At 41.5% G+C, this 57,671-nt stretch carries 48 protein-coding genes (2 of these 48 cut by a window edge); 31 read left to right on the plus strand and 17 right to left on the minus strand.

Features of this window, described 5'->3' with window-relative positions; all coding sequences use genetic code 11:
• A protein-coding gene (locus tag GM182_RS00515; protein ID WP_449186648.1) for a hypothetical protein crosses the window boundary here: on the plus strand, window positions 1–189 show its 3' portion. The gene continues 288 nt to the left of window position 1, outside the view; 189 of the gene's 477 nt are visible here — the last part of the coding sequence; its start codon lies beyond the left edge, outside the window; its stop codon occupies window positions 187–189.
• On the opposite strand, the gene GM182_RS00520 is transcribed toward GM182_RS00515, so the two are convergent.
• From GM182_RS00520 to GM182_RS00530, 3 genes are read right to left on the minus strand one after another with little or no spacing between them, the layout of a single operon-like run.
• Entirely contained in the window at window positions 139–684 is a 546-nt protein-coding gene (locus GM182_RS00520) for a chromate transporter (RefSeq protein WP_449186649.1), read from the minus strand. The two genes, GM182_RS00515 and GM182_RS00520, sit on opposite strands and share 51 nt — an antisense overlap.
• The gene (locus GM182_RS00525; RefSeq protein ID WP_449186650.1) at window positions 681–1,229 is read right to left on the minus strand and encodes a chromate transporter; all 549 of its coding nucleotides are present in this window, start codon (window positions 1,227–1,229) and stop codon (window positions 681–683) included. The genes GM182_RS00520 and GM182_RS00525 overlap by 4 nt, the downstream gene beginning before the upstream one ends.
• An 18-nt stretch (window positions 1,230–1,247) precedes the next feature.
• On the minus strand, window positions 1,248–1,709 hold the full coding sequence (locus GM182_RS00530; RefSeq protein ID WP_449186651.1) for a hypothetical protein: 462 nt from the start codon (window positions 1,707–1,709) through the stop codon (window positions 1,248–1,250).
• A gap of 126 nt (window positions 1,710–1,835) precedes the next feature.
• Between GM182_RS00530 and GM182_RS00535 the strand changes: the two genes are divergently transcribed.
• The 13 genes from GM182_RS00535 (at window position 1,836) to GM182_RS00595 (ending at window position 19,567) form a co-directional block, all read left to right on the plus strand.
• Window positions 1,836–4,127: a methyl-accepting chemotaxis protein gene (locus GM182_RS00535; RefSeq protein WP_449186652.1), complete on the plus strand. Its 2,292-nt coding sequence runs from the start codon at window positions 1,836–1,838 to the stop codon at window positions 4,125–4,127.
• Between the two features lie 65 nt (window positions 4,128–4,192).
• The gene (locus tag GM182_RS00540) at window positions 4,193–4,801 is read left to right on the plus strand and encodes a hypothetical protein (protein WP_449186653.1); all 609 of its coding nucleotides are present in this window, start codon (window positions 4,193–4,195) and stop codon (window positions 4,799–4,801) included.
• A complete protein-coding gene (locus tag GM182_RS00545) occupies window positions 4,798–5,280 on the plus strand; it encodes a bacteriohemerythrin (protein ID WP_449186654.1) in 483 nt (160 codons plus the stop codon). Before GM182_RS00540 ends, GM182_RS00545 begins: the two co-directional genes overlap by 4 nt.
• Before the next feature lie 92 nt (window positions 5,281–5,372).
• Window positions 5,373–6,008 carry an FKBP-type peptidyl-prolyl cis-trans isomerase gene (locus tag GM182_RS00550; protein ID WP_449186655.1) on the plus strand — a complete coding sequence of 212 codons (636 nt, stop codon included), beginning with the start codon at window positions 5,373–5,375 and terminating at the stop codon, window positions 6,006–6,008.
• 193 nt (window positions 6,009–6,201) lie between these two features.
• Complete coding sequence (locus GM182_RS00555; protein ID WP_449186656.1) at window positions 6,202–7,131, plus strand: hypothetical protein; 930 nt, start codon at window positions 6,202–6,204, stop codon at window positions 7,129–7,131.
• A complete protein-coding gene (locus GM182_RS00560; protein ID WP_449186657.1) occupies window positions 7,128–8,855 on the plus strand; it encodes an ABC transporter ATP-binding protein in 1,728 nt (575 codons plus the stop codon). Before GM182_RS00555 ends, GM182_RS00560 begins: the two co-directional genes overlap by 4 nt.
• On the plus strand, window positions 8,852–10,570 hold the full coding sequence (locus GM182_RS00565) for an ABC transporter ATP-binding protein (protein WP_449186658.1): 1,719 nt from the start codon (window positions 8,852–8,854) through the stop codon (window positions 10,568–10,570). The genes GM182_RS00560 and GM182_RS00565 overlap by 4 nt, the downstream gene beginning before the upstream one ends.
• A gap of 51 nt (window positions 10,571–10,621) precedes the next feature.
• Window positions 10,622–11,623: a tetratricopeptide repeat protein gene (locus GM182_RS00570; protein WP_449186659.1), complete on the plus strand. Its 1,002-nt coding sequence runs from the start codon at window positions 10,622–10,624 to the stop codon at window positions 11,621–11,623.
• Between the two features lie 2 nt (window positions 11,624–11,625).
• Entirely contained in the window at window positions 11,626–15,117 is a 3,492-nt protein-coding gene (locus GM182_RS00575; RefSeq protein WP_449186660.1) for a GGDEF domain-containing protein, read from the plus strand.
• On the plus strand, window positions 15,114–16,202 hold the full coding sequence (locus GM182_RS00580; RefSeq protein WP_449186661.1) for a hypothetical protein: 1,089 nt from the start codon (window positions 15,114–15,116) through the stop codon (window positions 16,200–16,202). The genes GM182_RS00575 and GM182_RS00580 overlap by 4 nt, the downstream gene beginning before the upstream one ends.
• Window positions 16,199–17,263 carry a glucose-1-phosphate thymidylyltransferase gene (locus GM182_RS00585; protein WP_449186662.1) on the plus strand — a complete coding sequence of 355 codons (1,065 nt, stop codon included), beginning with the start codon at window positions 16,199–16,201 and terminating at the stop codon, window positions 17,261–17,263. Before GM182_RS00580 ends, GM182_RS00585 begins: the two co-directional genes overlap by 4 nt.
• Before the next feature lie 55 nt (window positions 17,264–17,318).
• A complete protein-coding gene (locus GM182_RS00590) occupies window positions 17,319–17,489 on the plus strand; it encodes a hypothetical protein (RefSeq protein WP_449186663.1) in 171 nt (56 codons plus the stop codon).
• 2 nt (window positions 17,490–17,491) lie between these two features.
• Window positions 17,492–19,567, plus strand: coding sequence for a hypothetical protein (locus tag GM182_RS00595; protein ID WP_449186664.1), 2,076 nt, complete (start codon window positions 17,492–17,494; stop codon window positions 19,565–19,567).
• Between the two features lie 306 nt (window positions 19,568–19,873).
• Here the strand turns inward: GM182_RS00595 and GM182_RS00600 are convergent, their stop codons facing one another.
• The 4 genes from GM182_RS00600 to GM182_RS00615 all read right to left on the minus strand — a co-directional run bounded on the left by GM182_RS00600 (window position 19,874) and on the right by GM182_RS00615 (window position 23,932).
• A complete protein-coding gene (locus tag GM182_RS00600) occupies window positions 19,874–21,022 on the minus strand; it encodes an iron-containing alcohol dehydrogenase (protein ID WP_449186665.1) in 1,149 nt (382 codons plus the stop codon).
• An 11-nt stretch (window positions 21,023–21,033) separates the two neighbouring features.
• Complete coding sequence (locus GM182_RS00605) at window positions 21,034–22,179, minus strand: iron-containing alcohol dehydrogenase (protein WP_449186666.1); 1,146 nt, start codon at window positions 22,177–22,179, stop codon at window positions 21,034–21,036.
• 101 nt (window positions 22,180–22,280) lie between these two features.
• Complete coding sequence (locus GM182_RS00610; RefSeq protein WP_449186667.1) at window positions 22,281–22,952, minus strand: TIGR00266 family protein; 672 nt, start codon at window positions 22,950–22,952, stop codon at window positions 22,281–22,283.
• A gap of 23 nt (window positions 22,953–22,975) precedes the next feature.
• Window positions 22,976–23,932 (minus strand): cation diffusion facilitator family transporter, encoded by a 957-nt coding sequence (locus GM182_RS00615; protein WP_449186668.1) that lies wholly within the window; start codon window positions 23,930–23,932, stop codon window positions 22,976–22,978.
• A gap of 146 nt (window positions 23,933–24,078) precedes the next feature.
• On the opposite strand from GM182_RS00615, the gene GM182_RS00620 reads away from it, so the two are divergent.
• Window positions 24,079–24,924: a diacylglycerol/lipid kinase family protein gene (locus tag GM182_RS00620; protein ID WP_449186669.1), complete on the plus strand. Its 846-nt coding sequence runs from the start codon at window positions 24,079–24,081 to the stop codon at window positions 24,922–24,924.
• On the opposite strand, the gene GM182_RS00625 is transcribed toward GM182_RS00620, so the two are convergent.
• Together GM182_RS00625 and GM182_RS00630 are read right to left on the minus strand one after the other, a co-directional pair.
• Window positions 24,925–25,245, minus strand: coding sequence for a hypothetical protein (locus GM182_RS00625; RefSeq protein ID WP_449186670.1), 321 nt, complete (start codon window positions 25,243–25,245; stop codon window positions 24,925–24,927).
• Between the two features lie 60 nt (window positions 25,246–25,305).
• Entirely contained in the window at window positions 25,306–26,058 is a 753-nt protein-coding gene (locus GM182_RS00630) for a hypothetical protein (protein ID WP_449186671.1), read from the minus strand.
• Window positions 26,059–26,110: 52 nt separating this feature from the next.
• Between GM182_RS00630 and GM182_RS00635 the strand changes: the two genes are divergently transcribed.
• Window positions 26,111–26,665, plus strand: a complete 555-nt coding sequence (locus GM182_RS00635) for a LemA family protein (RefSeq protein WP_449186672.1) — start codon at window positions 26,111–26,113, stop codon at window positions 26,663–26,665.
• A gap of 89 nt (window positions 26,666–26,754) precedes the next feature.
• Here GM182_RS00635 and GM182_RS00640 read toward each other — a convergent pair whose 3' ends face one another.
• On the minus strand, window positions 26,755–28,527 hold the full coding sequence (locus tag GM182_RS00640) for a Na+/H+ antiporter NhaC family protein (RefSeq protein WP_449186673.1): 1,773 nt from the start codon (window positions 28,525–28,527) through the stop codon (window positions 26,755–26,757).
• Window positions 28,528–28,771: 244 nt separating this feature from the next.
• Here GM182_RS00640 and GM182_RS00645 point away from each other — a divergent pair, with 244 nt between their 5' ends.
• The gene (locus tag GM182_RS00645) at window positions 28,772–30,271 is read left to right on the plus strand and encodes a hypothetical protein (protein ID WP_449186674.1); all 1,500 of its coding nucleotides are present in this window, start codon (window positions 28,772–28,774) and stop codon (window positions 30,269–30,271) included.
• Between the two features lie 75 nt (window positions 30,272–30,346).
• On the opposite strand, the gene GM182_RS00650 is transcribed toward GM182_RS00645, so the two are convergent.
• On the minus strand, window positions 30,347–31,117 hold the full coding sequence (locus tag GM182_RS00650) for a 3D domain-containing protein (RefSeq protein ID WP_449186675.1): 771 nt from the start codon (window positions 31,115–31,117) through the stop codon (window positions 30,347–30,349).
• 108 nt (window positions 31,118–31,225) lie between these two features.
• On the opposite strand from GM182_RS00650, the gene GM182_RS00655 reads away from it, so the two are divergent.
• The 6 genes from GM182_RS00655 to truD all read left to right on the plus strand — a co-directional run bounded on the left by GM182_RS00655 (window position 31,226) and on the right by truD (window position 41,192).
• Window positions 31,226–32,317, plus strand: a complete 1,092-nt coding sequence (locus GM182_RS00655) for a hypothetical protein (RefSeq protein WP_449186676.1) — start codon at window positions 31,226–31,228, stop codon at window positions 32,315–32,317.
• Between the two features lie 84 nt (window positions 32,318–32,401).
• Complete coding sequence (locus tag GM182_RS00660) at window positions 32,402–33,514, plus strand: hypothetical protein (protein ID WP_449186677.1); 1,113 nt, start codon at window positions 32,402–32,404, stop codon at window positions 33,512–33,514.
• Between the two features lie 5 nt (window positions 33,515–33,519).
• The gene (locus GM182_RS00665; RefSeq protein ID WP_449186678.1) at window positions 33,520–34,722 is read left to right on the plus strand and encodes a metallophosphoesterase; all 1,203 of its coding nucleotides are present in this window, start codon (window positions 33,520–33,522) and stop codon (window positions 34,720–34,722) included.
• Window positions 34,715–38,095 (plus strand): AAA family ATPase, encoded by a 3,381-nt coding sequence (locus tag GM182_RS00670; RefSeq protein WP_449186679.1) that lies wholly within the window; start codon window positions 34,715–34,717, stop codon window positions 38,093–38,095. The genes GM182_RS00665 and GM182_RS00670 overlap by 8 nt, the downstream gene beginning before the upstream one ends.
• Window positions 38,096–38,107: 12 nt before the next feature.
• Window positions 38,108–39,970, plus strand: coding sequence for an ATP-binding protein (locus GM182_RS00675; RefSeq protein ID WP_449186680.1), 1,863 nt, complete (start codon window positions 38,108–38,110; stop codon window positions 39,968–39,970).
• Between the two features lie 94 nt (window positions 39,971–40,064).
• Window positions 40,065–41,192, plus strand: coding sequence for a tRNA pseudouridine(13) synthase TruD (gene truD / locus GM182_RS00680; protein WP_449186681.1), 1,128 nt, complete (start codon window positions 40,065–40,067; stop codon window positions 41,190–41,192).
• Here the strand turns inward: truD and GM182_RS00685 are convergent.
• Complete coding sequence (locus GM182_RS00685) at window positions 41,189–42,334, minus strand: hypothetical protein (RefSeq protein ID WP_449186682.1); 1,146 nt, start codon at window positions 42,332–42,334, stop codon at window positions 41,189–41,191. The genes truD and GM182_RS00685 overlap by 4 nt on opposite strands.
• Window positions 42,335–42,443: 109 nt before the next feature.
• Here GM182_RS00685 and GM182_RS00690 point away from each other — a divergent pair, with 109 nt between their 5' ends.
• The 5 genes from GM182_RS00690 (at window position 42,444) to GM182_RS00710 (ending at window position 45,730) form a co-directional block, all read left to right on the plus strand.
• Window positions 42,444–43,046 carry an IMPACT family protein gene (locus GM182_RS00690; RefSeq protein WP_449186683.1) on the plus strand — a complete coding sequence of 201 codons (603 nt, stop codon included), beginning with the start codon at window positions 42,444–42,446 and terminating at the stop codon, window positions 43,044–43,046.
• Window positions 43,046–43,642 (plus strand): MBL fold metallo-hydrolase, encoded by a 597-nt coding sequence (locus tag GM182_RS00695; RefSeq protein ID WP_449186684.1) that lies wholly within the window; start codon window positions 43,046–43,048, stop codon window positions 43,640–43,642. The genes GM182_RS00690 and GM182_RS00695 overlap by 1 nt, the downstream gene beginning before the upstream one ends.
• 1 nt (window position 43,643) lies before the next feature.
• Window positions 43,644–44,171, plus strand: coding sequence for a TetR/AcrR family transcriptional regulator (locus GM182_RS00700; protein WP_449186685.1), 528 nt, complete (start codon window positions 43,644–43,646; stop codon window positions 44,169–44,171).
• A gap of 160 nt (window positions 44,172–44,331) precedes the next feature.
• Window positions 44,332–45,198: a DNA recombination protein RmuC gene (rmuC, locus tag GM182_RS00705; RefSeq protein ID WP_449186686.1), complete on the plus strand. Its 867-nt coding sequence runs from the start codon at window positions 44,332–44,334 to the stop codon at window positions 45,196–45,198.
• A 4-nt stretch (window positions 45,199–45,202) separates the two neighbouring features.
• Window positions 45,203–45,730 carry a hypothetical protein gene (locus GM182_RS00710; RefSeq protein WP_449186687.1) on the plus strand — a complete coding sequence of 176 codons (528 nt, stop codon included), beginning with the start codon at window positions 45,203–45,205 and terminating at the stop codon, window positions 45,728–45,730.
• Here GM182_RS00710 and GM182_RS00715 read toward each other — a convergent pair.
• Genes GM182_RS00715 through GM182_RS00725 form a run of 3 tightly spaced genes read right to left on the minus strand, consistent with a single transcriptional unit; the run spans window position 45,727 to window position 49,559 of the window.
• Window positions 45,727–46,650, minus strand: coding sequence for a hypothetical protein (locus GM182_RS00715; protein WP_449186688.1), 924 nt, complete (start codon window positions 46,648–46,650; stop codon window positions 45,727–45,729). The genes GM182_RS00710 and GM182_RS00715 overlap by 4 nt on opposite strands.
• 27 nt (window positions 46,651–46,677) lie before the next feature.
• Window positions 46,678–47,754: a GGDEF domain-containing protein gene (locus GM182_RS00720; RefSeq protein ID WP_449186689.1), complete on the minus strand. Its 1,077-nt coding sequence runs from the start codon at window positions 47,752–47,754 to the stop codon at window positions 46,678–46,680.
• Entirely contained in the window at window positions 47,736–49,559 is a 1,824-nt protein-coding gene (locus GM182_RS00725; RefSeq protein ID WP_449186690.1) for a sensor domain-containing diguanylate cyclase, read from the minus strand. The genes GM182_RS00720 and GM182_RS00725 overlap by 19 nt, the downstream gene beginning before the upstream one ends.
• 167 nt (window positions 49,560–49,726) lie before the next feature.
• Between GM182_RS00725 and GM182_RS00730 the strand changes: the two genes are divergently transcribed.
• Window positions 49,727–51,811, plus strand: a complete 2,085-nt coding sequence (locus tag GM182_RS00730) for a methyl-accepting chemotaxis protein (RefSeq protein WP_449186691.1) — start codon at window positions 49,727–49,729, stop codon at window positions 51,809–51,811.
• A gap of 20 nt (window positions 51,812–51,831) precedes the next feature.
• Here GM182_RS00730 and GM182_RS00735 read toward each other — a convergent pair whose 3' ends face one another.
• Complete coding sequence (locus GM182_RS00735; protein WP_449186692.1) at window positions 51,832–53,109, minus strand: TldD/PmbA family protein; 1,278 nt, start codon at window positions 53,107–53,109, stop codon at window positions 51,832–51,834.
• Window positions 53,106–54,494, minus strand: coding sequence for a TldD/PmbA family protein (locus GM182_RS00740; RefSeq protein WP_449186693.1), 1,389 nt, complete (start codon window positions 54,492–54,494; stop codon window positions 53,106–53,108). Before GM182_RS00740 ends, GM182_RS00735 begins: the two co-directional genes overlap by 4 nt.
• 89 nt (window positions 54,495–54,583) lie before the next feature.
• Here GM182_RS00740 and GM182_RS00745 point away from each other — a divergent pair, with 89 nt between their 5' ends.
• Complete coding sequence (locus GM182_RS00745) at window positions 54,584–56,668, plus strand: methyl-accepting chemotaxis protein (protein WP_449186694.1); 2,085 nt, start codon at window positions 54,584–54,586, stop codon at window positions 56,666–56,668.
• A 128-nt stretch (window positions 56,669–56,796) separates the two neighbouring features.
• Window positions 56,797–57,671, plus strand: partial view of an ABC transporter substrate-binding protein gene (locus tag GM182_RS00750; protein WP_449186695.1) — the 5' end (the start) only. Its footprint extends 1,600 nt past the window's final position; the window shows 875 of its 2,475 coding nt (coding positions 1–875); it begins with the start codon at window positions 56,797–56,799; the stop codon falls past the right edge of the window.

The following is a 57,671-nucleotide window of genomic DNA, read 5'->3' on the forward strand; positions in this document are numbered from 1 at the left end:
CCTTATAGGGTGGATAAAGGGATTCTTTCTAAGATTTTCTGGAAAACAAAGATTACCTATATGTACTATAGGCCTGATAAAGAGGCGTTTGATTATCTGCCTATAGAAAGGGCAAGACAGCTTACAGAAGTTTTATACTCATGTATCAACAAATATACCCATAAGGGGAGCCAAGATAATACTAAGTAGTACAACCAAGATGAGGTTGACCCCCAGAGCAAGAAGTGTAATGATTCCTATTCCGTATATGAGGGATGCTATCTTAACCTTTGTCTTTTCTGCCAGTATTCGTTCCAATATAACGAGTGCTGCATAGAGTGCCATTGTGCCACCAACAACCTTGAGGGCTAACTTCAGCCCCGACAGTGCAGGTATTTCAGATGTCTTTTTGAGAAACAGCCATAGCGGTATAACAATAAGCAGCGGAGGGAGCATGACACCGAGCATGGATACAATGGCACCGGCTATACCATGCACCTCAAGTCCCGTAGCATAGGCGATATTAAGTCCAGACGGACCGGGTACAAAGATAGATGGACCTATCATGTGAGAAAAAGTTTCATCGTCTATGAGCTTTCTCTTCTCTACATATTCTCTGTGAAATAAAACAATTGTTGTGTTGCCTCCACCGTACGACAAAAAGCCTATTTTTACCGATGTAATGAATATATCCCATAGTGTCATATGATGCCCACCATCCCCAATACCACACCTAAAACCATGGTAAAGCCAATAAACCAGCCTGGGTGTAGTTTATATTTATACATAATCCCTATCCAGAGTAGGGAATATACACTTATACCTATGGCAAGCGTGTGTCCTGTATGAACGATAAGCCCCTTTAGTATTAGAATGGCTGCGAAGAAACTAAGAGCCCACCCTATAACCTTTGTTGATTTTTTAAACCCTATAGTCCAGCGGTTGTCGGGCATATGTCCCATAAGTTTCCACATGAGGGGCATGAGTGTAAATGATGGGGCAATAATACCGAGAACCATGATGATAACGCCGAGAAAACCGGCTACCTCAAGTCCTGCCAGTGCACCAATATTGATGCCAAATGGACCGGGCACGAGAAAGGTTGTGCCTACCATACGGGAAAATAGGTCTTCTGACAGATATCCCGGCTGTACAAATAGACGGTGTACAAGCACGATCATTGTGCCTCCACCGCCATATGCGAGGTAGCCTACTTTGAGTGCGTTAATTATCAGCGTATATAGATCCATAGGGCGTATTATATCACCTTATTTCTTTTTCGGTATTCTGAACCCTACCCTGTGGGATATACCGTCAATAAATGAGTGAAAGACGATAGCTCCTTGAACGACAGAGATCAGACCGGTAAGGAGCTCTTCAACGCTAATGTCTACAGTTGGCATCTCTATAGTGACGCCTATAATGCCCGTTTCTTCCTTTAAGAGCGCTATCTTGGCAAAATTGATATCTCTGTTTAAGGCAAGGATGCCCAGTAGATCTTCTTTTCCGAGGTCTTCTATATTGACTTCCACACTATGGTAGATAAGCAGCATAACAGGAGAACCTTCTTCGTTTCTGACAAGTCTTACTGTGATGGGTAGTTTGCCTTCCCATGCATCTGTTGTAAAGTAGAGGGTCCATTTATCACCTTCTTCTTTTTCTATATCGAACTTCATGTCTTCGCGAATAGTTTCCAAAAAAGCTTCTATAATTTTGTCGGAGATAATCATATGCACCCCTCCTTTTTATCTTCTTCCATAAGTTTAGCACCTTGCACTATGTCGTTGTAAAATAAATACTAGACACCCTTCAAAACCACGGGGGTATATGAATTTTTGAGAGGAGGGAGCCATGCTATGAAGAATACATACTCCAAGAGAGCGAGTTTAAAGATGCAAATGTTGATCTTTGGACTCGTTCTTGTGATTGTTCTGCCGGGTATTATTGGTTGGATTGTTCTCGGTGGTTTTAAGAGCTTTGCTATGGATTCTATGGACCATCAGGTGTACTCTTTGGAGAGAACATTAGGTGGAGATATGACAAACTGGTTTAAGTCGTCAGGAGAGGGACCTCTTAACAATGCAGCTGAGCGGATGTCTGCTTTGGGACTAACCAACCCAATGGAGGCTAAAAAGCTCATTATGAAGGCTGCCGAAAATTACGGTGTGGAGGATCTAACAAAGTGGCAGAACGTTATTGCATCTGAGGAGTATCTCAATAAAGCTCGTACGCTTGCCGACAAGGCATGCGATGACGGATTTTTTACCAAAGATGAATGTTCTATTGTGAAAAAATATATCAGGGGATATTCCTCTATGAATATTGCATGGTCTACGGTGAAGGGAGATGTTTTATGGCTCTATGCCGGTTTCCAAGATGGATATATGCTTGATGGTTCTTTTTGGGTTCCCGATAAATCTCCTGAAGAGGGTGGATATGATCCCCGTTTGAGACCATGGTATAAACTTGCTATGGATCACCCCGGAAAAATTGTTTATACGGCTCCTTATATTGATGCCAATACAGGCGACATTATTGTGACATTGGCTAAAACCTTCGATGTCAATGGCCAGATTGCCGGTGTAGTGGGTATTGACTTTAGACTGTCTACCTTGGTTAAGATGGTTCAGAATGCCGTTATTAAGCATGGTGATACTCCTATTGCCCTCCCTGTTGTGTTTGCCCCCAACTCTATTATTGTCGCCCATCCCGATCCAGATATGACAGGTGTAGCCCTTGACCCAGAAAAATATAAACTTCTTGAAGATGAAGGTTATAAGAAAATCTATGAAGATAAGATAAAGAAAACAGGCTTAACTCAAGAGCAGATAGAGAACCTCAAGGGACTGTGGGAGAAGATTTCATCTGCTAAGGATGGAGATTGGATAGAGGGTCAGGACAGGATAGGTCATTTCCGTATGAGAATAGAGCATCTCGGTAATGGTTGGATTTTGGGCTATAAGGTATATGATGAGTACTATGCGGCATATACCGCTGCGAAGAATAAGAGTATCATTGCCATTGTTGTTTTAGCTGTATTGGCGGGTATTGTCATTTACTACTTCATCAATAGAATTCTCGGTAAGCTTGATGCCATTGCCATTGCCGCTATGAAGGTATCTGAGGGTGATCTCACTATCGAGATACCAGAATATCCATACAAGACAGAGATAGGATTTCTTGTCGAGGCCCTTCGAAACCTTGCCCATACACTAAAGGATTTTGTTATCAGGGTTCTCAAAGCTACAGGTTCTTTGAGAGAATCGGCAAGTGAGCTGTCTAAATCTGCAGAGTATATGAACGATAGCATAGCGCAACTGACCGATGCTGTAGCTCAGCTTGCAGAGGCTGCAACCCAGCAAGCCAATGAGGCAACCAATGCAGCGGAAAGTGCTTCTCAGATTATGGAAAGTGTAGAGCAAATGGCAGAGAATGCCCGTACATCCCAGACAGTTGTTGAAAACACTATCAATGCCCTTGCCAATAATGCAGAGAATGTTGTGCAGATAGCCACAGAGTTAAGAGGTCAGGTTGATAGTCTTGGTGAGCTGGTGGCATCTGTTGAAGAGCTTAACAATATGGCAGAGAATATATCCTCCATCGTAGATACCGTTACAGAGATAGCTGAACAGACTAACCTACTTGCTCTTAATGCGGCCATAGAGGCAGCAAGAGCCGGTGAGGCAGGAAGAGGGTTTGCCGTTGTTGCCGATGAGATTAGAAAACTGGCAGAGAGATCTGAGGAGAGTGCTTCCGATATTAGAAATATTCTTAGAGGTCTGCTTAACAAGATAGAGGATGTTGTGAAGAGCATTGAAGAGAAGTTCAAGATGCTTGAGGAAGAGGGCCAGAGGCTGATGCAGGTTGCCGATGAGACGGCTAAACTTGGTGAGGACACACAGGAAATCGTCGTGCGCATCAACGATATCATACAGGGTGTTGAGGGTATTAGAAATCAGGTGAGCGTTATATCCAGTGCTATAGAGCAAATTGCCGCAGTAGCCGAAGAGAATAGTGCTACAGCAGAAGAAATATCTGCCTCTACCCAGAGCATGGAAGAGGTTACCAGACAGCTACAGCAGGCAGTTGAGAAGATTGAAAATGAAGCACGTACCTTCTCTGATATAGTTAGCAAGTTTAAAGTATAAATGGTATAGTCATCTGGTAGTATAGAGGGGGAGGGTAACCTCCCCCTTTTTCAGAGGTGATAGATATGATAACGCAGAAAACACGACTTATTGGGGGACTTGCGACGACATACTTTTCGGCACGCGGTTTTGATGTCCATGTGGATGTTAATGTGTTCTTTGACTATGTCAAAAGTCTTATAAAGAAGACCTCCCTTATAGATAATATGTTTAAGGGAATTGTTCAAGATAGACTTTACATCTTGTCGGATTTTCTTGTCTCATGTGCTGATTTTCCCGATGTGGGGAGATGTGAAAGACGGCGAGATAGACTGTATGAAAAGGTTTGGATGGAGATAGATTTCTATCTTAGACCATATCTTAAAAAGGAGTTTGGAGTTATTCCAGAGGTTGTTATAGATAAGCTATCCGATCTTGACAATATATTAGAAACTGCTATCAGCATGTACCTTGCTAGAGGTAAAGATAGTCCTACAGATGCTTTATTTGATGCTTTGAAAAAACTCGGGTATCGGGTATCTGATTCTGACAATGTACTTGATGCATTGTATAGCATTGTATATGACTGGTTTGGTAGAAAAGAACAGTACATGAGAGCATTTGTGTATTTACTCTTGGTGGTAAACTATGCTATGGCATTTGTACTTGTGTATCTGGAGGAGAACAAGTCATGAGTGAAGAAAAAAAAGAGGAAAAACAATGTGCTAAGTGGGAACCATATATGGAAATGGGGCATCCTGAGATAGATGCACAGCACAAAACCCTGATTAATGAGATCAATAAATTATGTAAAGAGCTTGGAAATAAGGAACCTGATGCTGAAAAGATAAAGGCCCATATCAAATTTTTATTGGGATACGCAGCAAAGCATTTTGCCACTGAGGAAAAAGTTATGCAAGAAATTGGGTATCCTGGATATCTTAACCACTATAATATGCATCGATGGTTTGAAAAACAGGTGAGAAACCTTGTCAATGACTATGTAAAGTTTGGGCCTACTCACACCATGGTTGTTAGAATTCATCATCTGCTTGTTGATTGGCTTGTGAGTCATATATGCGGTACAGATGGCGACCTTCGTACTTACTATAAGGCCTATATGAAAAGCACAATGGACTCGATGGCAGGAGAGGATACCTCTTCTGAAGTTTGAATTCTAACAAATATTTCATCTCTGTGTTTATATTTGCTTATATCTTCCCAAGGTGATACAATACCCCTATATGTTTGTTGGAGGTGTATAGTGTGAAAAAGTTTTTTGTTATGCTGCTTGCTGTAGCAGTGCTTTTTTCTTTTGCCGCATGTGGCGAAAGTGCTTCTACAGGCTCGCAGACAGGAACAGCCACTCAGACCAGTAGTCAGTCTATGACGGCTACATCGAGCAATGAGGTGGCTCAGAACGAAACGGCTACAGGTAGCCAGACAGGAAAGGAGAACGGTAAAGTGGTAGAAAAAGGTGATACGGTTAGCGTATTTTACACGGGTAAATTTGAGAATGGAGAGGTATTTGATTCTAATGTAGGAAAAGAGCCCTTTACATTTACAGTAGGGGCTGGACAGGTTATTCCAGGCTTTGATAAAGCAGTTCTCGGTATGAAATTGGGAGAAGAGAAAACTGTTACCATTACCCCTGAAGAGGGATATGGAGAGAGAGACGAAAGATATGTTTTCCAGTATCCTCTAGATAAGTTTCCTGAGGATATTAAGAAAAACCTTAAGGTTGGAGAGACACTCTACATGAATACCGAGCAGGGTCCCATTCCTGTAAAGGTTATTGCTATTGAAGGTGCTACTGTTACCATAGATGCTAACCATCCGCTGGCCGGTAAGACATTGGTGTTTGACATTAAGGTTGTAGACATCAAAAAGCCCGGTAACTAATCTTATCGTTGGTATTCTGTGTGTAAAGGAGGGGGAAGCCCCTCCTTTTTCATTTTTGTTATTTTGATAGATAAATAACCTGACCATCGGTCATGATACTTTATTAACTTATTATGTAGTAATATATAGCCTAAACTCCCATCGTGCTGTTAAAATGATTAGTGTACATTGATATGGGTGGGAGGGGTGATTTATGAAGAAGATTTTTATTGCAATGGTGTTGATCCTGTTTGCCGTAATTCTTATGGTAGCTATATATATGCCGCAGAGTGGAAAGGTTCTTCCATATACCTATGTGGAATTTGGTAAAGATCTTGTCATGCATGACCTATCCACGGGAATGACGGCATCTATTACTCCTCCCGGATATCTCATGGGTATAGCTCCCCATGCACTGGTATTTGCCAAGCCTATAAATGGTGAAAAGCAAATGCAGCTGATATACCTATATGGTGCCACGGCATCAAGGACGATAGGCACATATGACATGCCAACACTGGTCGGTGTGCAGGGAGATAATTTTTCTGTAGTGATATATGGAAAAACTGTTTCCGATATGAAGGTATGTGCCATTGGTATAGATGGTCAGAAAAAGTGTGTACCAATGCCCGCTGATGCCGCCTCTGATTTGCAAACATTGGGACCTGCAAACATAAAAGTTTGGTATGATGGCACATATTTTTACTATCTTGGTAGATTGGTCTTAAGGTTCGGTAGTGGACAGCCCAAGCAGATAGAGGAGAATGCCGACCTCATGTATGCGTATGTTTTGCCTCTGAACGGGCATAGGTTTATTCTTGGTGGAAAGACTGTGTCTCTATATGACAAAGATGGCTTTGTAAAGTCTGCTACGGTGAAGCTATCACCGAGATGGATATCACCGCGTATGGTGTTATGTAAAGATGCTTTTGCTGTTCCAGCTGGAAGCAAGGGGTATAAAATAGCGATCCCAAGTATGGAAGTACTGAAAAGTCTCAGTGGAATACCGGTGGGTTGTATAGGTGATAAGGTGATTCTATTTAAAGGAACGTATCCTATAAAAGGGGAAATAGTTTCTGAAGATGGACATGTGTATCTAAAGGATGTGTCGTTTGGAGCCCTTATAGGAGGGATTAGACCTTGAAGAGACTGTTTGATTACCTGAAATCTCAGTGGAAGAAAATTCTCATAGCCTTTATAGCGCTCATACTGGTTGATATTATGCAGATTTTGTATCCTCAGTATGTGAGAAAGGCTATTAACCTTATAAAGTCTCTCAGTACAGATACAGATAAGTCTTATTGGATAAGCGTTTTATGGCATTATGCATTTATCATGATAGCCCTTTATTTGGCTGTTGCCATATTTAGGCTCGTGTATCGTTGGTTTCTTAGAACAGTGGCAGTGAGTTACGATCATCAGCTCCGTATGGCTATTATGGATAAGTATCTTTCTTTTAGTGAAAGAGACCTTCAAAAGTTTGATATTGGTGACCTCATGTCCCGTCTTATTAGGGACACACGAAGTGTCAGAAGATTTATCATGATGGGAACCATTATCCTTGTTGACCTTGTTGTTTTGGGAGGAATGACGATTGTTACGATGGTATCTATGAGTCCGTATCTGACACTTGTCAGTGTGCCCCCGATGATTATTCTTACCCTATTTGTTCTCTGGGCTGGCTCTTATATGCAGAAGAAGTTTAAGGTTATGCTGGAACTCTTTGGTGAGATGACAGAGAGGGTCAGAGAGACGGCTGTGGGTATCAAGGTTATCAAGACCTTTGTTAGAGAAGATTTCTTTATGAAACTCTTTGAGCAGATTAACGATAGATATATAGGTACTGGTGTCAAGTTGTTTACACTCCAGTCCTCATTTTGGCCCCTTTCCAGTGTTGTTGTGGGTCTGTCCCTTGTTATCGTACTGTGGGTTGGTGGGGATATGGTTATGAGTGGCAAGATGGATATTGGTACGCTGGTGTCATTTATGATGTATATCAATATGATTGCTTGGCCTATGCTTAGTGTGGGTATGTTTATTACCGTTTACAGCATGTCAAAGTCTGCCATTCAACGTATAGACGAAGTGCTGACATATGAGCCTGAAGTAAAAGATACAGGAACTCGGGAGATTGAAGGGGTTTCTAATATAACAGTTAAGGATATCAAAGACGATATTGTATTAAAGGGCGTGTCTTTTAGTGTGTCCAAAGGGCAAGTACTTGGTATTACAGGTCCTCCTGGCAGTGGTAAAACGGTGCTTATGAAGTATTTGCCAAGACTGTGGCAACCGGGTGATGATATGGTATTTGTCAATGATATAGATGTCAACGATATCAGGCTGGCGTCTCTGAGAAGACACTTTTCTTATGTGCCTCAAGACCCCATACTCTTTGCCGGTACTGTAAGAGATAATATTGCCTTTGCAAAACCTGATGCAACAGAAGAAGAGATTATATGGGCAGCAAAGATGGCATGTGTCTGGGACGATATACAGGCACTTCCTAAAGGACTGGATACCGTTGTTGGTGAAAGGGGGATAACCCTTTCTGGAGGTCAAAGGCAGAGGGTATCTATTGCCCGTGCTTTTCTGGCTGGTAAAGATATTCTCATACTGGACGATCCCCTCTCTGCAGTAGATACCCATACAGAGAGATGTATTATCAAGAATCTCAAAGAGTATGTTGCACAGCACAGTCCTCTTACCATTATCGTTTCCCATCGTATACCTGCTATACACTGGGCAGATTATGTGCTTGTGCTTGAGGGTGGAAAGGTTCTTGAAGAGGGAACTCCTGAAGAGCTTGCAGAGAGAGATGGTCTGTATAGCCGACTGTATCGCTATCAGATGGGTGGTGATGTAGAGTGAAACTGCTCTGGAAATATGTAAAGCGATATTGGATATGGGCCGTACTCGGTGTTATAGGTATGTTTCTTCAGATATTCTTTAAGCTTATTAATCCTTACCTTATACGTATTCTTATAGACCAGTATATTTTAAAAAACGACTTTGTTGGCGCCACCCGCATGATGTATCTCATTTTAGGATTTACATTGGGTGTTGGTATACCTTTGATTTTCTCTTCGTGGGCTATTAATGTGCTGACATTTAAGGTGATGAAGGATATTCGTATGGATATGTTCAGACATATGATGCGGCAGGGGCTTTACTTCTTCTCTAAGACACCGACAGGTGTTATTGTTACCCGTATTACCAATGATGTGGCCTCTGTGGGTGATGTGCTTGCGGGTAGTATTCCCGCTATCGTGTCAGATGTTTTTATCATTACAGGTGTTTGGGTGTTTCTGTTTCTTGTCAATACAAAATTGGCACTTATTGAGCTTGTGTTTGCCCCCATTATTGCCATTCTTGCCATAGGATTTGGTCGATGGCTCAGGGATTTATACTCTCATATTAGAGATGTCAGGGCAACCCTGAATATTAAATCTCAGGAGATACTGTCTGCTATTCCTATTATTCAGGTGTTTGTGCAGGTGCCACGTATAAAAAAAGATTATGAGAAGACATCACTTGAGTATAGAAATAGCCTATTTAAGGCATTCTTTATAACGGATATCTTCAATGCCCTTTCGGGGCCTGTTCTTAAGACATCGATGCAGGCAACAGCTATTGTTGCCGGTGGCTATCTGATACTACGGGGTTCCTCTACCATTGGTGATGTTGTGGCATTTCTTACATACATCAACTATCTCATAGAACCTATTAGAGATATAGCAGATAAGTACACAATGATACAAGATGCCACATCGGCAATCATGAAGATACAGCGCTTTATGAATGAAAATTGGTATATACCCGATGCCGAAAATCCACATACTGGTAGGCCAGAGGGCTATATTAGATACGATAATGTTCATTTTGCATATCCCGGCACCAAGAAAGAGGTTATCAGAGGGGTGTCATTTGAAGCTCTTAAAGGTAAAAAGATTGCTCTTGTTGGTTTTACGGGTTCTGGTAAGTCTACCCTTTTGAATTTAGCCTTGAGGTTTTACGATGTGAATAAGGGTGCCATATATGTTGATGACATAGATATCAGGCAGTGGAAAAAAGATGACCTCAGAAGTGGTGCCGCTGTGGTGTTGCAAGAGCCTTTCCTGTTTAAGGGAACTATTAGGGACAATATTACTCTGGGTAGAGATATCCCCCTTGAGAGGGTTATAGATGCTGCCAAGAGAGTTCATGCCCACGATTTTATCAAAGATCTACCCAATGGATATGATACGATGGTTCTCTCCGGTGGTGCAAACCTCTCTGTAGGGCAAAGACAGCTGATATCTCTTGCCCGTGCTTTGGTGCATCATCCGTCTATTCTTATTCTTGATGAGGCAACGGCATCCATTGATAGTGAAACAGAGAGACTTATACAGGAAGGCCTTGAAGAGGTTATGAAAGGACGTACAACACTTATGGTTGCCCATAGGCTTTCTACTATTCGTGAGGCTGACAAGATATTGGTGCTTGACAGTGGAAGGGTGGTAGAAGAGGGTACCCATGAGGAACTTCTGAAAAAAAGAGGACTATATTATGAACTGTATATGCTTCAGTGGGCTTCTGGTCAGTAGTTTTTGGTAGAATAAAGTATAAATAAATGTCTTAATAGGTGGTGATGTGCCTTGAATAAGTGGGTGTATGTTGGGTTATCCTCTATTCTTTCATTTTTTGCCGGTATCGGAATTGTGTTTTTACTTGCCATGGGAAGGGCTGCTGCTAAGGCACCTGCTGTAAGGGCACTGTACAATAACGGCTTTATACTGGGAGTATTGCTTTTTCTTATCATGTTTGCTTTAGGTTTTCTCTTGAAAGAGGGTGAAAGTAAATCCGACTCTGAAGAGGAGATTTCCTTCAAAGATCTTGTAATGGAGTTGAGGGAGACCATTCGCAAGGCTTCTCATAGCCACGATGTTAGACATACTTTTACCGACTATCTTAAGAGTATGTGGGTAGATGAGTCTAGTAAGCTCATGGTTGAAAGGGCCCTAAAAGAAGTTCTTGATGAGTTTCATGATGAGGCGTGGTTATTTGCACTATATGCAGAGTTACTGATGAGTGATGGTAGATGGGCCGATGCCGAGGTGATGATAAAGAGGGCATGGGCTGCCGCTCCAACTGATGAATATGTGAGGCAGGTTGTCAGAGAGTGGATAGATGCCCGTAGTGAAAAAGATCCCTTTAGGGTATCCGAGATGGTGAGGAAACTTAGAGAAGTATACCCTGAGGGGTGGCTCTATCTTCTTGAGGCAGAACATATGATGCGAATAGGTCGCACAGGTAATATTGAAGAAGTTCTTGTAGAGGCATATAAGCTTAGCGATGATGATATGGCACTATTGGAAATTATATCCGCCTATCTGGGCTATCTTGCCTCTGAGGGAAGGGAACCACAGATGTTTGCATTCTTTGAAAAACTGAGAAATGCTGCAGATAAACCTCTCATATATGCTATAGAAGCTAAATTATCGGTGCTTGCCCGCGATTATGAGCGTGCTGTAGATGCTGTAAGGAAACTTAAAGAGAGTGGAGTATCTCCCGAGATAGTTGATGCTGTCATTGCAGATATTATGAATGGTGCGCGCAGTGATGGAAGGGAGGATATCTTAGAAAAGTTATTTGAGTAGTTATGGATGTAAATATATGGTCTATAGAAGGAGCCAAGTGGCATATACACGGAAAAGATAAATACCTTGTCTTGGAGAACTATCCTCTTCATAGAGGGGTGAAACATCTACCAGACCCATTCCTTCCTGTTGTTGATGTGTATGGTAAGGAGGTATTAATAGATTTTTTTGCCGGACATCTGCTTCCCTTTCATTATCTCAGAGTTTGGGGGGAAAGGGCTAGAGAGTCATTTATCAGTAGACTAAGTCAAGCTCTGGAGTATGATATAGCACGTGTAGAAGGTTATACCTTAAAAAATATTGTGTTTTCTGAAGGCAAGGTATATATTTTACCTCCTCAGCAGAAAGGATATACCCTTGAGAAGGTTATAAATGACCTTCGGCATTATCTTAATACATATGGTGTTAACGCTCCTGGGGGTGCTATAGATATTCAACCGATTGACCCGGGTATTATCATACGCAGGGGAATATACCATCTCGAGAAACCTTTCTCTATGAACCATATTGTGGGACTTATGCGAAGACTTGTGATATGGGGTTATTATCCTATTTTGTCTATATCCCCTTCGGAGTTTATGGAAGGGTCACGTTTTATGCGGAGCTTGGCCTTTTATATGCCTTGGGCCGGAAAAACGAGTATCTATGATATGGTTCCTGCCATATCCCTTGTTATGGGGGAAGGGGTACGTATTAATATTGGTATGAGTGGTATTGTCGAGAGGGTGCTTAATGCTACTCATGCGGAAAAGGTGGCATTTATAACTATTGGCATGCCTAAGGTTAAGGAGTTGTATAGTCTTGTAGAGAAAAGGGATATTATTATCTATACCGATGAGGATGCCGATGTGTCTATATCTCTTTCTGATAGCTGGCAGGAAGCATCTTCTTTAGATCGCATACTTGCATGTCAGCTCTATGCTGTCAGATCTCATGATGATAACCAAGTTGTATGGGAAGACTCCAGACTTCTTGCCGATATTCCCTGTGTGAAATCGACAGTATCAGAGGATGTGTATGAAGATCTTGATGCAGATGCACTCTTTACATTGTGGCAACAAACTCGGGATAGAAAAGCCCTTGTTAAAGCTATATGGAAAGATAGACATGAATATAAGCTTGTTTCCCATCAGATGTACGATGCCCTTGCGAGTAGTGGGCTTATTAACAGAAAGGGATTTTATTCTTACCTTGTGCATGGAACCTTGAAGAAGGGTATAGCTGATATGTTTGCCTTTATCCCACGAATAGAAAATGAAGATGGATTAGGTTATATTTATTCTCTTATAGGTCAGCTTTATCTGGGTGATATACCGGAAAAGGAAGAAGTTTTAAGGCTTTTAAGGCGTTTGAAAGAGTTTCCTCCCGGTCGTCTTTTGTGGTTTATATTCTTTCTGGCAAACTATATATCCCGAACAGGGTGGGAAGAAAATTACGAAGAAATCCACCATCCTCTTATGGATTTTATGTATATGGATCCCTATGAAGGAATGGATAAATGGCTCTTTCTTACTGCTAAGAATGCCTTTGCGATCACATATATGCATAGTGGTAATCTTAATGAAGCCTATAGTATTATCAGCTCTATAGTACCGCAAGCTCGTAAATATAGATACTTTGATCTTTTATTTAAGGTATACAACAATCTTGCTATTCTGTCTAGTGAAGTGTCTCCAAGACTGGCATCTAAATATCTCTTGTTTTCCACTATGTACGCCTTGGTATCAGGTGGAACATCGCTTGGGGGTGTTTTTTCTTCTCTCCTGACAGAGGAAGTTCAAAGAGCCCCTCTCAGTGTGCTGAGACGTATATATGAAGTTGGTTGGTCTATTCCCCTTGATGATATGCAAGAGTTTGTTCTTCTTGCCACTTGGATATGGGTGCTTGTCAGTAGGGGGCATATTAAAGAGGCTGAAAAATATATGAGGGTACTTGAACGTAAGTATCAGTTCCCTACTGGTGATATTGTTAGGGATGTTGAATACTACTATTTAAAATTGTCGTATTTCTTGCTGAGGGGCAATGTGGGAAAGGCCAAAGATATGGCAGAGAATCTTCTGAGATTATTGGAAAGCATGCCTATAACCTATTATAGGCCTGATATATACAAGAGGCTGGCTGTCTTTTTCTTTATAGATAGTGATTATAGAAATCTTGATAAGGTCGTGAATTCTGTCAAAGACAGGTATGGTGAAGAGTCGCTTTCGTATATGATGGCATATGCCCTGAAGATAGCATTAGCAGGCAACGTATATGGTGCTATCGATATATTAAAAGATGTGTACCGTAAAAATCTTCATGTGTGGAAGCTCCTTGATGCAGCAGAGGCCTCTTTTCTCATCGGAGATTTATACTGCCGACTGGATAAAGGCAAGATAGCATCGGTATATTACCGGAAGGCAGAGGTGCTTCTAACAAGACTTGGGGCTTTGAGGTTACTACGTTTTATGCTATCCCGTCATGATGTGTGCGTTAATATTGATACAACTTCAGATTTTCATAGGCGCATGGTTATGTTTTCAGGCGATGCCCGTATGCTTATGGAAGAGATGTACAGCCTTATTCTTGATCTTGAGAGTGAAAATTTTTTCCTTGATCGTATTCTTGATATGTTTTCTATGATTACCGATGTCGCCAGCCTCGATGTGCTTCTTGAGCGCATGCTTGCGGAGATACTGCATATTATGCCCGGTGAAAAAGGATATATAGCTACTGTGGGTGGAGAGCATGATGTATGGGTATCGTATTCTCTTGATGGAAGAAATCCGGCTAGACATGAGTTTGCATTTGCCCCAGAAGATGTTGTTAGACGTGGTGGTGTATTTGCGTCATCTCCTTCTGCCATTGGAGAAGTAGAGTTTATCGGTAAGGAACACCTTGTTGTATATTTGCAGAATGATACGGGGATTCATGTGTTTAGCGATATGGATGAGTATTTTCTCATTAAGCTTATGGAAATTATTCGTGTAGCAGTACTTATGGAGAGCTTGGGTAGTGTCTCTGTTAGAGATAAACTGACAGACCTTTATGCACGCTGGTATGGTATGAAGAGGGGCAGTGAAGAATTTGAAAAGGCACGCAGGGGTATTTATCCAGTATCGGTGCTTTATATGGACCTTGACGGATTTAAAGAGATAAATGATACATATGGTCATGGCATTGGTGATAAGGTGCTTGCCCATGTGGGTTCTTTGATTAGGGAGTCTGTTAGGTATATGGATATTCCATTTAGATACGGAGGAGACGAGTTTATTGTTGTGCTTCCTGCCACATCTATCGAGGGGGCAACGGAGGTTGCCAAACGTATTGTCGATGCTATATTTAGGTTTTTTGAGAAGTATCCGTATAAGGTGTCTATATCTGTTGGCGTTTCCTCTTATCCTGAGGATGAGGCAGAAAGTTTTGAAGACCTTATGAAGGTAGCCGATGAACGCCTTTATAAGGCTAAAAAATTGGGAAAAAACCGCTACTATACGGGGAGGGAAGAAAAGTGACAAAGAGGCTGTTTTGGGAAGATATGTATATGGTGAAGGCTGAGGCCCAGATTGTAGATGTAAAAGAGATAGACGGTCGGTATCATGTACTTACCGATGCCACAATCTTTTATCCTGGTGGCGGTGGATTTCCCAAAGATAGGGGGAAGATCAACGGTAAGGAAGTGCTTGATGTATACGATGAAGGTGGGAATATATGGCATGTGCTACCGGAACCTGTAGAGGGGAAAGCTTTTATGGAGGTAGACTTTATGCACCGCTACGATTTTATGCAGCAGCATACAGCCCAACATCTGCTTTCTGCCCTTGTCCACGATATGGCCGGTGGTACGACCTTATCGATGCATCTGGGGGATGAATATAGCAGTATAGATGTAGATGTGCCTCCTCATAAGGTTGATTTGCCTTCTTTGGAGATGGAAGCCCTTATTGCTATTTCGCAGGCTAGAGAGATCAGGGTAATGTATTACAGCCGTGGAGATACACTGCCACCAACAAGAAAACCCCTTAAGTGGGACAAAATAAAGGGAGATGTGGTGCGTATTGTAGAGATAGCCGGTATAGATGTCTCTGCATGTGGAGGACTCCATGTAAGGAATATCTCCGAGCTTGCTCCACTAATTCTACTTCCCAAGATAGAGAAATATAAGGGTGGTAGCCGTATTTACTTCTATGCAGGATATAGGGCCTATTCTATGATTGATGGTTATAGAAAAGAAATAGCCCAGCTTAAGATCCGACTGGATGAGCTGATGGCAGAAAATAAAAAACTGAAAAAGCAAATGACATCTTATATGGTAACCGAGGTTTGGCAACAAGCCCAGCCAATAGAGACCAATATTGGAAAAATGATTATCATTAGGGTAGATGATCCTAATATTGTTAATACTGTTGCCAAAGCAAGACCTCGTGATTTAGATATACCCCTTCTGGTAATAGGAGAAGACAGATTTACATTTATAGGACCTGATGATATATGGAAGCAGATGCAAGCATATGTTCGTGGAGGCGGCAAAATGGGAAGCTTCTCTGGTAAAGTAATGGATAGAGAAGGACTGAAAAATCTTCTGGGGGTGAGAATATGAAGGCACTTATTTTGGCAGCGGGAAAGGGTACTCGTTTGAGACCACTGACCTATACCATGCCCAAACCTATGGTTCCTGTCATGAATAGACCTGTGTTGTTTTTTGTTATAGACCAGGCCATCGAGGGTGGTATTAAGGAGATTGGTATTGTCGTATCTCCCGACAACAAAGAAACCATTAGAGATGCTGTTATGAAAGAGTATGGTGGCGGAGATCTATCATTTGAGTTTATTGTACAGAAAGAACCTAAAGGATTAGCCCACGCTGTACGCACGGCTCAGCCATGGCTTGGTGATGACGATTTCGTTATGCTTCTTGGAGACAACCTGACAGAGATAGAGCTTTCTGAAATGATAAAAGATTTTTACAACGAAAAGGCCGATGCTCTCATACTTGTTAAAGAGGTAGATGATCCCACACGCTTTGGTGTAGTTGTTCTTGATGAAGAGGGCAATGTTAAGGACCTTGTAGAGAAACCAAAAGTTCCGCCATCTAACCTTGCCATTGTTGGTGTATACCTGTTTTCTCCTTCTATTCATGACAGTATTCTCAGAATAAAACCTTCTTGGCGAGGTGAGTATGAGATCACCGATGCCATAGCTGAGCTTGTCAAGATGGGTAAGAAGGTTAAGGTTGTTAAACTTGATGGTTGGTGGATAGATACAGGTAAGAAGGATACAGTGCTTGAGGCCAATTTTGCTGTGCTTGATGCCTATGCTGAGCAGAAGATAGAGGGCGAGGTTTCTGAAGATACCCGTATTATTGGCCGTGTCATCGTGGAGGAAGGAGCTGTGGTTCGTTCCTCCGAGCTAAGAGGGCCTGCTATCATTGGAGCTGGTACCATTGTCGAAAACTCTTCTATTGGCCCCTTTACATGTATTGGTGATGATAGTGAAATTAAAAATAGTTCTATCTCTTATAGTGTTTTCCTTGATAAAGTTAAGGTTATTGGTGTACACGGGGTTATGGATAGTTTGGTAGGAAAAAATGCCACCATATCCATGCAGGGCGCACCCAAAGTAAAGTTATTTATAGGTGATGACGCATCTGTTGAACTGTAGTACAATAGTAAAAGGTGCATAGTTGTTGTTTTATTTGGGTGAGGAGGTGGCCTGTATGTTAAAAAGGCTGTGGAGTGGTCTTCTAATTGCATCTGTCCTCGTTGGTATACTATATCTGGTGCTTGGACAAGAGTACCTGTCTTATCTAAGCGAGGACATTCGCAACAGACTGGATGACATAATAGACCTGATTGAAACAGAAGAGATGGTGAAGGGAGGTAACTGAGGGTGAGCTGGACAATTGTTAGTTTATTAATTCTCGCCTATGTTTGGTATTCCCTCTACAAAGCAATCCGCAAAGAGGGAAGGATTAAGACCGTTGTTTGGGCTGTAGTAATCATCTTAGCCGTTGGCATGATGATTCCTGCAGGTAATCTGACACAGTGGGGTAAAGGATCATGGCCCCTTATATTTGACAGACCACAGATACAAGATCAGAATAAACCTCTTTACAGTGAGGTGTTTCCTTTTAAGGAAAAACCTGCTGTTATAGTTTCTTGGAATGCTATTGCCGATGAGATTGATATGCTTGGTAATGAGGCTTATAGTTTGAAGTCTGGTTCTATTGTCGATTGGAAAACAGATGTCGATGCACAGAAATTTTTAATGGATAAATTGGGTAAAGACAAATTCTGTATCTTTGTAGATGTGTATAACCATTTTGAAAATCAAAATGTAGAGGTTAGTGGATGTCCTGTGTCCCGTATAGGTAATCTAGCTCCGGAGGAGATTGGTACTTGGATAGATAAAAATGCCGATGTTAGAGCGGCACTTCTTGATGATCTGAAGATCCTCTCTGGAGAAGTAGCCACACAGCTTGAACCAAAGGTAAAAGATGCCTCTTCTCAAATCAAGGGTATTCTTGCGGATCTGGGTAATATCAAAGTAGAAGATAATAGCTCTGTAGAAGATCTACAGAATGTTATTGCCACTATCGACAATGCTATCAGCCGTATAAATAGTGTAAAAGCAGATCTTGAGACAATGGCTGGCGGTAATTTTAAGGATCTAGAAATAGTTGTTGGTGTTGTGGACGATATTACTACGCGTCTTGATGAGGTAAAAGGTTATGTCGATAAGCTTATAACGGCTAAACAGAATATAGATATGATGGCTTCTAGTGCAGAAAAAGATAAGTATATCGAAGAGTATAACAAAAATCTGGGAGAATTAAGAAAGGTCTTTGCTTCTCTTCCTAAAGAGCTAGAGTTTGCCTTGTCTGGTATGGAAAATGTTGTAACAACCTTGAAGGAAATGGGTCCTGCAGTTGATATAATCAAGAATGCTAAGTGGTATCAGGTGAAACTCGATAACGAAGAGCTTTTTGAGAAGATGGGTGGTATTGAAGGTTATGCCCAGTTTATGAGACAGACCATTAAAAAGTATGCAGAAAAGAACGGTATACAGGGTCCCCTTGATCAGACAGAATGCATGACAGCTAAAAGTGAAATTAAGCAGTATGTTCAGTGTGAGTATACCAAGACCTATGTCGACAAGCAGCTAAAGGTTTGTCCTGCGAGTGTATTCTTTAACACGGAAGGAACTGCTGGAAATCAAGGTCAGTCATCTGGTTATAAGGAAGAGTTACTTGGCAAGATTGAGAGTAACTGTGCCGGCATAGAAGATGTTACTTCACAAGATAATAATACCAATCCTACAGAAAGCACACAGGTTTCTCAGAATACATGCACTGTTTCTGATACATGTGCATGTAATGCAGCTGAAGGTGCTGAACAGACCCAGCAGAAGAGTGAGGCTTTTAAAACCTATGTTGTTATTAACGATGGTAAGAAAGAGAAGAAGGTTCTTATTGAAAATTTTGTACCTTCTCAGAATGTATGCCGTGATGTGATGGATAGGTTTGATACCTCATTTGACAAGGTATTCAATGCCGTGTTCGATAACATGTACTGTGGTGGAGCCACTGTTAATATAGCTTCCCTCATTAATCCATACTTTGGTACAAGGTCTTATTATATTGTTTCTGAACAGGATAGAAAGCCTTTGAAGGTGCTTAATACCAGAGGTCTTATTGAGATGAATAATGCTAATAAGCCTAATCCAACTGGTGTGTTGATATTCACCATTATTCTTGCTCTGATTATTGGTGGTATGGAAATGATGCTAAGACTATTCTTGCCACCTATTATAAGTAGCACATCTCAGTATGGTGGTGCTTCATGGGTGTGGCTTATTGTTATGGGTATTATCGTCTTCTTCCTTGAGGCATTCTTTGCCTTCACCATAGGTGGCCTCTTAGTGACATGGTGGAATGTTATAGGTCTGCCACCTATTGTCATGTAATGTGATCTTTCAATGCAAGCAATGAAAGAGGGGCTGTATAGCCCCTCTTTTTTCTTATATAGATTTTCATTATTGCGCTCTTTTATGTAGGAAAGAAGTTCTATAAGATCTATAAGATAAAAGTATTTTAGTTGGAAAATATTTTTGATTTCTTAAAAACCACGATCTTCCTTCAATAGCTGTAGATTTAGAAATAGATGCTACGTGGGTATTTGGATTTTATACTCTGAACGGCTTCATATACAAAGATAGGGCAGGCAGAAGCCTGCCCTAGGGGTATGTAAGATGAATAGTAACTTTAGTCTATTAGATATCTGCAATCTTCAGTATCTCAAATACATCTTCCTTTGTAAGTTCTCCCCATGCGTTTCTTGGTCTAAATTCTATTGCCTTAATGGCTATTTCTTCCCACTCATCGGATGTGACACCGAGGTCTTTCAAGGCTACAGGCAGTCCCCAAGAGAGAAACTTTTCTCTCATCTTCTCAACCCCTTCTTCTGTAGATGATGCGTTCCATACCTCACGGGCCCACCTTTCTGTAATATCGGGGTTGAATTTTTTACGATACATGACAACAGCCGGCTGAATGACGGCAAGTCCCGTGCCATGTGCCACATCAGGGTGTAGTGCCGATATGGCATGCTCTATGGCGTGAGCTGCCCAGTCTCCTCCCAGTCCTGTTAGTGATAATCCATTAAATGCCAGTGTGGCTGCCCATGCAAATGATGCCCTTGCCTCATAGTCTTTGGGGTCTATCATGAGCCTATCAATGTTGTCTATTATGCTTCTCATAAGCCCCTCATCAAAGTAAACAGTGGTATCTGTTGGTTTACCGGTAATATAAGACTCTATAATATGACTCAGGCTATCGCTGCCACCGTTGGCTGTTTGCCTCTGTGGCAAAGAAAACTGTACAGTTGGGTCAACAATAGACACCTTAGGATAGTTGGTTATACTACGATAAGACCATTTGACCTTCTCCTCTTCATTGGTAATAACCGATGTGCCATTCATCTCGGATCCTGTGGCCGAGAGTGTAAGAACAATATATATAGGTAATGCCTTTGTGGGTTTCAGAGGGTTTTTCCTCAGATATAGTTTCCATACATCATCTACAAATACACCGTTGGCAATAGCCTTTGCCGTATCAATAACACTACCTCCACCAACGGCAAGGACGCCATCGACATTTTCTTTCTTTGCAATTTCTATGCCTTCTCTAACCTTAGACAGGACAGGATTAGGTCTAACACCCCACAGCTCAACCCACTGAATACCATGCTTTTTCAGGCTGTCTACCACGGTATCATAGACTCCATTTTTCTTAATACTGCCACCGCCTGCGACAAGTAGCACCTTTTTAGAGCCGAAAGATGCAATTTCCTCACCAATCTTTTTCACGGTATCTTTACCGAAAACATACTTTGTAGGATTGTGGAATACAAAGTTTCTCATGGTCTCACCCCCTATATGTCTGCATATCTCAGTATTTCTTCTACCACCTGTGGTGTGATAGGTTCCCACAGGTCTCCCCAGCCCAGCTCTACAGTTTTATCTATGATAGATTGCCAGTCACTGGGTTTGACACCTAACTCCTTTAGGGATATGGGAAGTCCCCACTCCTTGTATTTCGCCCTTAGCCTTTCTATACCACCTTCTATGGTATTTTCTCCCCATACCTGCTGTGCCCATCTCTTTAGTATCTCTGGATTGTGTTTTCTTCTATACATAAGCACTGCCGGATGCACGACTGCCAGCCCGCTACCGTGTGCCACATCGGGATATATGGCTGATATGGCATGTTCTATAGCGTGTGAAAGCCAATCTCCAGCGAGTCCTTTGGACGATATGCCATTTAGTGCCAATGTAGCTGCCCATGCAAATGATGCCCTTGCTTCATAGTTTCTGGGGTCTACCATGAGTGTGTCTATGTTGTCTATAATGCTTCTCATGAGCCCCTCATCGTAGTATACGGTGGTATCTGTGGGTTTACCGGTGATATATGCCTCCAGTATGTGGGACAAGGCATCACTGCCACCGTTTGCCGTTTGCTTTTTAGGAAGTGAAAACTGCACTGTTGGATCTACTATGGATACTTTGGGATATGACAGGGGAGAGCTAAATGCCCATTTTTGCCCTGTTTCTTCATTGGTAATAACGGCACCTCCATTCATTTCAGAGCCTGTGGCCGATATAGTGAGCACCACATATATAGGTAATGCGCTATCTGGTACTTTAGAGCTATCTACAAACATATCCCAAACATTATCTATAAACAGTCCATGAGCTATGGTCTTTGCCGTATCAATAACACTACCTCCACCAACGGCAAGGACGCCATCGACATTTTCTTTCTTTGCAATTTCTATGCCTTCTTTTACCTTAGACAGGACAGGATTAGGTCTAACACCCCACAGCTCAACCCACTGAATACCATGCTTTTTCAGGCTGTCTACCACGGTATCATAGACTCCATTTTTCTTAATACTGCCGCCTCCTGCGACAAGTAGCACTTTTTTAGAACCAAAAGATACAATTTCCTCACCAATCTTTTTCACGGTATCTTTGCCGAAAACATACTTTGTAGGATTGTGGAATACAAAGTTTCTCATACTATCCCCTCCCCTTCAGTGGATACATCATATTATTGTATCACTATAGAAAAAGGGAAGCCTACAGGCTTCCCTCTCTATGATTACTGTATAGGTGCTTTTTAGTCTCCACCGGGTATCATACGGGCTATAAGATTGGCAAATGATGGCAAAGTTCTACTTTGCAGGTATACTTTACCGGGTCCTGTGAGTTCCATGACGAAGAATTCTCCACCGAAGAGGAAATTTTTGAAACCTTTACCAAAGCTGCGTACTTTCCAAGATACAGTGTTCTCTACACCGGCAATATGATAGTTATCTACAACAACTTTCTGCCCAGTTTTGAGTTCTAGCACTTTTAGCCCTCCAAAGCCGTTAATCCATACTCCGCCATTGCCTGATACCTTAAGCCATACCATGCCGCCACCGGCTATAAAGCCTCTACCTCCACGCCATGCTACAGATAAGTCAATATCACCATGATGGGCTAGGTAGGCACCGTCCATAAGGTAGAAGTCGTTGCCTATGGGTATATATTCGATATCACCGAGGAATGACGGAACAAGCCATATAATGGCGTCACTCTGGGCCGTATATTTGTTGATAAATAGTGTTTCTCCACCCATGGCCTTACGCATAAGACCTTTGAGAAAGCCCCCTTGCATAGATGTATCTACCTTGATGTTACCCATCATGAGCATCATGGCACCGGGTTGGGCATTTACCGATTCACCGCTGCTAAGTTTTACTTTTAGTACACTAGACATAGGTCTGTCATCAATTTTGAATTCCATATTTATCACCCCTTAGTGATATTTTAGCTCATGGCCTTATGGATTCCATGTTCATGGTGATGGTGCTCATGTTCCCGACAATGGCAGTTCTCAGCTTCTACCTGCAGTGTAAGATGTATGTCTTTGTTCCATGCCTCATGTAGAGTATGTCTGAGCTTGTCCCGTAGCATGTCTACTTCTTTTACCGTCATATCTTCAGGTACAACGGCATGCACTTCTACAAATGCCTCCTTGCCCGTGAGTGTATATACTCTAATATCATGTATGTCTTTGATATTGGGCTTGAACTCTTTGATGGTTTTTTCTATAAGGTCTATGTCAGCATCTTCTGGTACTCCCTCCATGAGAATATGCATGCTCTCTTTTAGTATTTCGTAGGCATGACTGAAGAGAAAGTATACGATGAATGCACCGATAATGAGGTCGAGATACCATAGATTTTCAAACCCTATATATAGGAGTATTCCTTCTACTACCACAAGTACGGATGATAGTGCATCAGATATAAGGTGTATTAGAGCACCTTTGATACTCATGCTATGTTTAGCCTGTTTCCATAACAGGGCAATGCCTACGATGTTGCCCAGTAGCCCTATAATGGCAACAGGTAAAAGTATTCTTGGGTCTATTTCAAAGCCACCTTGTAGTGTGCGTTCTATAATTTCTCTTAATATTAGTAGGCCTGCAGCAAACAGAAGTAGTGAAACAACAAACGATGCTATGACCTCAGCCCTTTTAAATCCAAAGGTATGTCTTCTGTCAGGGCCCTTTTTCTCTACGGATTTGGCTATCCATACAAGGAGCGATGTAATACTATCGCCGAGATTGTGAAATGCATCGGCTGTGAGTGCTACAGAGCCTGACAAATAGCCTCCTATCAGTTCTGCTATGGTTATGCCCAAATTGGTTAGCACTGTTAGTGCTATTGGTAATGTCGATGTGTTTTCATCAATGTGATGATGGTGGTGATGGTGTCCCATATCTACCCCTCCCTTCAATACCATTATAAAGGTATATAAACATATTGATTGTTATGAAAAAATATTTAGAAAATATGAAACACATGCGGGAAACTCATGGATGTAATATATTTGTCCTTTGCTATCATAAAAACATGTCGGAGGGTGTGTTTGTTGTTAATCCTGTCTCTGGAGGAGGGAGGGCAAAGCGGGCATTTCTTCATTTTCGGAAACTCCTTGGGCGACAGTGTGATGTTGTTGTTTCTACCAGTAAAGGATATCTTCTAAATGAGTTCAGCAAACTTTGCTCTTACAGAAAGTTTTATGTTTTCGGTGGTGATGGAACACTTAATGAGGTTATCAATGCTATTTACCAATGTCGTGTTAGAGATCCTATATATATCACTGTTTTTCCATCAGGCTCAGGTAACGACTTTGTGAAGAGTTTGCCCTATGCCGAATTTGTAGAGTTCTATCCTGGTGTGTTCAGATATGAAGAAGGAGAGAGATACTTTCTCAATGCTCTTGGTACAGGGCTCGATGCCTATACAGCATATTACGCCTCTGATGTCAAGGGTAAATATCTTCGTGGTATTCCCGCATATGCCTATGGACTTATTAAGACAATGATATTAGGTGCTTCAACAACTAGTGTTGTAGATGCCAGCATTGATATTCCACACTCTTTATCTCTTATGTCATTTGGCAGAGGTGCCTATGTTGGAGGAGGTTTTTATCTTCTACCTCATGCCGATGTGAAGAAGAAGTCTATAGCATGGTTGGTGGCCCGTTATATCTCACCCTTTGAACTTCTTCATCAGATACCAATTCTGTTCAATGGTGAAATTTTACATTACGAAAAGGTATCTTATGGTCATGCCAATAGGATTGATATAAAACTTGAAGAACCTAAAGTGTTTCAAGTAGATGGTGAAATTATAAAGGGGGTATCTCAGTTTTCTGTGTATACTGCGGATACCCCCATATACATCCGATATATAAAGCCTTTATAGTTAGTAGCAATTGCCACATCCACCGTCCATCATCCAACCGATGATAAGCAGAGGGATAAGTCCTATTATTATGATGAGGGCTATTGGAGCTGCTACCAAGAATAGCACCCCTACAATAATGGCTCCCACAAGGGCTACTCCCAGTATAGGTAGTAGTGCTGCCCCTATACCGGCCAGTGTTACAACAGCTGGTAGTAACAGTGGCCATGTAAGAAGGATGAGTATAAACTTCCACAACCCACCTATAGGTAGCATAGCCAACACTATGAGCCATAAGAAACTTAGTATCAACATTGTCATTCCTCGCATGTTTCCCCTCACTTTATACACCTCCTTGTTGATATTGTAGCAAAATATTGTCATTGGTGACAAATATATTGCCTAACTATTCAAAATATCTTTGGCTATGCCATAAGGATATGACAGTAAAGGATCTTTTTCGGTATACAGTTTTTTAGCATTCTCATTTTTCAACACATCTTCAATCATAGGTGCAACAGCCTCAACGACTTTGTGAGGTAGATATGTTAGTTCCATAGCAAATGCCGGTGTAAAACTGTAGGAAAGCATTGTTTCTGCTACAAGTCGTTTATAAGTTGAAAGATAACCTAAACGCTGCTCCATATGGAGAAGAATGTCTCCCTTTTGTCTTAGTAGTGATAGCATGATATCTTCATAGTGTGTTGCCAGCGATAGGAGGTTCATTGTTTCAAATGTGTTTCCCTCTATCCACATGACTTGTCTCTCTTTGAAAATACGAGAGGATACATCTTCCACATCAGATTTGACACTTTCGAATGTGTCTGGTAAGTTCCATATATCCGGTAAGTTTTTGGCTACTTCTTCCGCACTATCCTTTAAAAGGGTTGTCATTGCTCCCAGTATGTCGGTATCTTTTACAAGGTTAAGCCTATCCTGTAGGTTGCTTTCTCTTAGAGAAGGAACTAGTATGCCGTATATGCCGAATCGAGATCCAATATGAGCCGATAGTGGAACAAATATGCTGCGATAGACATATGGTGCCATATCTGTTGTGATATCTATATACTCTTCCATAAGCAATATAAAGGCACGTACTGCGGCATGCCCGCTAAGAGAAGCAGTAAAGAAAAATATTCGTTCTAAATCGTCCATTTTCACCACCACATAAAGTATAATAAAAATACAGGTAAGGAGGTGGTTTTTCATGGTTGGACTCATTATAGCCATTGTTATTATTGTGGCCATTGTGCTATGGATTATCGGTGTCTATAACAGGCTTATTACTCTCAAGAATAGGGTAGAAAATGCATGGCACCAGATAGATGTGCAGCTCCAGAGAAGATATGATCTTATTGAAAATTTGGTCAATACTGTTAAGGGTTATGCCAAGCATGAGAAAGAAATATTTGAAAAAGTTGCTGAGGCCCGTGCCAAGGCTATGGGGGCAACATCTCCTGCAGAGAAGGCAAAGGCTGAAGGTGAGCTGACATCTACTCTAAAGACATTGTTTGCCGTTGCCGAGGCATATCCTGAACTGAAGGCCAATGAGAATTTCTTGCAGCTTCAGGAAGAACTAACAAGCACAGAAAACAAGGTTGCATATGCAAGACAGGCCTACAACGATACGGTGTATATGTTCAACAAGACCATTCAACTATTCCCCAACAATATCATTGCCGGCATGTTGGGCTTTAAACCCTTTGAGTACTTTGAGACAGAATCTTCTGAGGTTCGCAAGGCACCAAAGGTCCAGTTCTAAAAGTCTTTTTCTCAGAAAAATAGGGGGACCGAAAGGTCCCCCTTTTTAAAAAGGGTGTGCGGGTTATGTCATGGGAGGGGAGGTGTACCCTATCCCTGAGACAGCTCTTCTTTTTCTATTTCATCAATTGTCAGATTAGGTACTGGTTTACCTATGTATCTGACAAGAAGTATTATGATACCAAATCCCAGTAAAAGTGACAACCATACTGGTATCCACTTTACAAGTAGAAATCCAACAAGTGCTGCAACGGCAGCTGCTGTAAAAGCATATGGTATTTGGGTATTAACGTGGTCCATGTGATCGCTGGCAGATGCCATAGATGCAAGTATGGTGGTATCAGATACTGGTGAACAGTGATCTCCAAATACGGCACCTGTCAATACTGCACCAATAGTTGCAATAAGCATGACGCCAACATCTGCTGTTCCGTAAAATTCTGCTGCAAGTCCTATAGCTATAGGCATGACAATGGCCATTGTTCCCCATGATGTACCGGTTGCAAATGATATGACTGCCGCAGATAGGAAAATACCTAGTGGCAGAATAGATGCAGGAAGCCACCCTTTTACCAGAGAAACAACATACTCTGCTGTTCCAAGGTCTGAGTTAACACTTCCCAAAGCCCATGCGATAACAAGGATGACAACAGGCATCATCATGGATTTGTTTCCATCAAGCCATGCATCTACAAGTTCTCCAGCACTCATAATCTTTTGGACAAGAACCATAACAGCTGCCACAAATGTTGCGGCTACAACTGCCCATGTCAATGCTACAGAGGCATCGGCATCACCAAATGTAAAGGTGATAGCCTTGAAGACAGAGCCATATTCTTTAAGATAACCCTGATATGCAGCTGTTCCTCCGGCGGTTATCCAGAGTGAAACAATGGTTCCTATGATAAGCACAAGTATTGGGAGCCAAGCATTGATGGCCCTAAGTTTAACACCCTCTGGCTTTTTTAGTTCGGATATCTCTTTAGATATCATGATCTGTGCTCCGTCTCTGTATACCTTACCTGTCTTTCTTGCCCTTACCTCTGCCTTATACATTGCCCCAAAGTCACGGGACATCAGTGCAATAGCAAACAGAAGAACTAAGGCGAATATAGAATAAAACCTGAAGGGTATAGACATAATGAAAATATTATAAGAAGAGTTCCATATCTTTTCAGGAAATCCAGCATTTTTCATAGCATCGGATATTACACCGATCTCATAGGATATCCAAGTTGATATAAGGGCCATGGATGCCACAGGTGCTGCGGTGGAATCTACTATATAAGAGAGTTTTTCCCTTGATACCCTAAATTTATCTGTTACAGGTCTCATAGTATTTCCAACAAGCAGGGTATTGGAATAATCGTCAAAAAATATGGCTATGCCCATTAGAGAGGCAAAGAACTGTGCCATTGACGAGTTTTTGGCACTCCTTGCCAGTGATTCGGCTATTGCCCACATACCACCACTGCGGTTGATAATACCGAGAAGACCACCAAGCAAAATGGTGAATATGATGATACCTGTATACCAAGGATCTGCCAGGAGGTTAATGATTCGCTCGGAGAAGAGATGGAAGAGCGAGGTGACCGTAGCAAGTATACCACCCCAAACATCACCTCCCATCAGTTTAGGCAGTCCTTCGTATATGTACTGACCAACCCATATACCTATGAACAGCGAAATAATAGGTCTGTGAGTTGTAAAGGCCAACACAATGGCGATGGTCGGCGGCAGAAGCGCCCAAAATCCATAAGAAAATTTGCTACTTGCATCTGCTGCATATGCCCAGAAAGGCAGAGCAAGCAACATAATGCCGATGGATACGGCTAAAATCCATGTTACTCTTCTCCGAGTCATGTTGCATACCTCCTTTTCCCCTTTCGGGAATATTTTGTTGAAATTTTATGCTACATGTTGAAGTGGTGTCAAGTCTAGAATGAAGAGATTTGCATATTTTATTGTGTAAAATGTGAATTTTATGAGTAATATGTCCTGAATATCACGATGTTTTATTTGCATATAGATGTGCATTTGTGTTGGAGGATTGGAATGATACCAAAAAGTCTAAGTTGGTGTATCATTACAGTAGGAGGTGGATTATATGAAAAAATTTAGAAGTGTCATTGTACTATTTATCATTTTTTCTTTGGTGTTTACTTTTGCATCTTGTGGGACGGAAAAAACACAGACCAAAGAAAATCCTATGGCTTCCAGTGGAGGCGTTGATTTAACGGAGAAGATTCCCAATACCGGTTTTTATATTTTCTTCAATGTCAGTAAAGATGATACAAAGGCTATGCAGGATCTGCAAAAGAAACTGGTAGATGCCGGTGTTGCTCCCATGTGGACACAGGGCATGGATGAAGATGTCAAACAGATTACCGAGCAGATAAAGAAGATTATGGATAAATATAACGACATCACAGAAAGTCAATATGGCGTTATTGCTGTAGATCTGAAAAAAGTCGAAGGGTTGAAGGATAAAGACCCTGAAGAAGTTGTGCTTGGTCCTGATAATGGCATATATCTGGCTATTGCCGTTAAATTTTCTAAAGAGGTAAAGGTAAAAGATTATCTATCAGATGTACAGGGTATTCTTGATGAGATGAAAAAATCTGAGGATATGCAAAATGCTGAGATTACGGTAGACCCAGAGAAGGGAACAATGACCATCAAGCCTGAAGATGGTCCACAGATTATTCTTTATTTCGAGCAGGATGGAAAGAATATCATTGTCACTATAGGACAGCCGTTTTCCAAGATGGAAAAGGTATCGGAAAATATCACGAAAAATGCATTTTGGAAAGAGGCCACATCTCACACATTCGCCCTGTATCTTGATCCACAACAGATTCCCGATGAGAAAGCTAAAAATGACCTTGTGAAAGCCGGCTGGAAGGAACCTATTCGTGTGTTTGGCGATATCAGCTCCTCAGAGAAAAATGGTGTTTATACATCTCAGTTTATTCTCAAAGGTTACAATCCATCTGATGTAAAATTTGAAAATCTTGGTATCGATGGAGATATTAAAGTTGTGAAAGATTCAGACCTTATTCTTGCCGTTGATACAGATTGGTTTGTAGAAGCCATGAATCAGGCAGCTAAGGCAGACGAGCAGCTGGGAGAGTATAAACAGATGATAGACATGTTTGCCGGTGGTGTTATTACACTTTCAGTCTCGGTAAAATCTATGCAGCAGATGGCAGGTGCCGTGGTAGGACAGTACTTTAAAGATGCCGATAAGATCTGGTCTATGTATGGACAGATGATAGATCAGTATATTGAAGGTGCCAAAGGTTCTATGCCTAATCTCTATGCCAATGCCCAGAAGACAGGAGATGGCTTTGAAATCGTTGCTGGCACATTCCAGCCTCAGTTGACTACTGAAAAAGTTGAGGGAAAACCTGTTTTATATCTCAAACTGAATATCGATCCAGCTAAATATGGTGAGATCTTTGGAATGATGGACCCTGAGGCAGCTAAGATGTTTGATGGCTATGCCAAGGTTATCGATAATGCAGAGTTTACTATCTCTGTTACATACGATGAGGATAAGAATATGTCTGGTCTCAAGATTGTATCTATTGTAAAGACAAAATAATATTTCTGACATGTAAAAACTAAGGGGAGGCACAAGTCTCCCCTTTTTCTATAGGTAAGCTGGACATGTATCTTTTTACTGTGGAGGAATAATAATGACCATACGGGTTTTCCTTCCCCATTTTTTTGCACTCTCTACACTGTGCATGAGTATATCTATGTGGTGGCCTTTAATCTTTCCTCCTGTGTCTACAGCGACGCATGGCTTGTTTAGTCCTTGAATAATGAGAACAGAGTATAGTGGTATAACTCTTGGGTCTACAGCACAGTATGTGATGTTATCAAGGTCTTTAATAGCAGATACCTTAAATAGTTTGGCTGTGGTATTGCAATCTCCACTACAGTTTATGCCTCCAGCTGCTGGGGCATAGGCTGTGATGGTGAATTTATCCAATTTGATATGTGTGGCTTTTTGTAGTGTAGGAATCATGTTTTCCAATTTAAACTGAAGCTTCCTATCAAGCGATGCCACTATACTCTGTAAATATCTGTTTTTGGCTCGTAGTGTTTCAACCTCTTTTTTTAGTTGGTCATTTTCTTTCTGGAGTTTTTCTATCTGTGCTTGGTATGTGGCGATAGCATTTTGTTGCTGTTCTACAGTCTTTTTTAGCTGGCTATTTTCTTCTTGCAGAGCACTGACCTGCAACTTAAGGCTGGCTGTTTCCATCTGTAGCTGACGTATAGACTGATACAGAGGCTCTGGACTAATGTATGGACCGTTTTTGCCAGCATCGGCTATAGAGTAATATACCGGCGATAAACCGGTGGCAAATACTATAACAAGCATGATGATAAATAGCCTTCGCACACTCCTTCGTATTTTCTCTACATCTATATTTATATGCATAGAGATCCCTCCTTATCTTGCTAATTTGTATCGTGGCATTATAACATGCCATTTTAGAGGGTATTCTATTAAGTGTAAAGAGGTGTTGACTGTGGGAGGTGTCAAAATTTGAAGAAAGTCGTTTCCATAACACTCATGCTAATAATATTGTTTGTAGCCTGTGGTGCTCCTGATAGCTTTCTTTCCCCTTATTCATTGGTACCACTTAGCACTTTTAATGTAAAGCTGACACTGCTGGATGATGAGGCGACTAGTGTGTGGGGTTATATGACAGGATGTAATGATAAACTGAAATCTTTGACCTTGTATATGTCTACAACCACAGTTAATGTCTCTTCCCATGAATTTTGGAATAAATTGGTTATTGTGGGGACGGCAACAACCGATGTTGATATAATGGTACCGTATGCTCAGACCGCCTCCCATGTCTGGATGAGTAAAAAGATTTTTTATACTCTGTGTGGCACCATGTTATGTTTATCCAGTGATGAGCCATATATGGAAAGAAAACCTATAAAACCTTCTCTTGAACCCCTTGCCCGTGTATCTGCTCCTGATGTTATTGATATGAGGGTAGATAGGCATATCCGCTTTACGGGGACGATTTCCATATCTTCAATGGATGCTGAAGGATACCTTTATCTTGATATTCCTCTGTCAACTTTACCTGATGGTACATACAAGTATGCTTTTCTCCCCAAAGCAGAGATGAGTATTTCAGTTGATGGTTCCCTCCTGAATGCTCTTTATTCCTACTACAAGGGATTAGTATTGAAATATTTTCATCTGTCATCGGCGGAGCTGGTGTGGCTAGATAGTACGATTGACATATTAAAGAATGCCTATATTCATGTGGATATATCACCTTCTGATAATGAATTTCTCTTGTCTGTATATTTTCTCCATGGTGTTCCTGCTTCGTTTGAAAATGCACTCTACTTTGTAAAACAAAGGTATCCGCATATGTATTACATGCTCTCTGATAATATGCTTGTCTTATCTACCACACGGTATTTCTCTTATAAAGAGATTGATCACGGCACAGCATATATAAATATTGGCAATGTTGCTGCTCTGTATAACATGTATGGTGATACCATGTTTGCTTTTCTAGATAAGATGCAGATAAAAGGTGTTATTGCTGATATTTCATATATTTCTAAAGATGCCCTCTTTATACATGTATCATTAAAACGATGAAAGAACATTAAGCTATAGGTTGTCTTGTATAATAGAAATAGACAAACATATGCTATATAAATTTATCCCTAAAGGGGTGGTTTTATGTTGGACGATAGAGTGCCTGTAGCCGACATTATTGTGGACACGGCCAGTAAGAAGATGAAAGCGTTTGCCCAGAAGATGAAGGATAAAGATCTTGACTTTATATTTGGCAATCTTGTCGATACCCTAATTCAGATGAAAAAGCTTACCTTTGTAGATGATGTTGTTTCGACTCCTGCATTGGTTGTTGGGATAGATGGTGCATTCGCCACCTATAAGATGTTTGGAGGTATTATTGGGGCCTATGTGACTGTGGGGGCATTTATTAAAAATGGTGTTCTATATACAGAGGCTCTGGATTTAGGGGCAGATGTCTTTTTAGGAGAAAAAGGGGAACGTACATTTAAGATGCTGGAGTATACAGCAGAGCTGAAATCTGTGGCAATAGCTGTAGAGAAGGCACATGCATACATAGAGAACAATGATGAGGCAGTATTGTTCGTAGATGGTTCTCTCAGTAGCAGTATGGGTCATCTTGCCATGCAGACAGAAGTTTCCCATGAGGTGCTTATGAATATGGTAGAGGCTGTTGCACAGATAACCCATCTGTCATCAGATATCGTATTTGTTCCTAAGCGGATGATGAAGGACATTGCCTTTGCCGATAGGGAGCTCAAGGAGAAGTTTGCATATATAAATATATTAGAAGATATCGGTATTAAGGAGGCATTTGCCATTGGTAGTGCCATTTTACATAAACGTCGAGAGCTTTATGGCAAGAATAAAAAGGATAAGAAAGTTTCTGCCCCTGTTATTGTGGGACCATTTCCCCTGCATATCCATCTTGCATATGGTGACAAGAAAGTTAGCTATAACATGAATACCTACTATATCAATCTTGTTCAGTGGCGGCATGCCGTGCTAAGAATAGATGTTGCTCCCGACAAAGATGTATCATGGGTCATATCTCATGTGCTTCCTGCACTTGACCTTATGCCCCGTGTAGCCGCAATAATGGCTGCAGATGAATATGCTAAGAAGACTATATCCTCTGCTATGAATTTGCTTATTGAAAATGTCTTTGCTTCTGCTGATATGAGAGAAGTTATGAGGCTCTTTCCCGATTATAGGGGAGAAGGGTCTGCTATGCACTCTATTTTTTATGGGGAGTGATACAAATGAAGATTGGGCTTATTGCCGATTTACATCTAGGTTATTACCCAACATTCTTATCTGGTGTGCTTGATAGACATGCAGAGCAGATATATCTTGACAAAGTGTTTCAGCGGTTTGCCGATGAGGGAGTAGAGCTTATAGCTGTGCTAGGTGACCTTCTTCATACATGGCGTGGTCGCAGCGGGTGGATGGCCCTTATGCACTTTCTTGGTCTTATCAGACGCTATCGCATACCGACATTTATGGTGAGGGGTAATCATGATGTTATAGTGCCTCAGCTGTACGATGAACTATCAAATATATCTGATGGATACTTTTTCACATTTGTTGGTATGCAGTCGCTTGAAAAAAAGAGTCCCATACTAGCAACAGACGAACTCCATGAAGGTATTGCCTATGAGAAGGTTATGGAGCTTCATGATATAAGGCATGTTGCCGTATTACCCCATGCTGCATCAATTCTTCCCGAAGGGGTTATCAACGAGATGAGGGAAAACACAATGGATATGTTTAACAAGAAGAATGCCATACTCTTTGTTCATTATTTTCTTGAAAGTCGTTTAAGTAGTCTCCTTTCCAATGTTATGGCGCGAGAGTTTGTTGTGCCAGACAAACCCCTTGCTCAGAATGGCACAGTTATATTTGCAGGGCATGACCATAGACGATATGTATCCCGTGATGGTAGGTATGTTATTGGTTCTATGCTTCCCCGTGATGCACGATTGGGTGGTGATGATGTGTCGTTTGGTATAGCGGAAATAACATCCGATAATATTAGCTATACCCCGCTAAGTATTTCTCTGCCCTATAGACTGGAGTACAAGAGGCAGTTTGACACATTAGAACAGGCTGTTGACTGGATAAAAACTGTTTTAGAAGAGAAAGAACTCTTGGTGATATCCCATTTGGGTATTAGTGAGAAGGATATCACACTGGTTGATGTTGAAAAACATCTAGCTGCTTATGGAGTTGATGTCGGTAGGGTTAATATTCGAAGGCTCGTTTCTATTATCAAGAGAGAAAAAGATGGGCATATTGTGGAATTAGATGGAGTGGCCGGCGTTTCTATTGATGATGCTTTCCAACAGTACTTTGAGACCCATAAATCAGATATTACCCTTCCAGATGGCATAGATGAGAAGATGTTTAAGGATACGATGGGCGATATTTTTGCCTCCCTTTTAAGGGGTGATGTCGATGATTAATCTCAAGCATATAGAGATACGCAACTTTATGGGTATTGAAAAGTTCCGCGTGGATATAGATGATGTGGGTCAGGGATCGCTTGTATTTATACTTGGCCATAATGGGGCTGGTAAATCATCAATTCTTGAGGCTATTATGTATGCCCTTACAAGTCAGGTAGACCGATTTGCTGGCAAGTCAGGTATTCTTAGACAAGGGGCAGATAGTGGCTATGTAGAGGTTCAATTCTATGGTGCCGATGGCAATCTATATCAGGTGAGACGCTCTTTTTCTATTGGTAAGTCAACCTTAAATACCCGTTCTCAGATTCGAGTGAAGTATGGAAAACTATGGCAGCGAATGGAAAATGTACCAGATAAAGATAAAGCTGTTACGACCGCTGTAGAAAACATCTTAGGTATTGAGGGAAAGATGGCAGAGGTCCTTCGTAGCACTTTTCTAATTATGCAAGGCAAGATTGATGATATGGTTGTTGGTAAAAAGCCTGTGGAAACCCTAAGTCAATCGGGTGTTGTACCTTTTAAAGAGGAGGATATCAAGCAGGTTATTAAGGAGAAATTGGATAATCTCCGTACACGGAAAGAAGCACTTGACGATGCCATTATTTCGGATAAGAATCTGATATATGAAACATACAGTAAGGTAGCACCATTTATAGAGCATTATGATAGTGTGCTATCTGCCCGATGGGAGGATATATATGATAGTGATAATAACGTAATGCTCCTGAAATTGTTGGAAGATACCATTACTGTCGTATCTCAAGCAAAGACAATGCTTTCTCAGTATATGCCCTCCTTTGATGCTGTGAAGGAACTCAAGAATTTGATGGAGCAGATAGAAGAAACCCATGCCAGTATAGAAGATATCAAATCTCAGATAGAGACATTGGAGAAGGAAAAAACTTCACTTGTAGAGCGTATAGAAAGGCAGAAAGCATATCTGGCAGATATGGGTATTACCCCGCAGAGTCAAGAAGGACTAAAATATATAGCCTACTTAAGGGATAAGGGATTGTCTGCAAATGATGTAGCGGTACTTAGCCATATGACACCTGTTGATATAGATGATTATAGTGAGGCTTATGAGTCTCTCCAGAAATATAAAAAAGCTCGTAAGAAGCAAGATAGGATTTTTCGAACCTATGCATATCTTCATGGTCGGTACAGTGATGCCTCTGAAGAAACCCTTTCACACACAAAGGCCCTTGTCGATAAGAAGAAATTGCTCATTAGTCGTAGAGATGCGCTGGAGAGGGATATTAATAGTTTGAAGTCAAAGCTTACTTCCTTGGAAAAAGATGTTACCTTGTATCGTGGCAAGGTGGAGGAATATGAAAATAAGAAACAAGATCTTGAAGATGCCTATAAAGCTGTAGAGCCGTTGTTACCATATATCTCTTTACTTCAAAATCTTGTGCATATAGAAAAGGAGATAGAGCAGGTTAAAAAGCAAAGAGATGCCATTACTGTGCCAGATATAGATGTTTTGTATCAGAAGCGTAGTGAATATGAAAAGAAGCAGGAATCGATTACCCGTATTATTGCACAGCTTGAAATGTTGCCAGAGTCTACTGGTGAGAAGACGGACACAGAGATTATAGAACAGTGGGTTGTAGACTATGGCAGGTATATGCATGCCCGTGACGGTGTGTGTCCTGTGTGTGGTGCAGCACATGATGTTCCTCAGACCAGTCGCCCATCTGTTTCTGATGAACTTATTAGTGCACTTAGTGGTATGCAGGCTTCGGAGATAGCTCTAAAACGTAAAAAGCTTCTTGACATGCTAAAAAAGGTATGCCCTAATAGCACATCAGTCTCTGATGCTAAGCATCGTGTTGCCAAGATGCTTGAGGATATTCAACAGCAGATAGATAGTGCACAGTCTGTATTGAAAAGGCGCGAGGCTTTAGATGAGCGGTTGGTACATTTACAGCAGGAGAGAGCAAACTTGTTACAACAGATACACATTCCTCTACCACAGGAGATAACAGCATCGTTTGTAGAGCATATTATGAATACAGAGGAAATATACAAGAATGTATTAGCTGAACTTCGCATGGCAAGTAGAATTTTGAAGGAAAAACTGGCTCAGTATAATGATGTTAAGGCAGAGCTGGATACAAAAGAAAGGGAGCTTGGTGATGTTCTTTCTCAACTTGAAAATATACCCAATGATATAGAGCAAATCCTAGAGGAGCTAATGGTATATAACCATCTTAGGGATTATGAAAGGCTTCTTCTCAAAGATGACATTTCTCCGGGAACATATTACAGCGGTTTTGAAACTGATGCCAAAATGCTTGTTGCGTATAAGCTGACATCACGGAGAATTATAGATATGCTTGGTAGAGATTATCTTCAAATGAGGGAGATGAAGCCACCAACGCCAGAGGAGCTTATGGAGGTTAACGAATATATTGCAGGTATCAAATCTCACAGTGCCTCTCTTGTGTATCAGAAACAGTTTATAGAGATATACGAACACGTTGATGACCTAATAGAATCACTCAGCAAGCTTGTTCAAGATGAAGAAACTCTTCAGTTGGTGGGGAACGATATTAGCACATTAAAAGGTCATTTAGAAGAGCTTGTTGGTAGGCTCCAAGATATGGAAAAGAAGAAACAAACCCTCATATCATTGGGAGAGAAGATACCCCCTGAGCTAGAGCGTGCTGTATCAGATAGTGGTATGTCTCCTGAGGTGGTTCTTGACAGGCTAGAGGAGTCATACAGTAGCATGAAGTCTTTGCACGGAAGGTTGGAGAAACACATAGACGATATGGAACATGTTGGAAAGCAAATTGTATTGCTGGAGTATATCAGGAGACAGGTTGTCCCGAGATTTTATAAGTGGTATGTGGATATGGTCATGAGGGTGTTTAGAAACAGGCTTTCTGATAACCTCGAGATGCTTAGTGGTCGTTATAGGTTGGAGAGCATGCAAGGTGATAAGGGCATAGAAGTGTATGACATGTGGAATGAAACCATAAGACCTGCTTCAATGTTATCTGGTGGAGAAAAAACGATGCTTGGCCTCTCGTTTGTTTTTGCACTGGCCGATGTTGTAGCCGGTTATGGTGGGCATAGGGTGTTCTTTATTGATGAAGGTTTTTCTTCCCTTGATAGCCAGCGTAAGCAAGAGCTAAGGCCTGTGCTAGAGAATCTTGTCTCTTCTTCGGGGCATACGATTTTTATCATTACCCACGATGAAAGTATTCTTGACAGTGCCCCACCAGAGAGCCCTGTTATTCGTATGGAAAAGGGAAAAATGGTTGGAGGCATATCGACCGTAGGTTCATTACTGGGAACTTCGTTTATTAACGACGATGAGGATACAGATGTTGATGATATAGGTGACCTTTTGGCATAAGGAGGGATAGATATGGACATCATAGAGGCATATGAGAATGCCCCTAAACTGGGGTTTATTAGAGGACAACAGTCGGCGGGTGCATATACAGCGGTTATAGACAAGGATGTTTATAATCCTGATATGATAGAATCTGAACCTCCTCAAGTTGGAGAAGATGCGGTAGTCATGGTAGAAGATACAGAAGGCCGCAGGATATTTATCATAGGGAAGATTGTATCTGTAGAATCAGATAGCGATGTTAGGGTAGGTGTCTATGTTCAGGGAGGTAACATGGTATATGCCCCCAGTACGGTTATCGCCAAATTTGTTCCTCAGTCGTCATTTGTTATCAAGGAGGGGCCATCAGGTAGGCAGGTAGAAGTTGTCACATTTAGGACCGTACTCAATACAGGAACAACTATTAAGCGTATGACACAGCAGTTTATTGACAGTTTTATAGAGATGTTTTCTGATAGAAAGGTTTTTACTCCGGGAACTTTCCTTGGCAGTAATGTGCCAGTGCCATTTTGGTTACCCCACTTTGGTACAGAGGATAAAAATGGTATAGGTGAAGCATATCATGTAGGCATATTCGGACGTACCGGATCTGGTAAATCAGCACTGGCAAAGATACTTATGGCTTATTATGCCGTTCACCGCTCAATGTCTGCAATTGTTTTAGATCCTCAAGGTGAATTTTTCAGAGACTTTTCGGGGAAAAAGGGTAGTGGCACATATCCTCTTGATGTCCATAGCTATTGGCAGGAGACAGGAGGAGGTGTCATATTGGCCCCTATATCTCAAATAGCCTTTGAGGATAGGGAGGACATTCGGTCATTGCTTTTAGCCGTTATACGGAGTATCACACAATTCATTGGTATTACTGCTCCCGACAAGATAGAACGTCTTGTTTCTACTGTTTTACCTATCTTCCATGCGTATACCCTTTATATACAAGGTAAGGACAATATGGTGCCTCCATCGGTGGCATCAGAGTTTCGTATTATTGGTAGTGGGGATATTGGTGATACATTAAAAAGCATATTGACAGAAGGATTATCCTCTCCAGCCCTTGATGATATGGCCATGATTGTCCTTGACCGCATAGATGCCCGTATGGATGACATATACGATAATGAAAAATCCCGTGAAGAGAAGAGAAATAACATAGAGAGACTGAAACAAGATTCCGATAGAATGAGAGAATTTACCAAGCGACTACTTGATATTCTTATTCTCATGCATGGTGATCATACCATTGACCAACTTATAGATATGACAGTCGATAGTCATAAGCTTCTTGTTTTATCTATGTCACCTGATGATGACATGGGAGAATATCTCCAGTATTTTCTTATAGATACTTTCTTACGTAAGCTGGTTGCTATAGCCCATAGACGATTTAAAGATAGTAAGCAAATGAATACCATGGTCTTCCTCGACGAAGCACATAGGTTTGTGCCAGCAGGTAGGCAAGAAGACACATATGTAGAGAGCTTGAGAAAAAATCTTATCAGAGCTGTCAGGGAGACACGAAAATATGGTCTGGGTTGGACTTTTATTTCCCAGACACTGGGTTCTTTGGCACCTGACATTGTTTATCAGATACGCGTATTCCTTATAGGCTATGGCCTTGTCATGGCATCTGAGCGTGCTAAGGTTGCAGAGCTTGTATCTGGTTATCCCGGTACCATGGATGTCTATATGTCGTTTCCCGATCCATTTAGTGCAAAGTTCTTCGGTAAAAGCTTTTTCCCATTCATGGCTGTTGGCCCTGCATCACCTCTGTCTGCCACCGGTGCTCCTCTATTTTTTGCCTCATATAGTGCGGGCAATGTCAGACGATCTCTGGATAAGTTGATAACCCGGGTGGACGATAAGACATCAGAATAAAGGGGAGAAAGCTCTCCCCTTTTTATATCACTCTTGTCATATAAACTTTGTTTGTGTATATAATGAAGAAAAAACACAGTGGAGGGATACAGTCTTGGCGGTAATAAAGTATAGACCAGAAGACTTTGAAGTAAAGGAACTGATGAAACTTCCGCCCAAGGGTAAGGGCTATGGTCTTTATCTACTTACCAAGAAAAATCGCACAACAATAGATGCCGTGAAAGAGGTGGCCGATGCTCTTGGGGTGAGATATAGGGCTGTTTCATTTGGTGGAATGAAAGATAAAAGGGCTATTACCCACCAGTATATTACCGTTAAGGGAGTTGTTGGTCGCAAGGTTGGAGGAAGGGGCTGGAAGATTACCCCTATTGACGAAGTATCTCGCCATGTATCTAAAGATGATATACTGGGCAACGAATTTTATATCACTATCAGAGATCTGTCTTCTGCTGATGTAGAGCGTATTATGGAGCATTTGGAAATGCCCGGTGAGCTAAAAGTGCCCAACTACTTTGGCCCTCAGAGATTTGGCTCATATTTTAGTGGTGATTTTCCCGCCAAGGCTATGATTCAAAGGCGATACAAAGATGCCCTGCTTATGCTTCTTACCCCTAAGGTCAGGGCGTCGTGTGAGTCTATATTTAGAAGTCAACACCCTGTGTGGGATATATGTGTAAAGGTGGCCCGCCACCGCTGGGAAAGAGAGGTATTTAAGTTTCTTGGACGTAGACAGGGAGCATACCGAGATGCCCTGCGTATAGTGCCTAAAGAGCAGAAGGCTATTGCCGCTCTTGCTTATCAGTCATATGTGTGGAATGGGGCTGTGAGTTATGAGATCCTGAGAAGATCTGATAATGTGTTTGCCGTAGAGGTCAAGGGGCTTCCATTGAATTTCTCAAGAAAACCTATTGACCTACCATTTGATGAATATCCATATCCCAGCCCATATCTGAAACCTGAAGAGATTCCTGAAGGTATGAGACTCTTTTTAGAAAAAGAGGGTATAGACCCTACCCACTTTAAAACCCGCGTGTGGGGAGTAACATTCCCTCTGAGGTATAGAAAAGTTTTCATGGTACCCGAGCTTAAAGATGCCGGTCATTCTGGTGATGATGTATTTAGAAGACTGAAGTTTGATATCCACTTTGTGCTTCCTAAAGGGGGCTATGCCACCATATTCCTTGCATATATGTTAGGTGAACTGCCCCGTGAGGGACGCTAAAGTAGGCTAGACAGTTTCTTCACTATAAAGTCATAGTAAAAGGCCGGTGTGATGATGACGCCCTGATGTGGCTTACGTGGTGTGGTTGGCATAAGTGACACGATAATAGATGGCTTATCTGTTAGCTTCTTGGCCCTTCTCAGTGCAGGTGGCAATTCTTCTTCACCAGATATGACGAAGATGTAATGCTTGCCGGTGACAAGGTCTATCTTGACACGCTTCTCTTTAACTGTGTGTACATTACCCCTAAGGTGTGAGGCTATTATAGATAGGAGGTGTATTTTTTGTAGTCTCACTCTTGCAACAGGGTTGTATCCATAGCCTATAGGTGATGTAAAGAGCACAAGTTTCTTTCTTCTCTTTTCCTTGGAATTGTCGTTATTGATAACATTAATAACATGCATGTTTTCTAATTCTGTAATAACCTTGGCTACAGTTTGCCTTGTGAGACCTGTCATCTCTGCTATTTGAAGGAATGTTACCTCGCTGGATGCATTTTTACCTAACCATGAGGCGACCGTGCGTTTGGCACCACGTAGATGGCTTTCCAATCGGTATAAATCTCCTTCTATGTTTATATCCTTGTCTTTGACATGACCGGGTAAGCCTCCACCTTTAAGATATAAGTTGAATAGGTGGTGAAGCATAACGGCGTTCCATTGCATATGTACGGCAAAGTCTTCTATGGTTTTGAGAGAGAGAATTTCATCAGCCAGCTCATCTTCTCCCCTCATGCGGAGATACCACAGGAATGTCAACGGTGGCATGTCTTCTCCTGCCCTATCAACAATTTGTAGGGCTTTTATGCTTGTGGGAATGGGGTATGGCAGGTGATCCAGCACGACAATATCAGGCATCACCACTCTTTCAAGCCATTCTACAAATGCCTCTTTGTCTCCCACATCTTTCATATCTATGTAGTAGGCATTTTTAAGTCCCCTCTTTGCGAGGTGTCCTATAAGCTGACGGGCTAGTACAGTTTTTCCAACTCCGGGGAAACCAGTAATAAGTAGTCTGCCTTTACCATATAGTTTTAGTGAATATGTGGGTAGTAACGGGTGCTCTGGCAGGTCAAGCTCTTTCATTGTCGAGCCTGTTAGGTGTGGGTTGTTTATTTCCAATATCTCCTGCCATCTACGCACTCGTTTCACCTCCGATACACTTATTATAAAAAGTACGTCCATTTATGTCAATTGTATATTCCATTAGTGGCATTTTCTTTGTGTTATACAATATACCATGGTGATGAACATGAAGATATTGAGAAGGCAAGTACAGGTTGAGTATCATATTAAGCGTTCTGTGTTTATAGGGGTTGCATCGCCTGTTATGACAGAAGACGAGGCAAAGGATTTTATAGCCAAGGTACGGGAAAAGTATACCGATGCTACCCATGTGGCATGGGCTTATGTTGTACATACCATAGAGGGTTTTTCCGATGCCGGAGAACCTGCAGGTACTGCAGGACCTCCTATCCTCAGAGCTCTCAAAGGGGCAGGGGTTACCCATGGTGTTATCTGTGTTGTTAGATACTATGGTGGTATCAAGTTAGGTAAGAGAGGGCTTATTGATGCCTATGGCCATACTGCCAAGCTTGCCATAGAAAAGGCTGGAGTTGCAGAGGCTAAAGAAGGGTATATCATAGAAATTACGCACACATATGATGTGAAAATTGATGGGATTCTTCGCTCATTGGGAATAGATGTCAGAAGTCTGTCTCCCCACTATGAAGAGGTCGTTCGCTGGATACTGAAAATTGACAAGGACATGTATGAGAAGATCGTTGGCAGTCTGAAGCATCTTGATGGTGTTAAGATACATGTAAGGGGTAAGACCCTTGTGGAGGTGTCGTAGTGAAGATACAATTAAATCCGTGTGGACCACTACAGACAAACACAATTGTTATTACCCATAAAAATACCACCATTGTTGTAGATCCTGCATGTAGTGATTTGGCCTCACTGGGTATTTTAAAAGGGCATTTGTATGTGGTGCTAACCCATGGACACTGGGATCATATACTGGGGGTTCCTCTTATGCCGGTAGAGACAGTATATATTCATAGAGGCGATGTTCCTATGCTTTCCGATCCCATGCTTAACGGTTCTCTACGGGGGATATTTGCCCCTATTACCGTTAGTGTGAAACCAAGCCCTATGTGTGAGGGTGTACATGCGCTGGGGGACATATCATTTACGGTGTATCACACACCGGGTCATACACCTGGTAGCATTTCACTCTACTTTCCTGATGAGGGTATTGCCATTGTGGGAGATTTCCTGTTTACCGATGGTATAGGAAGAACAGATCTGCCCGGTGGCAGCAGTGCTAAGATGCGTATGTCTATCAGGAAGTTTATGAAAGCTATACCCGGTGATACGCTTATATATCCAGGTCATGGTAGGCCGTTTCACTTGAAGACTCATTATTTATATAAAAGGGGTGGATAGAATGCGGGGAAGACAGAGTTACAGGGAGGAAATAAGAGACAGCATTGCAGAGACAGTACTTAAACTTATGGAAAACAAACGATTCGACGATATAAAAATTGAAGAGATTATGCAGTTGGCAGGCTTTACTAAAGGTACATTCTACCAATACTTTGATAGAAAAGAGAGTTTGTGGCAGTATCTTGTAGATAGTGCATTGGAAAAGTTCCGTATGATGCTTACCAAGTCACAGGAAACTGCCAGTGATGCTGAAGAGGCCCTTGATACACTTATTGCCTCTATTATTGAAGAGAAAAACCGTTCTTTGCAGCTTTGGCGTATATTTGCCCAAGCAATGACAAATGAACCAATGCTTCGTAGAAGAATTATTGACAGGCTTTTTGCCTTTATATTTATGTTTGGAGGACGCGCTTCATACGAGTCTGCTATGGTGTTACTGGGAACATTTATGTGCATATGGGTAGAGGATAGAGAACTTGATAGAGAAGAGTTGAAGAAAATTTTGCATAATGCAGTTTTTTATGCATAAAAGTGCATATAAAACACAAAGGGGCACCGTCTCTCGGTGCCCTTATTTCATAGGAGGGAGGGGAGGGGGAAGGGAGGTGGTTCCTCTCCTATGTTCCCTTATTTCGTGATAATATTTTACCAAAGCTGCAAATATATGTCAATAGGTAGGTGGTAAATACATGGAATTGTTTTTGGGTGTTGCACTAGCTGTTTTTCTATTATACAACATTTTACTGACATTATGGTATATCTCTGAACGAAAGCGACTAAATACTGAAATCAATCGTCTCCAGAATATTATTAGTAGCCTTACCCAGGAGATAAGGCAGGGTAATATGGCTATTGGTAAGATTGATGGCAAGATATCTATACTTGATAATGTGGATAAACATGTATTTACCAGTACTCAAATGGTTTCTCAAATATTCCGCTCTTTAGAAGAAGTATCTCCTAAGATAACAAAGCTATATGAGAGTATCATTGGAGACCGAGGACGGAGCGGGGAAATGATACTTCAGTTTCTCTTAGAGCGTATACTACTTCCCGGTGAATATGAGTCTCAGGTTACTATGGGTCCTTATCGTGTAGATGTACTTCTCAATCTCGATATGGGTGATGCTGTGATCAGAGTACCTATTGATAGCAAGTTTACCTATGGTAATGAGTCTGATGTGAAAGCCCGTATTGATGAAGTTGCAAAGTATGTGCCATATTCTGATACTGGATTTGCACTGATGTATGTTCCATCTGATACTCTTTTTGCAGAAATTACCCAAAATGTTCATCTAATAGACTATGCCTTTTCCAAGGGAGTATATATTGTAGGACCTACATCTCTTTATGCCTTTGTTCGATCGGCCCATATGATGAAATCTCTTGTCGATGCTTCCCAGAAGCATAAGGAGACCCTCAAGAAAGTATCGTCCATTAAGAAGGATATAGATGATATCCTTGGAGAGAGCGAAAAGGTTCTCAGGCATAGTAGGAATATGATTGCACGACTGGAGAGCCTTAATGAAAAGCTCAGACGGATAAAGGAGGTATAGATATATGAATACACTGGCAAGTATTGCGTTTTTCTCCTTTTTGCTTTCTATGATTTTCTTTATAACAGCAGAGGTATTGGCTGTTATGAAACTGAAGAGAAAGGATTGTACGGCAACAAGAGCTTTTTTGTGGTTTGAGGTGCTGGGTTTTATATCGGTATCTTCAGATTATTACAAGCTTTACGATAGAGGCAGTGAAAAGTTAAAGGATTGCGAAAAAACATGGTGGGATGCCCTTAGTGAGCAGGCTGAAAATGGCGTTTTATATCCAGAAAAGGCGTGGCAGGTCATTAAATCTCTAAAGTCAGAGCAGAGTGTAAGGAGATTTATATTCCTTGCAACAGTGGAGAAATGGGCCCGTATACTGGGTCTTGTGTCATATACAATTGCATTGGCCATTATTCTCATGTCTGACACAGCAAAAGGTTGGGTTTGGGGTTCACTTCTCATTGCCTTATGGAATATATACAAACTCTACTATGTATATGGTGTGTTTAGACCGCTGGTGAAGCATAAAGTGTATGCGTCTTAGACACTATCTCTGGCTTGCCGTAGCACCTCGGGGAAGATGTGGGGATCTTTTCTCATGTCTTCCCACGATATACCAGACATGTTCATATCTTCCATAATTTCAACGCTTTTACGTAAGAGCTCAGCATAATTTCTAATGATGTTTCCCTTGACGAGTTTATTTAGGGCACTTGTTCCCATATCCTGTGGATGGTAGATGTGTGGGGCAAAGAGTTTCGATAAACGGTAAGCAATCATGTAGGTGGTGAATTTGCTTACAGTTAGTTCCTTTTCTTCGTCCCAGCCATCGGTCTTTAGTGAAAGCACAAGACTTGTCTGCACACCAACAGCCACCGAAGAATATAGCTCAAGCATCATGGTGGTGAAAGGGTTTGCCTGTGTGATAATAATGGGTATCTCCTGCAACAGTTTCTTGCCAGCCCCTGTACTGAGTTTATATATTTCAACAAATGTATCAGGACTGAGTTCCTGTAAGGATGCTATGTCATCGGTTTCTGTAAATTGACTTGTCATATCTGATATCTCTTCGGCAAATGCATCTATAAGCTCAGAGTTTTCTATTACAAGCGATATAACAGTGTTTTCTAGAGAACTCTTTAACCAAGACATGACCTCTTCCCCTTGCATGAGTCTAATGGTACCTTTGACCTGTATAAGGGGGTTTTCGCTTTCAAATGACGGTGCGAAGACAGGTGGCAGTAGTGCGCTTATGACATGGGCTGTGATAATACCCATAATGGTGTCAAACATAAGCCTATCGGATTCTGCTATTTGTGGCAGTAGACCCTCATAGCTTTCTGCACTTTCCTGTAAAAAGTGAGATGCCGGTATCGTGGCCACATCTTCAAGGTCAAGTAAAAACACTGTATATGTTGCCAGTGCCCTTGTATGTGTTTCTGGTATTTCTATATGATCTGTCATGCTATCACCTCATCTGCATCTTATCATTTATGCCGCCTCAAATATATAGTACGTGTTTCTCTTTTCCTTAGCTTTATATAGTGCTTCATCGGCTATTTTTAGTGCTTTTTCTGGCTCAAAAGGAATATTTTTCATCTTATAGGCTACACCTATAGAGACTGTTACCGGTATTTCTTTAACAATGGGAGGATTGGCAATAGCTTTTCTAATACGGTCTGCAATGCTATACGTAACCCGAAGCCCTACATCTTTGATAACGATGACAAACTCGTCTCCACCGTATCGAATAATTTCATCACCACTACGAAGCACCTTTTTTATACGGTTGACAACTTCTACCAACACTTTGTCGCCCTCCTCATGACCGAGTGTGTCATTGACTTCTTTGAAGTGGTCAAGGTCTATCATGAAGACGGCAATGCTTTCTGTATGGCCTCTAAGCCTCTGCATGAGTACGGGTAGGTATCCTCTATTTCTTGCCCCTGTTAGTGGGTCGGTATACATCTTAATGAGATTGTTCCACCTTCTGATAATAATTTCCAACACTTGCATACCTATTTCTGTTGTTTCACGGGCATGTTCTTCATCTGTTGTAATACTGAGAATAAGCACATTATCTTCTGCATCTTTTTTCTGAAGTACTATACGTCTGCTATTTTCAGGCTTTTCCCTATCTCCCCATACGGTTGATATAACTTCTTTGTCTCCGCGAGGACTAATAACCTCTAAGGAGATCTCAAAGATAGGTAGTGTTGCCAGGAGATACGCTGCTCCTACCCTTGCTGCCGTTTCCCTATCCATTACCTCTTCAAGATGCATAGCAAGGTCCGCCAATGGTTTAGCGCTGTCTAAGCCCCGCTTGAATCGTTCTATGATATGGGCTATACCATCCTCATCTACTTCGGAGATTTCTTCTTTAAGAAGGGAGGCTATTCTACTTGTTGTTAGTGATTTGCCAATAATAATGCCCCCTAATAGTGCTAGTGATGATGCAATGCCTACCAATATGCCAATCATCATACCTTTGGTTACCCATAAATATATGGTGATGATAATAGCACCGCTCAATAATGTAAATCCCCCTACTAATCTACCTGTACGCATACAACACTATCCCTCTTTTCTTTGGCCTTGTACATGGCCTTATCGGCGAGTTTGATTAATGTCTCTATGTCTATATCCTTACCTGCTTCTTTATATACGGCACCTATTGATGCACTAACAGGTATACCCTTGGTAATAGGTGGTTCTTTGATGTGTTCCTTAATACGCTCTGCGGCATGACACATGGCATTATAGTTGAGATCTTTCATTATAATAACAAATTCGTCTCCACCCATTCTAATGACAACATCTGATGGTCTTATGGTGCTCTCTATACGGCTTACAACCTCTTTTAAGACCCTATCGCCCTCTTCATGTCCTAGTGTATCATTGACGTCTTTAAAATGGTCAAGATCTAACATAAGTACGGCTGCACTACCCTCTTTGCTTATAAGTTCTGAAGCATAGTCTTCAAGATATCTACGGGTATATGCACCTGTTAGTGGATCTGTTAATGATTCATCGATATCCTCCAGTTTGGCTATAAATGAACGGATAATTTCTCCCAGTATCTCTATTTCCGATGATGAGAGCGGTTCTTCTGTGTAGATGGTAAGGTTGTACTTTCTCCCATTAATGTTGAGTGGTATAGTCAAAGCTATTCCTGTGTTCTGGCCCATATGAGTGACAGGTACATTGCGACCTTGCTTTTCTATATAGAGGTATAAGCCCTTAAGCTTGAAGGGGTCCATAAGATAGTGGTACATATACTCCAGTGCTTCTGTAAGTGTACCGGCTGCGGCGATGAGTGATGACAGTTCGCCGACAAATTCTTTGATGGTTAGTGCTGTTTCTATTTCCTCTATACGCTTCTTAATCATGGAAAGCAGTTTTTCTTTGCTAACGGTACCTGCATGTTCTATGCCTGCCAGTTCATCCCATATATCTTCAAGTAGCTTTTCTTTTTCCATGGTTGTCTTAATGTTGTAATACAGTACAACAAGCAGGAATAGCATGATTAGCAGAAATGGCAGTGCGGACCATAAGGTTTTTTGTATAATCGTTAGCTCTGAAATGCTGTACACATAATAAAGCCCTGTGAGGTTACTGTGTATGATGCCTATATAGGCTCTGCTTCTTTTTATAACTGTACCCGTTGGTTGTATATCTGATAGCTCCTTAGGTAGCTTGTTGTATATGTGAAAATCTATATATCCTTCAAGTGGATGGGCCAGCGTATCGATTGTGTCGGCTATATATTGCTTTACTGCACTTAGAGAGTTTTCAATATCTTCTAAGTACAGAGAAGTTCCTACTGCCCAATGTAGAGACGGGATGCACTTAATATATGAGAATTTTTCTGTTTGTATTTCCTGTCCGGGCTTATACCATTTATATGATATGAGACCTTCTGGGCATGCCCCAGTGATTTTTTCTGTAATGTACTGGGGTGGAGATGTTGATGTGTCTATAGGGTGTGCTATGGTAAGGCCAGTTTTTATGTCAAGAACATATGAATAAGTGTTCTTAGAAAAGCTATAGGTCATTTTGACCAGTACATTTGCCACTTCTTTGGCAAATCCGACACTACCTGTTGTTTGATATGCAAGGTTAATAGAATCTGCGATAATTATGGTTTGTAGTCTTGTAAAGTTGATGCGTTCCTTTTTCCACTTGTTGTCCATGGATGCATATAGTTTTTTCATACTGGAGGTGATTTCTTGGGTATAGGCTATTCTCTTCTTGAGTATCTTTGTCATCTCTGATGATGTTCTGCTATAGTGGATGGCAACAACAATAAAACTTACTATAACAAACATAGCCACTGTACTGATTAATGTTTTCCCCAAACTGCTTTTTGCCATGTGTCCCCTCGTTATGTGTGCTGATAATGTATATTTCTATTATAATCCCTTGTGAATATAAAATTATTCGTATCCGAGAGCTGGTTCTACAGGCTAAGTTTACTGTAGAATATACTCCTACAAGAATATTATCGATTGATTTTAATATTACCGAGGAGGTGCCAATTGTGAGGGTTATCAAGAATACACTGATATTTCTTGTGTTGTTTTTTCTTATAGTGATAGTCTATTTTGGATTTGTGGCTACACTATCTATGGATAGGTATCAGCCTACCATTATTATCGATAAATGGCATGCCACTGGTGGAAGGGAAGTATCCGGATTTGTGGAGGATTACAGGTCTGATTTCACAAGGGCCTCATTGTGGACGACAATTAGTGTAGATAAGGCAGATGTGTATTATCTGGTTATACCCAACCTTGTAGCCGGAGGAGGTTATAGGGTCATTGTTGATGACCATCTGGTAGGACAGATAGAGAAAAGCAAGGCGGCATATGTCAATTCTGCTCCTGTAACTGAGGTTTTCCCTATGAAGCTTATTCCCGGCAGCCATAAGATAGAGATAGATTTATCTTATAAGTATGGATATGGTTTTACAACCCAACCCGCATTTATTACAGACGATAGTTGGGGAGCATATGAGTATAAATATGTCAATAACTACTGGCATCAAGGTATTTTTCTATCCGATGGTGCGGTTATGGTCATTGTGGGTCTGCTATTCATCATGCTGTATTTCCTGACAGGTAAGCAGATGAAAAGTTATCTCTTGTTTGGTATAGCATTTATCCTTGTGTATGTAACGACACTGAAGGAGAGCATTTTTTACCTGCCTATTGACTATTTCACCATGAAAAAGATTCGTGATATTGCCATGATGCTTGGTGCCGTTATTTTCCTTCAGGCTATGCTTGTGTTTATTAAAGGTAGTCTAAAACCGTGGTTTGCAAAACTACTTTATGCTTATTATGCGGTTGTTGTGCTGAGTTTCCTCATTCCCAGCTATACGGCCTTTGCCACATTTGTCAAGCTTATGTATGTCTTTGTTTTGCTACTGTATTTCTACACAGCAGGTTTTTACATTGTTTCTGCCCAGCAGACAGCAGAGAAGTTTGTTCTTGGCGGTTTGGCATTTATGGGGTTATCTTATATCATTGGCATATTAGGTGCCCTCGGTGTTTTACACCTTATCATAGATCCTGTAGCCATCGGTATCCTCTTAGCAGTTGTTGTTTCTGCCATAGCTTTGCTTATTGATTTCTCGGATGTGTACAAGAGGGCCCATGAGGCCACACAGGAGGCTCTAAAGTCTAAACAGCAGATAGAAGAGGTACTTCAAGGTGTAGAACAGACAGCAGATGCTATTGGTGCTGTTATGAACACGGTTATGGGAGTTAGTACAGATGTTTCAAGTTTAGCAGAAGATATGTTGAGTGTGTCCGAAGGTTTAAGCAAAGAGGTTGATACCCTGACAGACGCTACCGCTATGATATCTGACAATATAGAAGGTATTCGCAAGGCCTCTCAATCTCTTGCCGATAGTGCAGGTGCTCTTAGTAACTTTTCAATGTCTATGCAGAGTAGGACAAGAGAGAATATTGAAAATCTTCAGTCTGTTATTGCCACATTTAGTAGCCTTAATCAGCAAATGCAGAAGGTCAATGCCCTAACAGAGGAATTTTCTAAAGTGTCTTCTGAGGTTGGTTCTATTATCGAGGAGATTAGAAATATTGCCAAGAAGACCAATCTTCTTGCCCTCAATGCTGCCATTGAAGCAGCAAGGGCTGGTGAGGCCGGTAAGGGATTTGCCGTTGTTGCCGATGAGGTAAGAAAGCTTGCAGAGATGTCTACAGAATCTGTTGGTCGAATTGAGGAAATTATGTCAGGACTTTCTGAGTTTGCCAGCAGGCTGGCAGAGGATGTGAAATCTACAACTGAGGCTCTTGGTGAGGCAACCCGTAGTGGAGAAGAGGTAGCCAGTAGCTTACAAGATACAGCTAATGATGTTGAGAAACTGTCTACCATGGCAGAAGACCTTGCTGCTGTGTCAGAGGAGCTAACAGCTTCCACAGAGGAAGTCAGTCGCTCTACAGAGAATCTCCTTAAACTGTCTGAAACAGTAGATGCTGTTTCCCAAAAGGTCACACAGGGTAGTCAGAAACAGGAGAAACTGGCAGAAGACCTTCTTAAAGGGGCTAAAGCCCTTGAGGATAATGTTAGAAGGCTCCAAGAACTGCTTGAGGGTAGGTAATCCTACCCTCAAGCTTTCCCTTATCCTCCTATAATCTCTGCTCCCTCTGCCAATATATATGGCATTGGTCCTGTGTTAAGCATTTGTATATCTTTGCTGATATCTACGATGCCGTTTAGTATATTCAGCACAGAAAATGACACCATGGTATCTGTGATACCATATGCTATTTCGCCATTTTCTATGAAGAAGCTGTTTTTGGCAACACCAGATACCATACCTGTCTGATAGTTGATATTGCCAGAAAACCTCTCAAGAAGTATGGCCCTGTCTATAGACTTTATCATGTCATCAAGGCTGCTTGTGCTGTCTATCTTTAGGCAGTGGGGTGCTACTCCGGAAACGGAGGAGTAGCCACCGCTGGCATGTCCTGTGTTGACCATACCCAGATATTTAGATGCATATGCATTAAGGAAAAAGCTTTCCAGTGTTCCCTTACTGATAATAGGGGTTAGCGATGTCGGTGTTCCTTCTCTGTCAAATGCTGTTGCGTAAGGAGAGCCATCAACAAGTGGATTATCTATAATTGTAAGTTTAGGCGATGCTATCTGTTTTCCAATGCTATTTTTCCACATGCTGGCGTTTCTTACAACCCTCAGTCCGCTGGCGTGATAGGTGATAAAGTCTATGAGGATGTCTTCTACGGCACGGGGAGATAAAAGAATTAGTCCTTTATAAGAAGGTGCCTTTCTGGGATTCAGTGTTTTTACAAGTCTTTTGACAAATGTTCTTAGCTCTGACTCAACTCTGTCTATGAATCTTTCATAGTTGACATCTTCTACGGATATATAGTCAAATGATGAAACTTCATCACCTTCTATGGCCATGCCGGCTATACCCATAGAAAATATTGTGCGTTTTTCTGAGACACTGACACCTTCTGTATTTTCTACAGATACCTCTGTCTTTTCTATATCTACCATCAGTGAGTCTACAGATATACGACTGTCGGTTTCTTTGGCAAGTTCCAGAAATTTCTTGGCAAGTTCCGCCGCCGTCTTGACCATATCTATCTTGTCTATGGTTTCATCGTATATACCAGTAATGTCTGGATATCTACCGGGTCGACCTATATCAAGGAATGGGTCTTCTGGGGATGTCTTTGCTATTTCTCTCGCCATTGGTGTTAGTTTGTCTATGTCTGTGCTGCCTATGGCCGATACAAATCCTTGCCTACTATTTTCTATAACCCTGATACCAATTGCCTGAAAGCTGCCATATGATACTGTTTTTAACCTGCCACTTTCTACAAAAGCATGTGCCTTGTCATTATAGGCTGTGAATATTTCTCTCTTCACTGTGATCTACCCCCTATCTTCATGCGGGTTCTTAGATGTGGCCCACCACCGTCAACCTTGGCAGGTTGGAATTTGCCACAGTGACCTGTACCCATCTCCAGCTTTATGTCGTTTCCTACCATGTCTACATGGCTAAGCACCTCGAATGCCTGTCCCGATATGGTGGCAGATTTTACAGGGTGAGCTATCTTACCGTTTTTAATGCGATACGCTTCTCCTACACCAAACATAAACTCGGCATTGGCATCGGCCTGACCGCCACCAAATGCCGTTACCATGAGATAACCATCGTCTGTGGCCTCAATCATTGCCTCCAGAGTATCGTTACCTGGAAGTATGTATGTATTTCTCATCCTCACAATGGGCTCGTCCATATACAGCCATGCCCTGCTATTGCCCGTGTTGTCAAGCCCCAGTTTCTGGGATGTAATGCTATCTGTCATATAACCCTTTAATATGCCTTTTTCTATGATGATTGCCTCTTTGGCTTCAGACCCCTCATCGTCAAAGGGTAGCCAGCCTGAGGCATATGGGGCAAAGTCAGGATGTGGATGGTCTACTAGTGTGATTTTTTCTGATGCCACTTTTTGTCCCAGTTTGCCTGCTGTAATAGATCCAGATAGCACAAAGTCTGCCTCTACAGTATGTCCTATGGCCTCGTGAGAAAGTAGACCTACCAGTTCGGGAGCTAGTATGACGATAGCTTCTCCACTTTCTGGATATGGTGCATGAAGATTCTGAAGAAGTACTTTGGCGACCTTGTCAATTTTGCCATGTGGGTCAAAAGAGAGCATATCGCCCCAGCCACCTGTTATACCAATACCCTCGGCATATTCTTCCCTATCTCCATTTTCTTCGGCCATTGCAAATGCAATGAGCTCAAGGTTGGGATATTTGGTATACGCTTTAGTTCCATCGGTATTCATGATCCACTTTTCATCAAGCAGTTCTGTATATCTTACTATAGATGAGATAATACGGTTGTCTGTGTTTTTCAGTCTGTTGTCAAGCTCCAGTATAAGGTTAACCTTATCTCTTAGTGAAACGGTTTCTGCGGGTATGGTGATTTTAGGAGGAAAAAACTCTCCTATCACAGGATGGATAAGAGGTTTGATGTTTTCATGAATGCCTATGACCTTGGCACCTGCAGTGGCTTTTTCGAGAGCTTCTTTTAGCCCCGATGGGGATATATCCGATGTATAGGCGAATCCCCATGCTCCCTCTATATACACCCTGACCGATACTCCCATCTTTTCGTCAAACTTGTTTTCTGTGACAATACCGTTTTCTACACGAATAGTTCTCACTTGTCTACGGTGCAGTCTGACCTGTGTGTGGTAGATTGAATGTAGTCCATGTTTTAAAGTGTTAAAAATATCTTTCATGTCATCCCCTCCCTTCTGTAGGATATTATACGGCTTTTCAACTTATAATGGATAATTAACTGGTATATGTTTTTTGGAGGTGATGCCTTGTGCGAATAGGCAAGAATGTTATCTTGTATTTTGTTATGTTTGCTATTGCCATGGTTATGTTCTATGGCATATGGTCTGCTGTGGATATTCATAAATATTCACCAGAGATAATCCTTGATAGGTGGTATACATCAGATGGTGAATTATTCCCATTATCCAGCAAACTAGTAAATAACAACGAGTTTAAGTCGATAGAGTTATACACGACTTTCTCTGTAAATAGTGACGATTTATATTATCTTGTTCTTCCCCGCGTTGATGCAGGAGGAGGATATATATTATATATAGATGGCAAAGAAATAGCTTCAAGAGACCTTGGTAAGGCCAAATACCTGAACTTGTGGCACAAAACAGAGGTTTATCCCGTTCATCTTTCCTCTGGTAATCATAAATTGACGCTAAAGCTGACATATCTTCACACATATGGTTTTTCTGCAACTCCGCCATTTCTTTCAAGGAGTGCGTACAGTGTCTTTTCATTCAGAGATATCTTCAATTTCTGGAACGAATGGATATATGTAGCTAGCGGTTCTATTATGCTTATCATGGGATTTATCTTCCTCATGCTTGCCTTGCTTACCGGTAGTCGTATGAAAAAATACTGGCTACTTGGAAGTGCTTTTATTGTGTTGTCTATAACAAGTTTTGATTATGTAGCCGTCAACATCCCTATAAATTACCTTCTCTTTAAGAAAATCGTTGTAGATGCCATGCTTATTGGTGTTGGCTTATACCTCGAGGCTATGATTCTGTTTCTTAGGGACCTGAAGAAGTGGGAACAGAATGTATTTTATGGTCATTATATACTGGCATCACTCATTACCATATTTAGCCCCACATTGTATATCTATAAGACCCTTTATAACTACTACTATCTGGCCCTGATACTATTGTATGTTTATGTGCTTGTTGTCTACATCAGTAAGGCTGTATACCGTATAGATCGCATTATTCTTGGTGGTCTGGCATTTCTTGGTGCTTCGTATGTGCTTGCTATACTTGACGTTGTTGGCATTATTACATTGCCTGTTCTTGCTACATCTATCGGACTTCTTGGTGCTTCTGTGCTTAGTAGCATTGCCCTTCTTGTTGACTTTGCCGATGTATACGCCGAGGCCCTCAGAGCTAGGGCTGAATCGGAGCGTGCCCGTGAGCGTATACAGAATATTCTTGCAGAAGTAGAACAGGAAACTGTATCTATTGAAGATGTTATGAGGGGGCTAGAAAATATTAGTGAGAAGGTAGCTCTGGCTTCTAAAGATATGGAACAGGTGGCAGGGACTCTAGAAGAAAAAACGGATATCTTATCCCGTGCTGCATCATCTATTTCCGATAATATTGATGGTATTAAAGCTGCAGCAGCTTCTCTGTCTCATAGTGCATCTGAACTTGCCTCTTTTTCTCAGAAGATGGAGAGAGAAGTCTCTGATGATATTGATAAGCTGACTCATATTATTAGTGTGTTTGAAAATGTTGGTAGACAGATGGAGGATATTAATGCCCTGACATCTGAATTTCAGCGTGTGTCTGAAAACGTTGGTGCTATTGTAGAGGAAATTACTGGTATTGCAGATAAGACTAACCTCCTTGCCCTCAATGCCGCTATTGAGGCAGCCCGTGCCGGTGAGGCGGGCAAGGGGTTTGCCGTTGTGGCCGATGAGGTAAGAAAGCTTGCAGAGATGTCAAAGGCATCTGCTGCTAAGATACAGGAAATCATGTCTGGACTATCAAAATTTGCCACAACCCTTGCAAATGATGTGCATAAAACAACAGATGATCTTAAAGAGGCTATTAAGGGAAGTATATCTGTTTCTCAGGGGCTTGAGGAGACATCAGAAGATGTGAAGAAACTTGCAGCCATGTCAGATGATCTGGCTGCTGTATCTGAGGAACTTTCTGCTTCTACTGTGGAAGTTGGTGATTCCATGGAGAGACTTACACAGCTAACAGATCTTATTGATAACCTTGCTGGAAAGCTCTCTGATATTGCGGAGGACCAGAGAAAGTTGTCTGACAATCTTGTAAATAGTGCAGAAAAACTTGGTACAGATATTAATCATCTTAAGAGAGTATTGTCTGAGTAATTGTGTTGGTGAGATTTATGCAGGTGCATTTGGATAAGTATGCCACCTTTGTGGTATAATTTAACCGTGAAAAGGTGCAGGTGCACCTGTGAAACCTTAAAAACCCTCGAAAGGAGGAGATGTGCGACATGAGGAAGTATGTTGTTCTTCTCGTGGCCGTCGCCATCGCCCTGTCTGCAGTAGTAGCTGTTGTGCCTGCAAAGGCAGCAGGGTTTAGCGATGTGCCATCTAATTATTGGGCTTACAAGTACATTACAAGACTTGCCGATGAAGGCATAGTGACAGGTATGGGTGGGGGTAAGTTTGGCCCCGAGCAGAATCTTACCCGTGCACAGATGGCAGTTATAGCTGTTAGACTTGCCGGTGTTAATGCCGATAAGTATGCCAATGCAAAGGCCACTTTCAAGGATGTCACAGATCCTAATAAGTGGTACTACAAATGGGTCTATGCAGCTCTCAAGACAGGTATCGTTAAGGGTTATCCCGATGGTACATTCAGACCTGATAAGAAGGTTACACGTGCAGAGCTTATCGTCATGGCCGAGCGTCTTTATAAGATTGTTAATGGTATCGATCTTGAAAAGACCGTTCTTCCTGAGCTGAAGAAAAAGCCTTACTTCCCAGCTCTCCGTGCTTCTGATGAAGCTAAGTATCGTAACCACTGGGCTGCTTACTATGCAACCCTTGCTATTCTTCCACAGTACCAGCTCATTAACTGGCGTGAGCCTGGTCGTGTTATTGCCCTTGATGCTCCAGCAACCCGTGCAGAAATGGCCTATTCCATTTATAAGGTTAAATATCCTGTAAGAATGGGTGGTACCCTCAAGGTTATTATCGAGCAGGAGCCTAAGACACTGTTTGGTTTGCTCGACTCTATGGCTGCTATGACACAGATTCTTGCTCCTACAGGATATGGATTCCTTGCAGATGATTACCATGGTAATCTTTGGGGTGACCTTGCATATGATGTACCTACACTTGAGAATGGTATGTTGAAGGTCGG

Origin of the sequence: Zhurongbacter thermophilus (assembly GCF_026184435.1) — a bacterium.
Classification (GTDB): domain Bacteria; phylum Coprothermobacterota; class Coprothermobacteria; order Coprothermobacterales; family JAADFF01; genus JAADFF01.

Coding starts and splice junctions, on each gene's coding strand:
- GM182_RS00555 (WP_449186656.1), top strand. CDS start 6,202: ATGAAGAAGATTTTTATTGCAATGGTGTTGATCCTGTTTGCCGTAATT.
- GM182_RS00715 (WP_449186688.1), bottom strand. CDS start 46,650: ATGACAGATCATATAGAAATACCAGAAACACATACAAGGGCACTGGCA.
- GM182_RS00675 (WP_449186680.1), top strand. CDS start 38,108: ATGGACATCATAGAGGCATATGAGAATGCCCCTAAACTGGGGTTTATT.
- GM182_RS00630 (WP_449186671.1), bottom strand. CDS start 26,058: ATGGACGATTTAGAACGAATATTTTTCTTTACTGCTTCTCTTAGCGGG.
- GM182_RS00740 (WP_449186693.1), bottom strand. CDS start 54,494: ATGAAAGATATTTTTAACACTTTAAAACATGGACTACATTCAATCTAC.
- GM182_RS00545 (WP_449186654.1), top strand. CDS start 4,798: ATGAGTGAAGAAAAAAAAGAGGAAAAACAATGTGCTAAGTGGGAACCA.
- GM182_RS00610 (WP_449186667.1), bottom strand. CDS start 22,952: ATGGAATTCAAAATTGATGACAGACCTATGTCTAGTGTACTAAAAGTA.
- rmuC (WP_449186686.1), top strand. CDS start 44,332: ATGGAATTGTTTTTGGGTGTTGCACTAGCTGTTTTTCTATTATACAAC.
- GM182_RS00645 (WP_449186674.1), top strand. CDS start 28,772: ATGAAAAAATTTAGAAGTGTCATTGTACTATTTATCATTTTTTCTTTG.
- GM182_RS00665 (WP_449186678.1), top strand. CDS start 33,520: ATGAAGATTGGGCTTATTGCCGATTTACATCTAGGTTATTACCCAACA.
- GM182_RS00520 (WP_449186649.1), bottom strand. CDS start 684: ATGACACTATGGGATATATTCATTACATCGGTAAAAATAGGCTTTTTG.
- GM182_RS00600 (WP_449186665.1), bottom strand. CDS start 21,022: ATGAGAAACTTTGTATTCCACAATCCTACAAAGTATGTTTTCGGTAAA.
- GM182_RS00615 (WP_449186668.1), bottom strand. CDS start 23,932: ATGGGACACCATCACCACCATCATCACATTGATGAAAACACATCGACA.
- GM182_RS00535 (WP_449186652.1), top strand. CDS start 1,836: ATGAAGAATACATACTCCAAGAGAGCGAGTTTAAAGATGCAAATGTTG.
- GM182_RS00575 (WP_449186660.1), top strand. CDS start 11,626: ATGGATGTAAATATATGGTCTATAGAAGGAGCCAAGTGGCATATACAC.
- GM182_RS00690 (WP_449186683.1), top strand. CDS start 42,444: ATGAAGATATTGAGAAGGCAAGTACAGGTTGAGTATCATATTAAGCGT.
- GM182_RS00640 (WP_449186673.1), bottom strand. CDS start 28,527: ATGACTCGGAGAAGAGTAACATGGATTTTAGCCGTATCCATCGGCATT.
- GM182_RS00525 (WP_449186650.1), bottom strand. CDS start 1,229: ATGGATCTATATACGCTGATAATTAACGCACTCAAAGTAGGCTACCTC.
- GM182_RS00660 (WP_449186677.1), top strand. CDS start 32,402: ATGTTGGACGATAGAGTGCCTGTAGCCGACATTATTGTGGACACGGCC.
- GM182_RS00720 (WP_449186689.1), bottom strand. CDS start 47,754: ATGCGTACAGGTAGATTAGTAGGGGGATTTACATTATTGAGCGGTGCT.
- GM182_RS00590 (WP_449186663.1), top strand. CDS start 17,319: ATGTTAAAAAGGCTGTGGAGTGGTCTTCTAATTGCATCTGTCCTCGTT.
- GM182_RS00710 (WP_449186687.1), top strand. CDS start 45,203: ATGAATACACTGGCAAGTATTGCGTTTTTCTCCTTTTTGCTTTCTATG.
- GM182_RS00700 (WP_449186685.1), top strand. CDS start 43,644: ATGCGGGGAAGACAGAGTTACAGGGAGGAAATAAGAGACAGCATTGCA.
- GM182_RS00585 (WP_449186662.1), top strand. CDS start 16,199: ATGAAGGCACTTATTTTGGCAGCGGGAAAGGGTACTCGTTTGAGACCA.
- GM182_RS00635 (WP_449186672.1), top strand. CDS start 26,111: ATGGTTGGACTCATTATAGCCATTGTTATTATTGTGGCCATTGTGCTA.
- GM182_RS00530 (WP_449186651.1), bottom strand. CDS start 1,709: ATGATTATCTCCGACAAAATTATAGAAGCTTTTTTGGAAACTATTCGC.
- GM182_RS00605 (WP_449186666.1), bottom strand. CDS start 22,179: ATGAGAAACTTTGTATTCCACAATCCTACAAAGTATGTTTTCGGCAAA.
- GM182_RS00540 (WP_449186653.1), top strand. CDS start 4,193: ATGATAACGCAGAAAACACGACTTATTGGGGGACTTGCGACGACATAC.
- GM182_RS00650 (WP_449186675.1), bottom strand. CDS start 31,117: ATGCATATAAATATAGATGTAGAGAAAATACGAAGGAGTGTGCGAAGG.
- GM182_RS00670 (WP_449186679.1), top strand. CDS start 34,715: ATGATTAATCTCAAGCATATAGAGATACGCAACTTTATGGGTATTGAA.
- GM182_RS00725 (WP_449186690.1), bottom strand. CDS start 49,559: ATGGCAAAAAGCAGTTTGGGGAAAACATTAATCAGTACAGTGGCTATG.